The 57,465-nt window shown below is 50.6% G+C and carries 45 protein-coding genes, 2 rRNA genes and 3 pseudogenes (2 of these 50 running past the window's edge); 27 read left to right on the plus strand and 23 right to left on the minus strand.

Annotated features, from left to right (window positions below; genetic code table 11):
• The 5 genes from ACM1PF_RS13990 to ACM1PF_RS14010 form a co-directional block, all read right to left on the minus strand.
• Positions 1 to 126: the beginning of a hypothetical protein gene (locus tag ACM1PF_RS13990; protein ID WP_416675525.1), read on the minus strand. It extends 162 nt beyond the left edge of the window; 126 of the gene's 288 nt are visible here — the first part of the coding sequence; it begins with the start codon at positions 124 to 126; its stop codon lies off the left edge, out of view.
• Positions 127 to 663: 537 nt separating this feature from the next.
• Positions 664 to 1,446 carry a hypothetical protein gene (locus tag ACM1PF_RS13995; RefSeq protein WP_416675527.1) on the minus strand — a complete coding sequence of 261 codons (783 nt, stop codon included), beginning with the start codon at positions 1,444 to 1,446 and terminating at the stop codon, positions 664 to 666.
• Entirely contained in the window at positions 1,431 to 1,967 is a 537-nt protein-coding gene (locus ACM1PF_RS14000; protein WP_416675528.1) for a hypothetical protein, read from the minus strand. The genes ACM1PF_RS13995 and ACM1PF_RS14000 overlap by 16 nt, the downstream gene beginning before the upstream one ends.
• Before the next feature lie 81 nt (positions 1,968 to 2,048).
• Positions 2,049 to 2,543 carry a hypothetical protein gene (locus ACM1PF_RS14005; RefSeq protein ID WP_416675531.1) on the minus strand — a complete coding sequence of 165 codons (495 nt, stop codon included), beginning with the start codon at positions 2,541 to 2,543 and terminating at the stop codon, positions 2,049 to 2,051.
• 21 nt (positions 2,544 to 2,564) lie between these two features.
• On the minus strand, positions 2,565 to 4,073 hold the full coding sequence (locus ACM1PF_RS14010) for a hypothetical protein (protein WP_416675532.1): 1,509 nt from the start codon (positions 4,071 to 4,073) through the stop codon (positions 2,565 to 2,567).
• A 139-nt stretch (positions 4,074 to 4,212) separates the two neighbouring features.
• Here ACM1PF_RS14010 and ACM1PF_RS14015 point away from each other — a divergent pair, with 139 nt between their 5' ends.
• The 3 genes from ACM1PF_RS14015 (at position 4,213) to ACM1PF_RS14025 (ending at position 9,359) form a co-directional block, all read left to right on the plus strand.
• On the plus strand, positions 4,213 to 6,318 hold the full coding sequence (locus tag ACM1PF_RS14015; RefSeq protein WP_416675535.1) for a cellulose biosynthesis cyclic di-GMP-binding regulatory protein BcsB: 2,106 nt from the start codon (positions 4,213 to 4,215) through the stop codon (positions 6,316 to 6,318).
• 2 nt (positions 6,319 to 6,320) lie between these two features.
• Positions 6,321 to 8,621, plus strand: coding sequence for a glycosyltransferase (locus ACM1PF_RS14020; RefSeq protein ID WP_416675538.1), 2,301 nt, complete (start codon positions 6,321 to 6,323; stop codon positions 8,619 to 8,621).
• Between the two features lie 99 nt (positions 8,622 to 8,720).
• Positions 8,721 to 9,359, plus strand: coding sequence for a pentapeptide repeat-containing protein (locus ACM1PF_RS14025; protein ID WP_416675540.1), 639 nt, complete (start codon positions 8,721 to 8,723; stop codon positions 9,357 to 9,359).
• Here ACM1PF_RS14025 and ACM1PF_RS14030 read toward each other — a convergent pair.
• Complete coding sequence (locus tag ACM1PF_RS14030) at positions 9,344 to 9,580, minus strand: hypothetical protein (protein ID WP_416675542.1); 237 nt, start codon at positions 9,578 to 9,580, stop codon at positions 9,344 to 9,346. The genes ACM1PF_RS14025 and ACM1PF_RS14030 overlap by 16 nt on opposite strands.
• A gap of 1,205 nt (positions 9,581 to 10,785) precedes the next feature.
• Between ACM1PF_RS14030 and ACM1PF_RS14035 the strand changes: the two are divergent.
• The 4 genes and pseudogenes from ACM1PF_RS14035 to ACM1PF_RS14050 all read left to right on the plus strand — a co-directional run bounded on the left by ACM1PF_RS14035 (position 10,786) and on the right by ACM1PF_RS14050 (position 15,424).
• Positions 10,786 to 12,509, plus strand: a pseudogene (locus ACM1PF_RS14035) (ABC-F family ATP-binding cassette domain-containing protein).
• Between the two features lie 131 nt (positions 12,510 to 12,640).
• Entirely contained in the window at positions 12,641 to 14,239 is a 1,599-nt protein-coding gene (gpmI, locus tag ACM1PF_RS14040) for a 2,3-bisphosphoglycerate-independent phosphoglycerate mutase (RefSeq protein WP_416675544.1), read from the plus strand.
• Between the two features lie 53 nt (positions 14,240 to 14,292).
• Positions 14,293 to 14,565, plus strand: a complete 273-nt coding sequence (gene secG, locus ACM1PF_RS14045) for a preprotein translocase subunit SecG (protein ID WP_416675547.1) — start codon at positions 14,293 to 14,295, stop codon at positions 14,563 to 14,565.
• 55 nt (positions 14,566 to 14,620) lie between these two features.
• Positions 14,621 to 15,424, plus strand: a complete 804-nt coding sequence (locus ACM1PF_RS14050) for a peptidase (RefSeq protein WP_416675549.1) — start codon at positions 14,621 to 14,623, stop codon at positions 15,422 to 15,424.
• Positions 15,425 to 15,443: 19 nt separating this feature from the next.
• Here the strand turns inward: ACM1PF_RS14050 and ACM1PF_RS14055 are convergent, their stop codons facing one another.
• Positions 15,444 to 16,880 (minus strand): tetratricopeptide repeat protein, encoded by a 1,437-nt coding sequence (locus ACM1PF_RS14055; protein ID WP_416675551.1) that lies wholly within the window; start codon positions 16,878 to 16,880, stop codon positions 15,444 to 15,446.
• Between the two features lie 433 nt (positions 16,881 to 17,313).
• Between ACM1PF_RS14055 and purD the strand changes: the two are divergent.
• Positions 17,314 to 18,605 (plus strand): annotated as a pseudogene (purD, locus tag ACM1PF_RS14060) (phosphoribosylamine--glycine ligase).
• Positions 18,606 to 18,712: 107 nt separating this feature from the next.
• Positions 18,713 to 20,653 carry a two-component system sensor histidine kinase NblS gene (gene nblS / locus ACM1PF_RS14065; RefSeq protein ID WP_416676646.1) on the plus strand — a complete coding sequence of 647 codons (1,941 nt, stop codon included), beginning with the start codon at positions 18,713 to 18,715 and terminating at the stop codon, positions 20,651 to 20,653.
• A gap of 8 nt (positions 20,654 to 20,661) precedes the next feature.
• On the opposite strand, the gene ACM1PF_RS14070 is transcribed toward nblS, so the two are convergent.
• Positions 20,662 to 22,137 carry a RecQ family ATP-dependent DNA helicase gene (locus ACM1PF_RS14070; protein WP_416675553.1) on the minus strand — a complete coding sequence of 492 codons (1,476 nt, stop codon included), beginning with the start codon at positions 22,135 to 22,137 and terminating at the stop codon, positions 20,662 to 20,664.
• 162 nt (positions 22,138 to 22,299) lie between these two features.
• On the opposite strand from ACM1PF_RS14070, the gene ACM1PF_RS14075 reads away from it, so the two are divergent.
• Positions 22,300 to 22,569, plus strand: a complete 270-nt coding sequence (locus tag ACM1PF_RS14075) for a hypothetical protein (RefSeq protein WP_416675554.1) — start codon at positions 22,300 to 22,302, stop codon at positions 22,567 to 22,569.
• Positions 22,570 to 22,767: 198 nt separating this feature from the next.
• Here ACM1PF_RS14075 and ACM1PF_RS14080 read toward each other — a convergent pair whose 3' ends face one another.
• Positions 22,768 to 23,799, minus strand: coding sequence for a sulfurtransferase (locus ACM1PF_RS14080; protein WP_416675556.1), 1,032 nt, complete (start codon positions 23,797 to 23,799; stop codon positions 22,768 to 22,770).
• Positions 23,800 to 23,971: 172 nt separating this feature from the next.
• Between ACM1PF_RS14080 and ACM1PF_RS14085 the strand changes: the two genes are divergently transcribed.
• From ACM1PF_RS14085 to ACM1PF_RS14110, 6 genes are all read left to right on the plus strand, one after another.
• On the plus strand, positions 23,972 to 25,330 hold the full coding sequence (locus ACM1PF_RS14085) for an adenylosuccinate synthase (RefSeq protein ID WP_416675558.1): 1,359 nt from the start codon (positions 23,972 to 23,974) through the stop codon (positions 25,328 to 25,330).
• Positions 25,331 to 25,465: 135 nt separating this feature from the next.
• Positions 25,466 to 26,113 (plus strand): 50S ribosomal protein L25/general stress protein Ctc, encoded by a 648-nt coding sequence (locus ACM1PF_RS14090; RefSeq protein ID WP_416675561.1) that lies wholly within the window; start codon positions 25,466 to 25,468, stop codon positions 26,111 to 26,113.
• Between the two features lie 133 nt (positions 26,114 to 26,246).
• The gene (locus ACM1PF_RS14095; protein WP_416675563.1) at positions 26,247 to 27,860 is read left to right on the plus strand and encodes a bifunctional aminoglycoside phosphotransferase/ATP-binding protein; all 1,614 of its coding nucleotides are present in this window, start codon (positions 26,247 to 26,249) and stop codon (positions 27,858 to 27,860) included.
• Between the two features lie 154 nt (positions 27,861 to 28,014).
• Positions 28,015 to 28,329, plus strand: coding sequence for a hypothetical protein (locus ACM1PF_RS14100; protein WP_416675565.1), 315 nt, complete (start codon positions 28,015 to 28,017; stop codon positions 28,327 to 28,329).
• A gap of 48 nt (positions 28,330 to 28,377) precedes the next feature.
• The gene (locus ACM1PF_RS14105; protein ID WP_416675567.1) at positions 28,378 to 28,974 is read left to right on the plus strand and encodes a tRNA-(ms[2]io[6]A)-hydroxylase; all 597 of its coding nucleotides are present in this window, start codon (positions 28,378 to 28,380) and stop codon (positions 28,972 to 28,974) included.
• A 211-nt stretch (positions 28,975 to 29,185) separates the two neighbouring features.
• Positions 29,186 to 29,683 carry a GNAT family N-acetyltransferase gene (locus ACM1PF_RS14110; protein WP_416675570.1) on the plus strand — a complete coding sequence of 166 codons (498 nt, stop codon included), beginning with the start codon at positions 29,186 to 29,188 and terminating at the stop codon, positions 29,681 to 29,683.
• Between the two features lie 8 nt (positions 29,684 to 29,691).
• Here the strand turns inward: ACM1PF_RS14110 and ACM1PF_RS14115 are convergent, their stop codons facing one another.
• Positions 29,692 to 29,895, minus strand: coding sequence for a hypothetical protein (locus ACM1PF_RS14115; RefSeq protein ID WP_416675573.1), 204 nt, complete (start codon positions 29,893 to 29,895; stop codon positions 29,692 to 29,694).
• A 221-nt stretch (positions 29,896 to 30,116) separates the two neighbouring features.
• Here ACM1PF_RS14115 and ACM1PF_RS14120 point away from each other — a divergent pair, with 221 nt between their 5' ends.
• The 6 genes from ACM1PF_RS14120 to ACM1PF_RS14145 all read left to right on the plus strand — a co-directional run bounded on the left by ACM1PF_RS14120 (position 30,117) and on the right by ACM1PF_RS14145 (position 36,900).
• Positions 30,117 to 31,076, plus strand: coding sequence for an ion channel (locus tag ACM1PF_RS14120; RefSeq protein WP_416675575.1), 960 nt, complete (start codon positions 30,117 to 30,119; stop codon positions 31,074 to 31,076).
• A 264-nt stretch (positions 31,077 to 31,340) separates the two neighbouring features.
• On the plus strand, positions 31,341 to 31,562 hold the full coding sequence (locus ACM1PF_RS14125) for a hypothetical protein (protein ID WP_416675577.1): 222 nt from the start codon (positions 31,341 to 31,343) through the stop codon (positions 31,560 to 31,562).
• Between the two features lie 751 nt (positions 31,563 to 32,313).
• The gene (locus ACM1PF_RS14130; RefSeq protein WP_416675580.1) at positions 32,314 to 33,387 is read left to right on the plus strand and encodes an amino acid ABC transporter substrate-binding protein; all 1,074 of its coding nucleotides are present in this window, start codon (positions 32,314 to 32,316) and stop codon (positions 33,385 to 33,387) included.
• 149 nt (positions 33,388 to 33,536) lie between these two features.
• A complete protein-coding gene (locus ACM1PF_RS14135) occupies positions 33,537 to 34,718 on the plus strand; it encodes an amino acid ABC transporter permease (protein WP_416675581.1) in 1,182 nt (393 codons plus the stop codon).
• A 61-nt stretch (positions 34,719 to 34,779) separates the two neighbouring features.
• On the plus strand, positions 34,780 to 35,994 hold the full coding sequence (locus ACM1PF_RS14140) for an amino acid ABC transporter permease (RefSeq protein ID WP_416675584.1): 1,215 nt from the start codon (positions 34,780 to 34,782) through the stop codon (positions 35,992 to 35,994).
• Positions 35,995 to 36,114: 120 nt separating this feature from the next.
• On the plus strand, positions 36,115 to 36,900 hold the full coding sequence (locus ACM1PF_RS14145) for an amino acid ABC transporter ATP-binding protein (protein WP_416675587.1): 786 nt from the start codon (positions 36,115 to 36,117) through the stop codon (positions 36,898 to 36,900).
• Between the two features lie 47 nt (positions 36,901 to 36,947).
• On the opposite strand, the gene ACM1PF_RS14150 is transcribed toward ACM1PF_RS14145, so the two are convergent.
• The 4 genes from ACM1PF_RS14150 to hppD all read right to left on the minus strand — a co-directional run bounded on the left by ACM1PF_RS14150 (position 36,948) and on the right by hppD (position 40,128).
• The gene (locus ACM1PF_RS14150) at positions 36,948 to 37,379 is read right to left on the minus strand and encodes a hypothetical protein (protein WP_416675590.1); all 432 of its coding nucleotides are present in this window, start codon (positions 37,377 to 37,379) and stop codon (positions 36,948 to 36,950) included.
• Positions 37,380 to 37,713: 334 nt separating this feature from the next.
• Positions 37,714 to 38,217: a prephenate dehydrogenase dimerization domain-containing protein gene (locus tag ACM1PF_RS14155; RefSeq protein ID WP_416675592.1), complete on the minus strand. Its 504-nt coding sequence runs from the start codon at positions 38,215 to 38,217 to the stop codon at positions 37,714 to 37,716.
• Positions 38,205 to 38,840 (minus strand): prephenate dehydrogenase/arogenate dehydrogenase family protein, encoded by a 636-nt coding sequence (locus ACM1PF_RS14160; RefSeq protein WP_416675595.1) that lies wholly within the window; start codon positions 38,838 to 38,840, stop codon positions 38,205 to 38,207. The genes ACM1PF_RS14155 and ACM1PF_RS14160 overlap by 13 nt, the downstream gene beginning before the upstream one ends.
• A gap of 199 nt (positions 38,841 to 39,039) precedes the next feature.
• A complete protein-coding gene (hppD, locus tag ACM1PF_RS14165) occupies positions 39,040 to 40,128 on the minus strand; it encodes a 4-hydroxyphenylpyruvate dioxygenase (protein WP_416675597.1) in 1,089 nt (362 codons plus the stop codon).
• A 1,032-nt stretch (positions 40,129 to 41,160) separates the two neighbouring features.
• On the opposite strand from hppD, the pseudogene ACM1PF_RS14170 reads away from it, so the two are divergent.
• A pseudogene (locus ACM1PF_RS14170) lies at positions 41,161 to 44,100 on the plus strand (AMP-binding protein); the annotation flags it as partial.
• A gap of 235 nt (positions 44,101 to 44,335) precedes the next feature.
• On the opposite strand, the gene ACM1PF_RS14175 reads toward ACM1PF_RS14170, so the two are convergent.
• On the minus strand, positions 44,336 to 44,524 hold the full coding sequence (locus ACM1PF_RS14175; RefSeq protein WP_416675600.1) for a replication restart DNA helicase PriA: 189 nt from the start codon (positions 44,522 to 44,524) through the stop codon (positions 44,336 to 44,338).
• Positions 44,525 to 45,118: 594 nt separating this feature from the next.
• Between ACM1PF_RS14175 and ACM1PF_RS14180 the strand changes: the two genes are divergently transcribed.
• Together ACM1PF_RS14180 and ACM1PF_RS14185 are read left to right on the plus strand one after the other, a co-directional pair.
• Complete coding sequence (locus ACM1PF_RS14180) at positions 45,119 to 45,832, plus strand: potassium channel family protein (RefSeq protein WP_416675602.1); 714 nt, start codon at positions 45,119 to 45,121, stop codon at positions 45,830 to 45,832.
• Positions 45,833 to 46,035: 203 nt separating this feature from the next.
• Positions 46,036 to 46,743 (plus strand): potassium channel family protein, encoded by a 708-nt coding sequence (locus ACM1PF_RS14185; RefSeq protein ID WP_416675605.1) that lies wholly within the window; start codon positions 46,036 to 46,038, stop codon positions 46,741 to 46,743.
• On the opposite strand, the gene ACM1PF_RS14190 is transcribed toward ACM1PF_RS14185, so the two are convergent.
• Positions 46,709 to 48,307 (minus strand): cation:proton antiporter, encoded by a 1,599-nt coding sequence (locus tag ACM1PF_RS14190; protein WP_416675607.1) that lies wholly within the window; start codon positions 48,305 to 48,307, stop codon positions 46,709 to 46,711. The genes ACM1PF_RS14185 and ACM1PF_RS14190 overlap by 35 nt on opposite strands.
• 192 nt (positions 48,308 to 48,499) lie before the next feature.
• Positions 48,500 to 49,303 carry a glutathione S-transferase family protein gene (locus ACM1PF_RS14195; protein ID WP_416675609.1) on the minus strand — a complete coding sequence of 268 codons (804 nt, stop codon included), beginning with the start codon at positions 49,301 to 49,303 and terminating at the stop codon, positions 48,500 to 48,502.
• A gap of 250 nt (positions 49,304 to 49,553) precedes the next feature.
• On the opposite strand from ACM1PF_RS14195, the gene ACM1PF_RS14200 reads away from it, so the two are divergent.
• Both ACM1PF_RS14200 and ACM1PF_RS14205 read left to right on the plus strand, forming a co-directional pair.
• The gene (locus ACM1PF_RS14200; RefSeq protein ID WP_416675612.1) at positions 49,554 to 50,276 is read left to right on the plus strand and encodes a fasciclin domain-containing protein; all 723 of its coding nucleotides are present in this window, start codon (positions 49,554 to 49,556) and stop codon (positions 50,274 to 50,276) included.
• 194 nt (positions 50,277 to 50,470) lie between these two features.
• Complete coding sequence (locus ACM1PF_RS14205) at positions 50,471 to 51,019, plus strand: peroxiredoxin (RefSeq protein ID WP_416676647.1); 549 nt, start codon at positions 50,471 to 50,473, stop codon at positions 51,017 to 51,019.
• A 358-nt stretch (positions 51,020 to 51,377) separates the two neighbouring features.
• Here the strand turns inward: ACM1PF_RS14205 and ACM1PF_RS14210 are convergent, their stop codons facing one another.
• The 6 genes from ACM1PF_RS14210 to ACM1PF_RS14235 form a co-directional block, all read right to left on the minus strand.
• Positions 51,378 to 52,277: an IS982 family transposase gene (locus ACM1PF_RS14210; RefSeq protein WP_416670324.1), complete on the minus strand. Its 900-nt coding sequence runs from the start codon at positions 52,275 to 52,277 to the stop codon at positions 51,378 to 51,380.
• Between the two features lie 84 nt (positions 52,278 to 52,361).
• Positions 52,362 to 53,180 (minus strand): hypothetical protein, encoded by an 819-nt coding sequence (locus ACM1PF_RS14215; RefSeq protein WP_416675613.1) that lies wholly within the window; start codon positions 53,178 to 53,180, stop codon positions 52,362 to 52,364.
• 335 nt (positions 53,181 to 53,515) lie between these two features.
• Positions 53,516 to 54,349, minus strand: coding sequence for a prolipoprotein diacylglyceryl transferase (lgt, locus tag ACM1PF_RS14220; protein ID WP_416675616.1), 834 nt, complete (start codon positions 54,347 to 54,349; stop codon positions 53,516 to 53,518).
• An 86-nt stretch (positions 54,350 to 54,435) separates the two neighbouring features.
• Positions 54,436 to 54,633 carry a hypothetical protein gene (locus ACM1PF_RS14225; protein ID WP_416675618.1) on the minus strand — a complete coding sequence of 66 codons (198 nt, stop codon included), beginning with the start codon at positions 54,631 to 54,633 and terminating at the stop codon, positions 54,436 to 54,438.
• 99 nt (positions 54,634 to 54,732) lie between these two features.
• Positions 54,733 to 54,849: ribosomal RNA gene (gene rrf, locus ACM1PF_RS14230) — 5S ribosomal RNA — on the minus strand.
• Positions 54,850 to 54,923: 74 nt separating this feature from the next.
• Positions 54,924 to 57,465: ribosomal RNA gene (locus tag ACM1PF_RS14235) — 23S ribosomal RNA — on the minus strand; it runs 341 nt beyond the window's last position.

The following is a 57,465-nucleotide window of genomic DNA, read 5'->3' on the forward strand; positions in this document are numbered from 1 at the left end:
TTGCTCTAAATGGCGATGAGCACTGAAGGCGGCTACCCGGTTGGCTCCAAATTGGTGAAGTTGGATTGGATGACCTTGCTTGGAATATTCGTAGAAACTATATTGCAGCGCATGATCGTGGTGCATGATGACCTCCGTAGGGGTACCAGGGTCACAGAAGATTGTGGAAAAGCATGGAGCCTCTATCGCCTGGCGTAGGGAAACCAGCGATCGTTTAGAAGCATTGAGGTTGTTGCGAAACTCAATCTTCTGGACTTGCGTACAGAACTGAACTTGTAAAGAAGCAGTAGTGCAACCTGACGGACTGAGGCTGAACCAGGCAGTTTTAATCAGCCAATCTCAAGCAGACATCATAAAATGAGGCAATGCGGAGTGGCTCGACACCTGGAATCCCCAAGCACCAGAGGGTTTGAAGCTAACTTCCCTCTCTACTTTTAGTCTAATAGCGATCGCCACGACTCCAGTCGGTTCTGAGTAAATTTTTTTATCGCAATGCTCTAAGGGATCTGCAATCAAATGGCATCCCAATTTTTGCAAAATCGGCTGTCAGAGCGTACAGCAGTGCGCCCCTTGTATGTAGGCGCGGTTGTCAGCGATAGTGTTGGAAGCAGGGCAAGCGACAAGGTAAAATCTGGCGCACCCTTCAACCCGATCAAAATCTGCTCAAAACTGATACCAGATTCGTCCCTCTAAACCCCTGCCCTCAGATCCGGCCACATTCGTATAGCCACCAAAGACAAAGGTGAGGCGATCGGTGGCTCGGAACCAGATCTGTCCGGTTAGTTTCGTAAATTGGGTTTCGTCACGGAAACGCTCATCCCCCCCCACTGCAAAGGACTGCTCCAGTTGGGCGGCCAGTGCCACACGATCGATAATATCCTGGCTGACTTCTCCCAACAACCGGATCTCATTACTGACATCACTATCCAGATACTGCCGATAGGCTGCCTCAACCGACCAGAAGCCATTCCGCCCGGCTAATTGATACCCCTGACTCACCGGTACGCGAACTTCTAACCCAACGGCACCCCGACCCAGAGGTAATTCAGCGTTTGAGTCGTAGCCCAATGGAATGAAAACCGTCCCCTGCAACGAGGTGGCGATGGGTGAATCCAGATCATTAAACCGCCAGCGCACCCCCAATTCAAGATCAGTAAATCCAGCATTATCGACGGTTTCGCCATTGAATTCATCCTCGATCCAGGCATAGGGCAACTTGAGAATCAGGGTAATGTCGTCTTCTAAGCCATACTCGACGTAAGCTTCCAGTTCAATTTTCTCAAAATCATCGGCCGTAAAGGTGCGGACTGTGAACCCGGTAAAGGTGCTACCTTGAGGCTGGGTAAAGCCATTTGCGATCGCAGAGGGGGCATTCCCTAACCAGAGTAGAGAAGACAACCCGATCGGGGCTGTAACCTGCATCCAGCGACTTATCCAGTTGCCCATGTGCTTTGCCTCACGATTTTCCGAAACGTTTCTGCTGCGGTGAGGCACCCATAGGGATCTTCCTTGTATAGCCCATAATGCATCAGCGAAAACTTATTGAGTCCGAGTTGAGTGGCTTCCCGGAGCCAGTCTGGTCGCATCATCAATAAAAAGTCATGGGCAACGGTGTCCGCTCGTCCACCATTAGGATGAGCCTCCTTGAGACAGGGTTCGTAATGGGACACCATTAAGGAGCGATGATACTGGGAAAATACCCGACAGCACTGCAAAATTTGTGCCGGATTGCCCACGTCAGGCGTATTGGTGTTGGAATTGGCTTCGCCCGTCCGTCGAGGACGCATCGACTGAAACGCAACGCCGTCCATCTCTCGCATAAAAGCTTCGAAGGGAGGAATCATGCTGCGCCCACTGCCGGTCGCCGGATTATCAAAGGTGGCCACCCATCCCCCCCAACTGGGCGCAACCCAGGCATTAGGTAGATGGTCTTTGATAATGGTTCTGGCTCGTCGCAAATTTTGCATCAGGGTCTGATAGTAAGGAGCCGTTGCCTCATTGTAGGTATCCGCTGGGATGGGCCAGTAGGAGAACTCGGTGGCTAAGGTTCAGTAGGTGGGGCGTTGGTCTGGATTAACCTGCTGGATGTAGCGTGCCAGTTGAGTAATATCCCGCAGATATTGCTCCGAGATGTGATACTGTCCGGCAGGTCGGTTCTCGTCGTTTTCCCAGGTGATGACGTGCAGGGTGTAGCCCCGGTCAAACCAGGCTGCGAGTTGTCCAGAGTGGTACAAATTGTCCCAGTCGCTAAGATCGCCACGCTGGTTGTCAAAACTATTCAGCCAGGCTGAAAGAAATTGCGGTGCCCAGGCCTGGGCGATCGTATCGACGGTCGTGGTATCTTTGGACTCTCTTAAAAATCGATAGGGATCGGCTCCAATGCCAAGCAACCATTCCTGGGGGCTGTCCCGGAGTCTATCAGCGGCGATCGCGTTGGTCATAGCTTTCTGACATCCTGGAAAGCCCAGGCTAGAAAGGAGGGAGGTTGCAAGTAAACCACGGTAAACCTGCCGTCGAGAGTAGCGATTTCGCAAGAACTTCATAGTGCTGGTTGAGGATACGGGTTAGACCCGTTGCAAGAGTTGAAAATAGGGATTCTCTCGAACCAGTTGAAACCCAGGGATCTCACCTGGCGAGCGTTGAAACCAAAATGATGCAACCCTGTCTCGCGCCGCTACCGGCGATGACGGCCCCGCCAGAAGAATATAGTCTACGTAGAGTTCGGGGCGCTGTAAGGCGGGAACAAACTCGTACTGATGGGGCAAAACGAACGAATTAGGACGACGCAGACGGTACAGGATGGATGATCCAACCGTATCATCCGTTAAGATTCGCTGAGTGCTTGTGAGCGTACCGGAAACCAATTGGGCTATTTCTCGCTCCGCCTCGCACAGTTGAGCGGACTGTTCGATCGCCATTGAGGTTGGTAAGGGACGACCGCTGATCTGACTCCAGAGCAAAGTTTCTTCGGGAGCAAACTGATTTTGCTCCAGTAAGTGCCCAGTGTAGAACAAACTCACGACCAGGGCAATGGTTAGGAGAAGACGGCTCAGCAGCTTATGGGGAGAAGCATGCCACCAGATTACGGGTAAAAGTCCGAAGAATAACCCGAAGTAGCTGGCGGAGGGAAAAAACAACCCTTGCCAGAAAGAAACCATCAGCATGAATATTGGTAGCAACAAAATCAGAGCTAACCCTAACCGATGTTTGGAAGAACTGAGGACAACCCCAACAAAGGTGAGCAGATAAGCAGGAGCGATCGGCATCAGCCATCGTAGGGTCACTCCAATGCTGGGAATAAATTTCTCCTGTTGGACTAGAGATAAGTTTCGGGCTTGCTGAAGTGACCCATAGGAACTGTTGGTGAAGTAGAAAGGGTCGTCCGTGGTAATCCAGTTGAAGTACAAAAATGCGCCGATCGCCACCAAACTCATGAACAGCACCACCAGGACGGCGGAAACCTGAAATCCCATTGGTTCAGTGTTATAAAACGTTACAAAAATTGTAATGGCCAAAATTGGCAGCAAATACCAGGCTTCAAAACGCACAAGCATCAAAGGGGCCAGAGCTAATCCCAGGAGTACCAGGGCCAGCCCCGTCGAAAGCAGTCGTTTGTCCCGTTCCTGGGCTAAATCCAGCAGCAGCGTCATTACCCCCAGCAGCAGCAGCACCGCCGTCGTCCAGTCTGGGCGGTACAGCACCATTAAGAGAAAACTGGGATGGAGCAGAATCAAAATCGCCCAGATCACTTTCCAAATCTGGGGCACATCCATGCGTCCAATTTGCTGCACCACCAAGCCCGCCAACCCGCCGCCCACCAGTGCCTGGAATGCGATCGGCGAGGTTCCAGTCATCAACACCCCATACACAATGAACGGCGGAAAAACATATCCAAAGGATTCAAATCGCGGTTCCGGCCCTTCATAGGCAAGCAATGCTTTTGCACCTAAGTAGGGAAATTCCTGGGGAATACAGCCATATTGATAAAGCCAAAACAAAAGGGAGGCTATACTGACCGCGAAGAGGATCCCGATACAAATTGCCACGGTTCCTGTAGAATACTTAACCATCATTAGGGGTGCGCGAACTTGGTTAACTGAAATTTTAATTGAAGTTCCCAAGTACTTTGTAAATTAAGTTTTTCACAAGCAGTGCCAGAAAGCTTTATTTGCGCTGTACTGAGGGTTTTCGCAAAGAACATTTTAGATTTAAATGGTTCAGACTCCTCAACTCCACGCAATGCTGCGAGTGATTAAATCCTTCGCTTCTCCCCAGAGGCAACTCGTAGCATCCATTCTTAGTTCTTTGACCCTGCTGCTGGCAGCCAGTATTGCTAAAGCAGAGGTGATTCCGTTTGAAGCCCTGGGTTATGAACGGTCTGTGATTCTCAGAGGCGTTAACCCAGAACTCGCGGTGGGGGTTCCCCATCCCCCTGGGGGAATTAACCCTAATACGAGTTTTGTGCGGCTGCGATTAGAACCCTCCCCACAGCTGGATCCAGAAGCAACCGTCCGGCTGCTAATCAACGGTGAGATTGAACAGGTGATTCCAGTGGAAACCCTCCTGGAAAATCCGATCGTGACCTTGCCTTTGCCGTCACTCCCCCCTGAAACGCAATTCATCAATCTGGAAATTCAGCCCTATCTTTACATCAGTCGGAACTACTGTCAGGATTTGCCAACGGGTAATCTGTTTCTCACGGTTGGCAATGACAGCTTTTTCCAAATCAATCCGCTGCGGCAAGATCAGAGCATTCTGGGTTTTTTTCGCCCCTTTTACAGCCAGGTGGTGCTGAATGTCCCCGCCGATCTCACGCCTGAGGAAGCCTCAGCTGCCCTGTCTCTGTACAGTGTCCTAACCTATCAGTTCCGCGATCGCAGAACATCGGTGCTATGGCAGCAGGGCAACACTCCGGCGATCGCACCTCAACCGCCAGGGGCTCCGGCTCCCCAGCCCAGTCCGACGAACCAGACCACTGCAAATCAGCCGCTCAATCCAACCCAACCCCCAACGACGGGACAAGTCTTTTTGCGCAGAGGCACAGAGGGGGCAGATATTCAGCGTAGCGGCGCAAATCTCGAAGTCCGGGCAGATATGCAAGCTGTACAGGCATTGCTGGATCTGACGACTGACCCTGCGCTCGTCAGTGAAGGGCTAAATGTGGAAGAGGTGACACTGCCAGCAGAGGAGCGTTTGCCCCTGGCGCGATCCTTCCGGGTTCTGGGATTTCGAGATGGGCCGCGTCGCTTTTTTGGCACCCAAACCATTGATGTACCCTTTAATCTAGCCCAGTTGGGAGGTCGTCCCAGGAACCTGATTGCCAGCATTGAAGCCACTTGGACACCGATCGATCGGGCCCAGCAGGAGCGGCTGAATGCCCAGGTCTACCTCAATGACACCCTGGTGGAAACCTACAACCTGAACGAAACAACGCAACTCCGGGAAAATCTGGCTCTCCCGGTCAGCCAACTCAACGCCAACAACAATCTGTCCGTGGTGGTGGCCTACGTTCCCTCCGAAGGGAACTGTCTGGTTAGCCCCACGGAAATGACCTTCCAACTGCATGGAAACTCTTATCTCAGTTGGGATGCCTATCAGGATCCAACGGGGGATTTCAGTGACCTGCCCTACCTGTTCAGTCGTCGGGATGGACAGATAGTGGTGGATAGTTCTCAGCCTGAAACGCTGGCCGCTGCTGCCTACTTGTTGGGAACAGTGACCCGTCTGGCGCGTACCCCCATGGTTCCTGAAATCGTTGATGCTCGTCAGGTGGAAAACTGGTCAAACCTGCCCAGACAGGGAGATTTGCCAGCTTGGCGGCTGGTGGTGACTCCCCCTGAGCAAGCTGATTTTTCGACTCCGGTACGTCTGGACGATCGGTTTGAGGTCTACAATCCTGTCAATCAGGAGCGGTTGTTGGTGGTTGATCCCACTGAAAATCTAGGCATTCTGCAATATTTTTCCCATCAGGATCGACCGACGCTCTGGCTGTCCTGGTGGGGAAATCAGCCGCAAGTAGCAGCTCGTTTGGCAGCTTCCCTGGCAGAACCTCGAACCCTGCTGGCAGCGCAATTAAACGGCAACGTGGTGAGTTATACCAACTCGGGCGGGATTCAGAGTTGGGATTTAAGTCGGCGCACCTTACAGGTGGATTATCCCAGTGACTTTAATTGGCCAGTCTTTCTGCGGCGCTATCGGATTCCGTTGATCCTGCTCGGATTAGCCATCGGTGCAGCGATCGTCTGGTTGGTCTATCGGCGTTTAGGTCAAGCCCCCAGACCTCCTGCAACAGAGCCAGAAATTAGCGGTGAGGAATAGCCATGACCCCGGTTGAAACTCAGATTGAGGCGCGACTGCTCAATGAACAACGGCTGTCGCAGGAGCAGTTTCGCGCTGCCTATGATCTCAGTCAAGCGACCTCCTGTTCGCTGGCTGAGGCACTCTGGCGTTTGAACTTGATGGCTCCAGAGGCGTTTCTGGAAATCGTTGCTGAGGTGATTGAGCGACCGACTTTGAAGCAATGGCTGGCTGAACCGCATCAGGAATTGGATTTCCGGCTGGCGAGGGAGTTTCAACCTGCCGAGCTGAACCGGATGGGCTTCTTTCCCTGTGCCCAACTGGAGGATGGCACCGTGGTCATTGCCACAGAGGTATGGGAGAATCCTGCTGCGATCGCCACAGTTCAGCTGCAATTTCTGACCTTATCCACTCAGATTGTGCTGGCGACTCGGAATCAGATTCAATCCTTGATTGTGGAATCTAGCCTGGAAACGAGGCTGATGACTGCTCGAATGCTCACGGCAGCGGAGTGGGAAGCGGTGCGCGATACCAGTCAATACACGAACCTATCCATTGGGCAACTGCTGACGGGACAGGGCCATATTTCAGGGATGGACTATATCCAGATGGTTGCTGATTTGCTCGATCTGCCGCTGCTCTTTCGGGATGAGGCGATCGTCCTCCCTGAGGCGGACATGGATCTGATCCAGCAATTTGATCAGCAGGCATTGCTGACCCACCTGTTTTTACCCTATGGCTGGGTGGATGAGCAAACCTTGATGGTGATTGTGCAGCGTCCGCTCGATATGATGGTCGAGGCGTTGATCTATGCCAAACGTCCTGGAGTGCGTTTGTTTAAGGTGCTGGGGACAGAACGAGACATTACTGCACTGGTGGATCAGCTGTATCAACGACAATTCAGTTGGCGAGCCACTTACCAGTTGATGACTCATTTCCCAGAGATTTCGGCCTCTCGGGTTTTTACTCTGTCCCAAATGTTAGGGATGTACGCGCTGGTGATTGCGATTTTTTGGGGCTTGTTGTCGAACTGGTGGTTGACGCTAGCCGTTTTAATGGCCCTTTTGAATCTATTCTTCATTGCCGCGATCGGGTTTAAACTGGTTCTAAGTTTGGTTGGTGCCCTGGACGAACTGTATCGCATTAGTGATGAAGAAGTGGCGGCTCTGGACGATCGATCGCTACCGCTCTATACCATCCTGATTCCGGTCTACAATGAGCCAGAAGTTTTGCCGATTTTGGTGCAAGCCCTCGATCAACTAGACTATCCCAAAGATCGGTTAGATGTGTTGCTGCTATTGGAAGAAAACGATACGGTGACGATTGAGTCCGCGCGATCGATCCATCCGCCCCGCTACATCCGCTTTATTTATGTGCCAGAGAGTCAACCGAAGACGAAACCAAAGGCCTTAAATTATGCCCTGCCCTTTGCGAGAGGAGAGTATCTCACCATTTACGATGCCGAGGATATTCCCGAACCCGATCAACTGAAAAAGGCAATTATTGCCTTTAGAACCAGCACTCCAGATTTGATCTGCGTCCAGGCGGCGTTGAACTACTTTAATTACGACGAAAATATTTTGACGCGGATGTTTACCCTGGAGTATTCCTACTGGTTTGATTACATTGTGCCGGGGCTGCAAACCCTCCGCTGTCCCATTCCCTTAGGGGGCACCAGTAACCATTTTCAGCTTAATCGGTTACGGGAGCTAGGCGGCTGGGATCCATTTAACGTCACCGAGGATGCTGATCTGGGAATTCGAGCCAGTGAGCGCGGCTATCGAATTGGGGTAATTAATTCCACCACGTTTGAAGAAGCGAACTGTCAGTTGGGAAACTGGATCCGGCAACGATCGCGCTGGCTCAAGGGATACATGCAAACCTGGCTGGTGCATACTCGTTATCCGGTACGTTCCATCCGGCGGTTAGGGGTGCGTAAATGGGCAGCAGCTCAACTTTTTATGGGGGGGACAATTCTATCCTTCATTGCCACCCCTATCCTATGGATCATCTTCTTCTACTGGTTGGCCAGCCGAGCATCCTGGCTGGATTACCTGTATCCTGAATGGGTGCTATACATTTCTCTATTCAATCTCATCTTTGGTAACGCGCTCGGTATTTATCTGAACATGATTGCTGTATTTCGTCGTCGTTACTACAAGCTGATTTTCTATTCCTTACTCAATCCTTTTTACTGGTTACTGCACTCGGTTGCAGGGTACATTGCGATTTGGCAACTGTACGCCAACACTTTCTACTGGGAGAAAACAAAGCATGGGCTGAGTAAATTCTTCCAGCACAATGAATCAACCTCTGCTGAGTGAGGCTTTGCTGCCGTCCTGGATTTGCTGTCCAGGATTTATAGAATAGAAAAACATCCGCCCCCTGGTTCTTTGACTCAGCCTATTCTGAAGGACGCACCCATGGCTAAATTCATCCCTTCATCCCTATTATTCAGTCTGCCGTTACTCTTGCTGGTGTTGGCTGATTCGGGTCATACTGCTGAGCCAAGACTGGTACAGCGATTGTTGGATACGGGCAATTGTGAGCGCTGTGATTTGCGGGGAGCCAACCTGGAAAATGCGAGGTTGCAAGGGGCTAACTTGCGAGGGGCCGCGCTAGAAGGAGCTTATTTGCGGCGGGCAGATTTGAGTGGAGCCGATCTGGCGGGTGTGAGCCTGCGGGGAGCCAATTTAGAAAACGCGCGCCTGGAACGAGTCAATTTAGTCAATGCGGATCTGCGGGGAACCTATCTCCGGCAAGCAGTGTTGCTGGGTGCCAATCTCCAGAATGTCGATTTAGAGGGCGTGAACCTGGAAGCAGCGAATCTGGCGAATGTGAATCTGGCGGGAGCTAACTTGCGAGGGGCCTATCTCCGGCAAGCCAATCTGACAGGAGCTAATTTGCGGGGGGTCGATTTTGAAGGCGGCAATTTAGAGGAAGCCGAACTGGTTCGCGCCGACCTCAGTGGAGCCAATCTCAACGGCACCTACTTGAGACAAGTCTCTTTATGCAATACAGTGATGCCCAACCTTCGCATTGAAAATCAGGACTGTCGATAGTCTGCTGGGAAGAATCTGGTGGTTGAACTCCCCAGAAGCGAGGCGATCGGCTGTATCTTGCAGAAAAGAATCTGGTCGAAAAGAATCTGGTCGAAAAGAATCTGGTCGAAAAGAATCCGATCGGAGGTGGGCGAACTTCTCAGCCGTCGTTCTGGTGGGAAAACACGATCGCGCCGGAGTTCAATGTGATGGGGATCGCTCAACTTTGTGACATTAAGCACAGATAAACATGATATTGATCACTACAATGGTGTGATTAGGGAACGTGGTGAGTGTGATTTGCTGACGTAGCATACTGTACAGCGATCGCAGTTCATCCCATTCAATCGCTCTAATTGTGCATAGATATCCTTCATTAAAATTGAAATTTATGCGATGATATCGACGGACTTTACCGACCCACCACGGCAACTCAGTCAACTGGGAGCTCAGTTATGGTTTGGGGCGCATTGTCGTGCGCGTTCACAACTAATCTGCACGAAGTGCTTATCCGAGAACTCGCTAGAGTTTTTGGCATCCAAAATCTCTGACGGGGTTTTCAGATAGGCTCTCAGCAAGATTGAATTGTCGGATCGATAAGGTTCTTCCCCAATGTGGGAATGCTATTGAGTGTTGAGTGGAAGTTTTTAACCATGCTTTGGTTTTTATCGCTTGCTGTTTGGTCGATTAGTCTTTTGCCGCTGATGTACGTTTTTTCCAAATCTAAATCCTCCGGAGATCGGCTAGGAAATCGGTGGCACAACGATCAGCCGACTTATCAACTTGACCTCAAAACAAGAACCATGAAACGAAGGATTTAGTGATTCTGTTTCCGAATCAAATTCTTGATTTTGGTAATCTACCGACTGTCTTTATCACCAAAAGTTAGGTGGAAGCTTTGTTCAAACCTATCTTGTTCAGGTGACTGACGGGGTTCAGCTTTTAAAGCATCTCCCCTCGATCGCATCTAGCTTCAACCGTGTTTGATCACGTTCTATTACAGCTACTTCTCAAAATCGCATCAAAATCACATTACAGTCACATCTCAGAATCATGCTCCCGATCGCGCCCCACCTTCGATCGCAACAGAGCAGAATGTTTGAGTCATGTGATGCAATTGGCTGTTTCCATTGAGTCATCTCGGAGGTACTGGTTAAGACTCCCCTTGGCTCGGTGAACAGCCCTTTTCCCATCTTTTTCCCATCCAGAGCAACAGCATCATCCTCTCATCTGCCTACCCCTGCTGCTGCCGTTAGCCCAGAATTGACCAGGGGCGATCAGCTCCGCCATGCGTCAATGAACTGGCTGCAATGGGCTTATAGAGAGCTTATAGAGAGCTAAAAAAATCACAAAACCAGAACGATCGAGTAAAAGAACCAGCATTTGTTAAAGTTAACGAAGAAAAGTTACGCTGGTATCCGCTGCCATCCCTACCGAGAGGAATTCGATGCTACGCCTAGAACACATCAGCAAAATTTATCCGACCGGAGAAGTCCTGAAGGATGTGAATTGGGAAGTTAAACCGGGCGATCGGATCGGACTGGTGGGCGTAAATGGCGCAGGAAAATCGACGCAGCTAAAGATCATTACCGGGGCAGAGGAGCCGACTACGGGGGAGGTGATTAAGCCAGCCAGCCTGGAAATCGCCTATTTGACCCAGGAATTTGATGTAGAGCCAGGGCATACGGTACGGGAAGAACTCTGGCGAGCCTTTGCGGAGGCGAATCAGGTACATGAACGGCTGATACAGGTGCAGCACCAGATGCAGTCGGCCAGCCCGGAAGCTCTGGAGGATCTGATTCATCAACTCGATCGCCTGCAGCGACAGTTTGAAGCATTGAATGGGTATGAGCTGGATGCGCGAGTGGAGAAAATCTTACCAGAGGTAGGGTTTAAGCTGGACGATGGCGACCGTCTGGTCAGTGATTTTAGCGGCGGCTGGCAGATGCGGATGAGTTTAGGCAAAATTCTGCTGCAAGAACCCGATCTGCTGCTGCTGGACGAGCCGACCAACCATCTGGACTTAGAAACGATCGAGTGGCTGGAAACTTACCTGAAGGGACTGACGACACCAATGGTGATCGTTTCCCACGACCGGGAATTCCTCGATCGGCTCTGCACGCAGGTTGTGGAAACGGAACGGGGCATTTCGACGACTTATTTAGGTAACTACAGTGCCTATCTGGAGCAAAAATCGATCGCCCGTGAAGCTCAGATGAGTGCTTACGAGAGTCAGCAAAAGGAACTGGAAAAACAGCAAGCCTTCGTCGATCGATTTCGGGCTAGCGCCACCCGCAGTACCCAGGCCAAGAGCCGCGAGAAGCAGTTAGAAAAAATTGAACTGGTTGAAGCTCCGGTGGGAGATCTGCGATCGTTGCACTTTCGGTTTCCGCCTGCTCCGCGCAGTGGTCGGGAAGTGGTGAAGATTCAAGATCTGACCCATGTTTATGGTGAAGATATTTTATTTTTAGGTGCAGAATTGCTGATCGAACGGGGAGATCACATTGCTCTGGTGGGGCCCAATGGCTCCGGCAAATCGACCCTCCTCCGACTGATGATGGGTATGGAGCAGCCCACGGAGGGCCAGGTTAAGTTAGGGGATCATAACGTGATCCCCGGATACTTTGAGCAAAATCAGGCGGAGGCTCTGGATTTAACCAAGACAGTTGTTGATACGATTCACGATGAAGTTCCGGACTGGACGAATCAGGAAGTCCGAACACTTTTAGGGCGATTTCTCTTTAGTGAAGATACGGTGTTTAAGCAGGTGGCAGCCCTGAGCGGGGGGAGAAAGCCCGATTGGCATTAGCGAAAATGCTGCTCCGCCCCGTTAACTTATTAATGCTGGATGAGCCGACCAATCACCTGGATATTCCTGCGAAGGAGATGCTGGAGGAAGCTATCCAAAACTATGAGGGGACGGTAATTGTCGTCTCCCACGATCGCTACTTTATCTCGCAGGTAGCGAACAAAATTGTCGAACTGCGCGATGGAGAATTGCGGTTGTATCGAGGAGATTATCATTACTATCTAGACAAGATCAACGAAGAAAAAGAGAGAATAAAGTTAGCAGAAATTGCTGCGGAAAAAGCGGCTAAAGCAGATGCAAAACGACAAAAGCAACGAGAGAAAGACAAGCAGAAGCGGGAAGCCAAAAAGGCAAAAGCGTAATCTGAAGGTAAGGGTTTGTGAGTCAGTGAAGTTTTAATGAGATACTTTGACTTCCTGACGTTGGGGCAACAGTCTGAAAGACTGAATGGTATTATTTCTTAGAAATTGTGTAAAGTTGAAGGGCTATTCACATGGCGCAAAAGCCGATTTCTCCAGTTGTGCTGGTGATTCTAGATGGTTGGGGCTATCGAGAAGATTCCGATGGCAACGCGATCATGGCTGCCAATACTCCGGTCATGGATAGCCTTTGGGCTGCCTATCCGCACACATTGATCAGTACTTCGGGTAAAAGCGTGGGACTGCCCAACGGACAGATGGGCAATTCCGAAGTGGGGCATCTCAACATTGGAGCCGGACGAGTGGTTCCCCAGGAGCTGGTTCGCATTACGGATGCAGTGGAGGATGATTCGCTCCTGGAGAATCCTGCCCTAGTTAAGCTTTGCCAGGAGGTCAAGCAGCGCGACGGCAAGCTACATCTGGTGGGGCTTTGCTCGGAAGGGGGAGTCCACTCTCACCTGTTACACATCACTGGACTGCTGAAACTTGCCAAGGCGCAAAACATTTCCGAAGTCTGTATCCATGCCATCACCGATGGACGGGACACGAAACCTACCGATGGCTTTCGGGAGTTGCAAACCATCCAGGGGTATATCGATAAATTTGGCATCGGACGAATTGTCACTCTTAGCGGTCGCTACTACAGCATGGATCGGGATCGTCGCTGGGATCGCGTCCAAAAAGCTTACGAGGTGATGACCCAGGATGGGGATGGGGATGGGCGATCGGTGCTGGAAGTTCTGCAAGCCTCCTATGATGCTGAGATTACCGATGAATTTGTTCTGCCCACTCGCATTGCTCCAGGGGCAGTGGAATCGGGAGATGGGGTGATCTTCTTCAACTTCCGTCCCGATCGGGCCCGCCAGTTAACCCAGGCCTTTATTGATCCCAACTTTCAGGCGTTTGAGCGGACGCAGATTGAACCCCTCAGCTTTGCCACATTTACCCAGTACGATCCCAGTTTCCCGGTGCTGGTTGCCTTTGCGCCACAAAACCTGAATAACATTCTGGGAGAGGTGGTCTCGAATCATGGTCTCCGGCAGTTCCGCACGGCTGAAACGGAAAAGTACGCCCATGTGACGTATTTCTTCAACGGCGGCATCGAAGAACCATTCTCTGGGGAAGAACGGGGATTGGTGCCGAGCCCCATGGTGGCAACCTACGATCGCGCCCCCGCTATGTCTGCGGTTCAGGTAACGGATGGGGTGATTACGGCGATCGAAAAGGGAATTTATTCCCTGGTGGTAATCAACTATGCCAACCCGGATATGGTGGGACATACGGGAAATATTGAAGCCACGATTAAAGCCCTGGAAACCGTCGATCACTGTCTGGGACGATTGCTGGAGGGGGTCAGTCAGGCGGGCGGCACGACCATTATCATTGCGGATCACGGTAACGCGGAACTGATGCGGGATGAGGATGGCAACCCCTGGACTGCTCACACCACCAATCCAGTGCCGTTCATTCTGGTGGAAGGGGAAGGGCGAAAGATCCCAGGACACGGAACCGATGTAGCCCTGCGATCGGATGGCACTCTGGCGGATATTGCCCCCACGATTCTGCAACTGCTGAACATTCCTCAACCCGAGGAAATGACGGGGCGATCGATGATTTTGTCTGCTGATGTGGATTTCCGGTCGAATCGAACCCCGGTTCGGGTTTCCCTGTAGAATAGGATGTCCTGTAGAATGGGATGTAGTGTCTGCTACGCAAATCAACTTTTATGACATTAACGGGTATTGTTGAAATCCTTTGGGCGGTTTCTGGGCTGGGTTTAGTGATCCTGGTGCTGCTCCACAGTCCAAAAGGCGACGGTTTAGGCGGTTTAGGGGGACAGGCCCAACTGTTCACCAGTACCAAGAGTGCTGAGGTGACGCTGAACCGTTTGACCTGGGCCTTGACGGCTGTTTTTATGGGACTAACGGTGGTGTTGAGTGCGGGCTGGTTGACGGCTGCCCCGCCAACGGTTCCACCCGTTCCGCCCGTCTCGCCTTAATCAACAAGCGATGCTGCATCGAATGAAGCATAGGTTATGGCTCCGGTGCCGACCTATGCTGATTTTTGTTGGAATCATCGTTTGCATGATTGGGTTGGGACAGTTCTCACCCACCTTGTCCCGGAACGCACCCCAGGCTCCCACTTCCCCCACACCTGAACAACTCGATCGCCTCCTGCCCACCCCAGAGGTTCACTCCCTGCCGCCCACTTTAGAGCAATGGCAGATGGCAGAACCACTGGATGATTATTTTTCAGAGATTGAACCGACGTTACTGGGTTATCTAATCTGGACCAGGTTTCCAGTTCGAGTTTTCGTAGAATCAGTCGCTGGATCAAGATCATCAGGATCAAACCCATCAGCAATCGAACGATCGCAGCAATGGGTCACGTCAGTCAGGGCTGCGATCGAGGAATGGAATCCCTACATTCCTTTACAGGCGATCGACTCTCCAGAAACCGCAGATATTACCATTTGGCGCAGTGCCCCTCCTCTGCAAGGCTGGTCAGCTTCAGAACAATCCGGAGATTCCCCCACTCCTCCCGCTTTACCACGAGCCAGAGCGGCTGAAACGCGCTACCAATTCTTTGTCGATCGGGCCTCTGCTGCACCAGCTCGCATTTCCCACCGCTTCACGATTTACCTCACCCCCAATCAAACCGCTGACTATACCCAGGCTACGGCCCGCCATGAAATTGGGCATGCTCTCGGCATTTGGGGCCATAGTCCCGTCGAAACCGATGCCCTCTACTTTTCCCAGGTTCGCCACTCACCCCCCATTTCCGATCGAGATATTAATACCCTGAAGCGCATTTATCAGCAACCGACTCGCTTGGGGTGGGAAATCTCAGAAGAGTAGATATAGACCAGAAGAATTGTTACTGTGCTTGTAGCTCCTCGATTTGAGTATTAAAGTAAGCAACTTTGTAGTTAAGCCGTTGAGCAATTTCTAAGGCGCGACGAAATGAAGACACCGCCTGCCCGTTGTTGCCCATTGCTCGGTGAATCTGCCCAACCTGATCGTGGGTATTCATGATACCAAAATCGTCGTAGGATTGTTGCCGTACGTCCAGCAAGAGTTGATAGACGACTAGCGCATCCTCCAGTCGATCGAGGGTGACATAGAGATTGGCTAGCCGTTGAAGTGCATCTCCAGCGTAGGCATATTGTTGAGTCGATCGCGCAATGGCAAAGGCTTCCTGGTAATTAGTGGCAGCCAGATCAGGACGGTTAATCGCCAGATACTCATCGCCAATCAGCTGTTTCAGGGCTGAGATTTTATCGAACTCTTGACGGCTCTGATAGATGTCTACCAGGCGTTGCTGAACGACGATCGCCTCTTCAGGTTGGCGGTTGTCTTGATAAATCCGTGAGAGCTGTTGAAGGGTAAAAATTTCAAGCTCAATATCGTTTTGGGCTTGCGCTAAAACTAAGAGTTGCTGATAGGCATCGGAGGCGTTGGGATAGTCAAACCATGCCAGGTGCATTTCCCCGAGTGCCTGGAGGATTTGGCGTTCGCGGTTCAGATTTTGTTCCTGTCGAGCCTGAACCAACAGGGTTTCATATAACGCTGCTGCCTGATCGCGGGCCCGCATGGATTGGTAAGCCTGGGCAATGCGTAGCAACAGATCGTAGTCAACGGGCGATCGAGCCTCCACTTCCTGCTGAATATCTTCTAGCCGTTGAGTAATCACCCTGACCTCAGTGACCTGATTTTCTCGCCAGGCGATTTCCCCAACCCGGCTGAGGGATCCCACTTCTGCTTCAACCCCCAGATACCGCCTCAGGCGCAATTCCCGGTTCCAAAGCTCAAATGCTCCTGCCAGATCTCCAGCCTGAAATGCTGCTTGAGCTTGCTGATTTAACTCATTTAAGGATGCATCTAGAATACTGCGTTCTTGAGGACTCAGGGGACGCTCAATCACCAGCGTCGGCAAGAGAGGATCGGGTTCGGTTAACTCCAATGGGTTTCGGGGCGCACCGTCTACCGTTTCTGCGGGTTCAGGAAAGGTGGCCGGAACATCGGGCAGATCGGGAGACAGTTCAGGCAGCACCTCTGGGGGAGGTTCGGAAGTGGGTTGGGCGATCGATGGACGTATGAGGAGCAGGGGGAGTCCGATCGAAGAGGATAGAAGAAATAGAGTCAGGAGTTGTTGGAGATGGGGGGAAAGCCCAGTCAGACGGATTTGCAGCATATTGTGAGGGGTGTTCTGTTGCTGGGGTGCTCGGTGTCGCTGGCTAAGTTGAACCGGGAAATCATTAACAAGGCCAGGATTCGCAGATAAATTTGCCCAGAAATGTTTTAAGCCGTACATATGCTCGACCTTTCTCTCATCCTTGTAAATGCAACTTTTCAAATCTGACTTGATCTGAACCAATCCGCGCCAGTCCGCCAGGTGAGTTGTTAGAGTTAGACCGGCCCAGGCAACCTGCAGAGATACACCTCTAACAGTCTAATCATTCAGCTTAGACTAATCCAAGTTTTCCTACGGTCTTCTACACAGAATGAATCATATTGATACAGTAAACTGACTCAATCAACTGACTCGATCAAACGGATTATGGTTTCCCATGATTTTTGCCTGGGGTCAATTGATACCCATTGATACTCAATATCAGCTACTCAGTAATATCAGTTACTCAGTTTATCCCGTTATCCAGTCGGCTCCTCTGGTGGTATGACATAATGAGTTGAACTTTGATGAATGATAAGCAAGTTGGACGATTACCAACGAGGGTGAGCAGAGCGTGAAAGTCTTAGTTGTCGGTAATGGAGGGCGCGAACATGCCCTTGCATGGAAGTTGCTACAGTCTGCACGAATTCAAGAAGTTTTTTGCATCCCTGGGAATGGTGGGACAGCAGGGTTAGAGCGCTGTCGCAATTTGGCGTTATCGGTTAATGATTTTGAGGGGATCAGTCGCTTCGCCCTGGTGAATAATATTGGGTTGATCGTGGTTGGGCCAGAGGCTCCTCTAGCAGCAGGTATTACAGATTATTTGCAGCAGCAGGGACTCATGGTATTTGGGCCGAGTCAGGCAGGTTCCCAAATTGAAGCGAGTAAGTCGTGGGCGAAAGCTTTGATGGAGGAAGCGAAGATTCCTACGGCCAAAGCCAAGGTGTTTACAGAGCTAGACAGGGCGATCGCCTATGTTAAAGCGCAGGATGTCCCAATTGTCGTCAAAGCGGATGGATTGGCGGCTGGGAAAGGTGTGACGGTAGCCATGACCCTTGAGGAAGCAATAACGGCGATCGAGGCAGCCTTGGGGGGACAGTTTGGCAAAGCGGGTCAGCAAATTGTAATTGAGGAATATCTGACCGGACAGGAGGCTTCTGTTCTGGCTGTTACGGATGGAATCACGATCCGTCCCCTGATTCCGCCCAGGATCATAAGCGCATTGGGGAAGGTGATACAGGGAGCAATACGGGGGGGATGGGAGCCTACGCCCCAACTCCAGTGGTGACTCCAGAGCTGATGGAACGAATTCAGCAGGAGGTTTTGGAACCGACGATCGCCGTCTTACGCCAGCGAGACATTGACTACCGTGGAGTTCTCTATGCAGGGCTGATGATTACGCCAGAGGGTGATCCCAAGGTGATCGAATTCAATTGTCGATTCGGGGATCCAGAAATTCAAGCCGTCCTGCCACTGCTGGAAACACCTCTGGATACCGTTCTGATGGCTTGTGTCCAGCAACGACTAGAACAACTGCCGCCGATCGAATGGAAGCCAGGAGCGTCTGCCTGTGTGGTGGTGGCATCAGATGGCTATCCCGAAACCTATAAAAAGGGTCTATCCCTGCAGGGCATTGAGCGGGCTGAGGCGAAGGGAGCCATTGTTTTCCATGCGGGAACGAAACTCAAGCAAAATCAGCTGGTGACAGACGGTGGGCGTGTGTTGGGTGTAACCGCAGTGGGTGAAAGCTTTCAGGCGGCGATCGACCAGGCCTATGCAGCGGTGGATTGTATCGAATTTGAAGGAATGTATTACCGACGGGATATTGGATATCGGGTGATTGCCCATCAGAGCATAATAGAATAGTAGGACTATTTGCTCAGTGGTGTTGATTTGTTTTGTTAAACTTGCTCAACCAGATTAGGGAAATCATCGCTCGGTGGTGGTCAGAGTTCACGCTTCAGACTCGGCTGATGGCGGTTGCCACGCTGGTCGTTTCGTTGCTCATGAGTGGTTTAACCTTTTGGGCCGTCAACTCGATTCAGCAGGATGCTCGCCTGAATGACACCCGATTTGGTCGGGATCTGGGGCTGTTGTTGGCTGCGAACGTGGCTCCTTTGATTGGTGAAGACAACCGTACGGAACTGGCTCGGTTTTCCCACAGCTTCTACAGCAGCACTTCCAGCGTCCGCTATATGCTCTATGCGGATGAGGACGGCAATATTTTCTTTGGAATTCCGTTTTCTGAATCGGAAGTGCAAAATTCCCTGACCATCCGGCGGCGGATGCAGCTTCCCGATAACTATGCCGAAAACCTGGAAGAACCAATGGTACGGCAGCACATCACCCCCGATGGTGAGGTGACGGACGTTTTTATTCCATTGAACTATAACGGCTCCTATTTAGGGGTATTGGCTTTGGGGATCAACCCAAACCCCACCGTAGTAACCTCATCTCACCTGACGCGGGATGTGACGATCGCCGTCTACATTTCCATCTGGGTCATGGTGATTTTGGGGGCGGTATTCAACGCGCTGATTATTACCCGACCAATTAAAGAACTTTTATCTGGGGTGAAGAATATTGCGGCCGGGAATTTTAAGCAGCGGATTGATCTGCCTGTCCGGGGGGAATTGGGTGAGCTAATTCTGAACTTCAATGAAATGGCGGAGCGGCTAAAGAGTTACGAAGAACAAAATATTGAGGAACTCACTGCCGAGAAAGCCAAATTGGAAACGCTGATGTCTACGATCGCGGATGGAGCGGTTTTGTTAGACAGCAGCCTGCGAGTCATTTTGGCCAACCCAACGGCCCAGCGAATTTTTGCCTGGGATGGCAATGGGACGATCGTGGGTGAGAATGTGTTGCATCATTTACCAAGTGCCGTCAATATTGAGCTAACCCGACCCCTGTATCAGCTTGCTTCTGGTGATCCACCCTCTGAACTACGGGAAGGAGCGGAGTTTCGGATCGCCCTACCTGAACCCACCAATCGCACGGTAAGACTCTTGCTCAATACCGTTCTGGATCAACATCGGGAGAATGTGCGGGGCATTGCCATGACAGTGCAGGACATTACTCGTGAAGTGGAGCTAAACGAAGCCAAGAGTCAGTTCATTAGCAATGTCTCCCATGAGTTGCGAACGCCCTTATTCAACATCAAGTCTTTCATTGAAACCTTGCATGAGTATGGCGATAGTTTGAATGAAGTTGAACGGCGGGAGTTTTTGGAGACTGCAAACCGGGAAACCGATCGCCTGACGCGATTAGTTAATGATGTATTAGATTTATCACGGTTAGAATCCAACAAGCGGTATCACTTTGAAGCAGTTGAAATCACGCAGCCGATCGAGCAAACGATCCGTACCCATCAGCTCAACGCTAGAGATAAGGGAATTGAGCTGGTTCAGGACATTGAACCGGGTTTACCACCTGTGCTGGGCAATTACGATTTGCTGCTACAAGTATTTTCTAACTTGATGGGGAATGGTCTGAAATTTACGACTTCTGGTGGACGGGTCGCAATTCGGGCCTATTTACTAGAGCCAGAGCATCCCCATTTTGTGGCAACCCATGTTCGAGTGGAAGTTTCGGATACGGGGATTGGCATTGATCCAGAGGATCAGGCTGCGATTTTCGATCGGTTTTTCCGCGTCGAGAATCGAGTTCATACCCTCGAAGGGACAGGGCTGGGACTGTCGATCGTGCGAAATATTATTGAGAAACATCACAGCGAGGTGCATCTGGTCAGTGAAGTGGGCGTGGGAACAACTTTCTGGTTTGATCTGGCAATCTTTCAGGAGAACGCGCCTGTGATTGAAAATTTGCCTACGGTTGAGCAAAATGATCTTGAGCCAGGTCAGGAAACGTTGGCGGCGGATGAGCTGGTTTTACCGGGTTCTCCAGAATCGTAATTTTCAGATCATCTACGAATCCGATCGCACCGATCGCAGTGGCCGCAGCCTTGACCTAATTGTTTTGCAGCGTCTGGACAGCCGAAGGCCTGCAATAACCTTTGCCAGCGACACTGGCGGGTGGAGAGATACTGAGCCATCGGTTTTGCTAAATCCTGGGAGTCAGATAGGCGGGCTTTGGTGGTGCCGCAAATCTCGTAGTGAAAGGGATCGTGCCATTGTAATTGCCCTTTGCTGTGGAGGAGGGCCAGGGCGATCGCACCATTGGGGATCTGACGACTGATGGTATTCACATCTCCCTGTTTGGGAATCTGATGGAGCAGGGCCTGGGCCGTTTGAAACTGTTTGCGTCGCTGCTGTTGGAAATACTGCTGACGTTGGCGATCGTCTGAATCGAGCCATCCGGTGGGTTCACTGACTAAACTGAGAGCCTGGGCAGGTTCCCCATCACGGCCAGCCCGACCCACTTCCTGAACGTATTCACTCAGGAGAATCGGAACGTGAAAATGAATCACCCAGCGCACATGGGGATGATTAATTCCCATGCCAAAGGCGGAAGTGCAAACGACAAATAATATTCTGCCGCTTAACCAGGCAGATTCGATCGCCCGTCGTTCTTCAGGACTGAGTCCAGCATGATATGCCGCAGTCGAATAGCCCTGTTGCGTCAACCATTGGGCTAAGGCTTCCCCATCCCGACGGGTGCGGACATAGACCAGTCCAGCCTGGTGGGGGCGGGATTGCATGAATCGGAGCAATTGCTGTCGTCGTCCTCTGGGAGTCCAGGCAATGTTAACGCTCAAGTGTAAGTTGGAGCGGTAGGGACTTTGGAGGATGGTTTGAGGTTGATGGAGTCGAAGAATCTGCTGAATCGTTTGCTGTGCCTGGGGATCTGCCGTAGCAGTAAAGGCGGCGATCGTGATTCGAGTTCCGGCGGGTTTGGTTCGGAGTAAGGCCGGACGAACGGCTCCCAAGCGTTGATAAGCAGGGCGAAAGGTGTCTCCCCACTGAACTAAACAATGGGCTTCATCCAGAATCATGCCGTTGATGACGACCTGGGGCAGGCATAAGCGTTCCCAGACGGCTGGACTGAAGAGGGTTTCTGGGGAAAGGTAGAGGAGCCTGAGCTGATTGGCTTCCAGGGCGCGGAGGGTTTGCTTACGCGCATAGCTGGATAGTTCACTGTGGAGCAGTGCTGCCGGTAAATGACGTTGCCGCAGTTCTTCCACCTGATTTTCCATCAACGCCACCAGGGGCGAAATCACCAGCGTTACGCCATGACTGAGCAGAGCAGGCAACTGAAAGCAGATGGACTTCCCGCCTCCGGTGGGCATTACAACCAGGGCATCCTGTTGATTGAGCAAACACTGGATGATTTCTCCCTGGGGCGATCGAAAACTGGAATATCCCCAAATCGTTTGAAATTTAGATAACACAGCATTCCAGTCTGGGCTGGAGGGATTCGATCGATTGTGCAAAACCATTCTGAGTACCGCACCGCAACACCCTTCAGGGTTCCCGCCCCAACAAAGGTGTCAACATCGACATAATTCAGATAATCCAGATCCTCTGATCTCTAATCCTCGGAACTGTGGCAAACTAGGTTCGGTCAATTCTGAAATGCTTTCGTGTGAGGATTATCAAAAATGGTGGTGTATCCCCTAATCCAGCAGCTTCCTTGCCTTGCAGACCTCAGTGTTGGGTCTGATCTCAGTCAGCAGGGTTTACTCTGGCAGTCGATCGCCCATAGCACGTGGACTGCGATCGACTGGAGCCTGATCGCACAGTTTGAAACTGATGTATTTCGTCCGGTACGAGAATTTTTTGAAAATTTTATTGAGTCAGGGCAGATCTGGGCATTTTTAATTGGGCTGGTATTGGGCTATTTGTTTCGGAGTTTGACTTCCTACGGTTAATCAAACTGGATAAACAGGCCGAAAAGGAGCACCCTCCCTCTGCTTCCCAGGAGCTTTGTCCGCTCCCTGCTTTTCTGGCAGGCAAGAGTTCATCTGGCAGGCAAGATGCTTGCGCTACGGAGGATCCTTCTCACTTCCTACTTTTTCACCTGGCAGGCAAGACTTCGGCTTGAGTGCTCAGTCGAAACGCTGCCTGCGCTACGGAGCATTCTCCTCACTCCTCACTCTCCACTCCTCACTCCCCACCAACGGAAACTCCGCTGCCGGAGCCGCTGCCCACTCCCAAATTGACCCGGCATAGTTTTTGGCATCAAATCCTAAATCCGACAAAATGGCGGTCAACCAGGCCGATCGAATCCCACCTGTGCAATAGGAAACAACTTGCTCTGAATCAGAAATCCCTGAAGCTCTCAGAATTTGCCTGATTTCGCTACGGGGGAGAATTTTTCCCTGGTCATCTAGAAAATCTTCATAGTGCAGATGAACCGCTCCCGGCAAATGGCCTCCCCGCGCTTCTCCATACAGCGTTGCCCCTTCATACTCGTTCTGCTCGCGGGCATCAATGATGACGAGGTTGGACTGGTTCAAACTCGCTTGCAGTTCATCCCGCTGAATTTCCCAGGCAGAAATGCGATTGACAACAAAATCACCCGGATGGGAGACGGGACTGGCAACCAATTGAGTCGGAACGCCAGCTTTATGGAGTGCCTGATATCCGCCATCGACCATCACCGCTTGCGGATGACCCAGCGTCCGCAGCATCCAAACAATCCGTCCTTCTTCCCCCCAGCCGTTTGTCGGATCTGCCACAACCACGACGGGTCTATCCTGAAACACTCCCACTTCCTGAAGTTTCTCAGTCAGAGCGCGATCGTCCTCCAGTAATTTGCCGCGATGGGGGGGATTTTCCTGGGAAAACTGCTGCCAGGATACCGGAACGGCTCCGTGCAGATAATTCCCTGGCATAATCATGCCTCGCGCATCCAGTAGCGTTGCCCCTTGATCCAGCAGTTGCTTGGCGGTTACGGCATCCACTACCCAATGGGAATTCAACATTTGCCGCGTAGATTGAGGAGATTGTTCAGCCACAAATCGACTACCGGTTTCGCTGGTTGCTTCGGAAAGCTGCATCTGAGCCGTTTGCTGAAGTGAAATCACTGCCCCCAGCCCTAAAATGCAGACGATCGCCGTAAATGCAGCAGCGAAGCTTACCTTGGGTTGCCCTCTCATGTCTATAAAGTCTAAATTCTACTCAACGCTCCTTATCTCTATTGTGCTCGATTTCTCCATCCATCTAAACTGAAAATCTAAAATCCAAAATCAAATCTAAAATCTAGTTGACACTCTACCCTTCTTTTGCTGATAATTAAAGTTTGTGTGAACTTTACACTTAAAACGAATCTTGGCTAACGTTGTTGTAATTGGTGCCCAGTGGGGCGATGAAGGTAAAGGAAAGATTACTGATCTGCTGAGTCGATCGGCAGATGTTGTGGTTCGCTATCAAGGTGGAGTCAACGCTGGGCACACCGTTGTTGTCCAAGATCAAACCTTTAAGCTACACCTGATACCGTCTGGAATCCTTTACCCCAGTACGGAATGCATCATTGGTTCAGGGACGGTCATTGACCCCAAGGTACTGATCGAAGAACTGGATCAGCTCGATCAGCTCGGCATTTCTACCAAAAATCTGCTGATTTCGGAAACTGCCCACGTGACGATGCCGTACCATCGGTTGATTGATCAGGCTTCTGAAGAGCGGCGTGGTAATCACAAGATTGGTACGACCAAGCGGGGGATTGGCCCGACCTATGCCGACAAGTCCGAACGAATCGGCATCCGCATGGTGGATTTGATGCATACCGAAGGCCTCCGCAAGCAGTTGCGCTGGACGGTTGAATATAAAAACGCCATTTTAGAAAAGCTCTATGACTTGCCTCCCCTCGAACCGGAGGCGGTGATTGAAGAGTATATAGAGTATGCAGAGCGGCTACGTCCCCATGTGGTGGATAGCTCCGTACGAATTTATGAAGCTGTGCAGCAGCGTCGCAATATCCTGTTTGAAGGGGCCCAGGGAACGCTGTTAGATCTAGATCATGGCACCTATCCCTACGTCACCTCCTCTAATCCGGTGGCGGGTGGAGCTTGTGTGGGTGCAGGGGTGGGGCCCACCATGATCGATCGCGTGATTGGCGTGGCTAAAGCCTATACAACTCGCGTGGGGGAAGGGCCGTTCCCGACGGAGTTGGAAGGCGAGATTGGTCAGCAGTTGTGCGATCGCGGGGCAGAATTCGGTACAACTACCGGACGAAAGCGTCGCTGTGGCTGGTTTGATGCAGTGATTGGTCGCTACGCTGTGCGGATCAATGGTCTGGACTGCCTGGCCATTACGAAGCTGGATGTGCTGGATATGTTGGACGAAATCAAAGTCTGTGTGGCCTACGAGCTAGATGGCGATCGCTGCCTGGACTTTCCCAGTAACGCTCGCCAGTTTGCCCAATGCCGGCCAATCTACGAAACCCTACCGGGCTGGAAACAGTCTACGGCGGATTGCCGATCGCTGAATGACTTGCCCACTCAGGCATTGGACTACCTGAAATTCCTGGCGGAACTGATGGATGTTCCGATTGCGATCGTTTCCCTCGGTGCCAGTCGGGATCAGACTATCATCGTAGAGGATCCAATTCACGGCCCCAAACGTGCCCTGCTTTACGATGAAAACCACTCTCCCGGAGTGAACATTCACGAAATCGGGGTCAAGTAAAGGCGGGGATGGGTGGACAAAACTCTCTGGAGTAAATGGGTGGATGGAGCAGGTCATCCTGAACTCGACCCCTGACCCCTGACCTTAAATCTCTCTCTTCCAAACCTACTGAAGCAACATTGCGAGACAATCACTATGGAACTGACACTCGACTGTAAGAAACGCCCAGATGGAAGTAAGCCTAATGCGCTGCGCCGTGATGGACTGATGCCTGCGGTGCTGTATGGACATGATGGAACTGAATCCATTTCGCTGGTGATCGATGCCAAAACGGCTGAGGTATTGGTTAGAAAGGCATCGGTGAACAATACACTGATTCAGCTCAACATCAGCGATATCCCCTGGAAAGGGAAAGCTCTGATTCGGGAAGTGCAAACCCATCCCTGGCGAGGTGATTTGTACCACCTCAGCTTTTTCTCCGTTGCAGCCCAGGATTCGCTGCAAGTTACAGTTCCCTTCCACTTTGTCGGAACGGCCGTTGGGGTCAAACCAGAGGGTGGGGCATTAGATACAGTGCTGACAGAACTGGAAGTATCCTGCGCGCCTGATAATATTCCTGAGTCGATCGAAATTGATGTCACGAACCTGCACATTGGAGATGCTCTGCACGTCCGTGAGCTGAAGCTGCCGAAGGGGGTAGAAGCGGTGGGTGAACCCGATCGCGTGATTGTTTCCATCCTGGGTCGTGGGGGTCAGGTTTCAGCTCCGGTGGAAGGAGAGGAAGAAGCGGCAGGTGAAGCGGCTGAAGCGCCTGACGAAGTTCCAGCTACTGAGCAAGAGTAAACTCACTCCGGCTCATGAGCAATGGTGCTATTTGATCGTTTGTCATGAAGCTGGGGGTTTCCCTGGCTTTTTTGTTGTATTCATCTTTGTTGTATTCATCTTTCAGTTCCACTCGTTGAATTCTTCCCATTCCATGACTGACACGACCCTTTCCCCCATGATTCAGCAGATGATGCACCCGGATTTTTACCCCCATCCGGTTCCGTCTGCCCTCGCCCAGTCCCCTGATGCAACGGCCCCAGAATATTCCGAAGATCTTAACCCACCGCCAGAAACCTCCATTCAACTGATTCAAACCCATGTTTCCTATGTGTTGCTGACGGGGGATTATGCCTATAAGGTGAAAAAACCGGTCAATTTTGGGTTTCTGGATTACTCGACGCTTGAAAAGCGGAAGTTCTACTGCGAGGAAGAGTTGCGGCTGAATCAACGGGCTGCCTCAGAGCTGTATCTGGATGTGTTGCCGATCACCCAATCGGGAACGGAAGCTTCTCCACGCTATGAGTTGAACGGATCCGGGGAAGTGGTCGATTATGTGGTTAGAATGCGGCAATTTCCTCAGGATGCCCTGCTGACAACGCGGTTTGAACGGGGCGAATTGACGGCAGAATTGCTACAGGAACTGGCACAAGTAATTGCAGCGTTCCATGCCCAGACTCAAACCAGCGACTATATCCGCAGTTTTGGCACCGTGGAGCAGGTGCGTCAGGCCTTCGATGAAAATTTTGCGCAAACGGAGCAATACATTGGCGGGCCGCAGACTCAGCAGCAGTTTGATGAAACCCGTGATTACTGCGATCGGTTTTTTGCGACTCAGCAAGCTCTATTTGAAGAGCGGATGCGCCAGGATTGGATTCGGGAATGTCATGGCGATCTGCACCTGCGGAATATTTGCTACTGGAACGATCGGCTCTGGTTGTTTGACTGTATTGAGTTCAATGAACCATTTCGCTTTGTCGATGTAATGTATGACATTGCCTACATTGTGATGGATCTGGAGGCGCGGGAACGCCCTGACCTGAGCAGCGTATTTTTAAATGCCTACATTGAGCAAACCGGAGATTGGGAAGGGTTACAGGTATTACCGATTTACGTCAGTCGGCAAACCTACGTCCGGGCGAAGGTAACTTCCTTCCTGTTAAATGATCCAGGTGTACCAGAGAGCGAAAAACAAAAAGCATCGGGAACGGCGGCTTTATACTACCGTCTGGCGTGGGAGTATGCCCAACCTCCAGAGGGCCGGCTTTTGATGATGAGCGGTCTGTCTGGTTCCGGAAAAACTACGGTGGCCCGTCAACTTGCCCAGCAGTTGAATGCGATTCACATTCGATCGGATGCGGTGCGGAAACATTTGGGAGGGATTCCCCTGATGCAGCGGGGTGGGAACGATCTTTATACGCCGGAAATGACTCAGAAAACCTACGATCGCCTGCTGGAGCTGGGGATCAAGCTAGCCAGCCAGGGGTATACGGTGATCCTGGATGCGAAGTACGATCGGCAAGCGTTGCGGAAGTCGGTGATTTCTAAAGCTGAATCAAACCACATTGCCCTTCAGATTGTTCATTGTGATGCGCCGATGGATGTGTTGCGCGATCGATTACAGCACCGGACGGGGGATATTGCCGATGCAACTGCGGATCTGTTAACCCAGCAGCATCTAGAACCCTTTACAGAAGCGGAACAACCCTACGTGAAGACCATTGATACGACAAGGGCGATCGAGTCCCAGCTTGGGGAAATGAGCTGAACTGATGCAGGTAGACTGCCTGACCACGAATTGCTCAACGGGTGAAGTCGCTACGGCTCCAAGGTGTATGTATGGTCTATGGATATGGCATGTGGCACTTGCAGGTAGATTCCTTTAGTATGGATGGCCAGGGAAAGGCAAGGAGGATGGCGCGATGTACAAATTGAATTCCGAGGATGCCGTTGCGGCTGGGTTGACGGCCTGGTTGATTTTTGTAGTGGTGCTTTTTCTCCTGGGAACGCCTGCGGTACTGAGCATTTTGCTGGGTCTGTTTGCCGGTTTTGCGACCGGTCGGATCATTGCCTACACCCGGGCTGAAAAGCTAGATGATGCACCCAAGGCGGAAGATAAACCCAACGTCATTCAGCCTGTGCAGCGATTTGTTGGTCGAATTCCAGTGTTTACGAAATTGCGACCCGATCGAGCATCGGTGTTTCGAGGTAAGCCACCTAAGCGGATTGGACGATGAATGGAGGAATAAGGGTTCCGTTGATTCCGCCCTGATTGAAAAACTGCGATGCAAACTATCCAACAACCCATTAAATTTCTGCAACAGCCCACATCGTCTGCGTGGGTGGAGCAGACTATTGCTCACTTGGACACCATTTTGCTGGATCATTCCCACTGCGAACGCAAAGCGGCTGGGGTGGCCCTGAACCTGATTTGTCGCTATCCCTCCAGTGCCAAGTTGGTCAGAACCTTAACTGCGATCGCCCAGGAAGAACTGGAGCATTTTGAACAGGTGAACCAATGGCTCGATCGTCGAGGAATTGCCCTGGCTCCCCTGGCTCCACCCCCCTATGGTGCTGGCCTCAAGGCTCAAGTTCGGCGCAACGAACCCGATCGCCTCCTGGATTCATTGTTGGTTTCCGGCTTAATTGAAGCCCGCAGCCACGAACGGTTGGGGTTACTGGCAGCCCACTGTCCTGAACCGGAATTGGCTCGGTTCTATCGTGGTTTGATGGCATCGGAAGCGAGACACTATGGCGTGTATTGGACGCTGGCCACCACCTACTTCGATCGAACGGTTGTAAACCATCGTTTAGAAGAATTAGCAAATGTAGAAAGTGAATTGCTTTCAACCCTCCATCCTGAACCGAGAATTCATAGTTAACTGGTAGACCCCGGCAACAATACACCGACCTTTCGTACAAAACTAAATATGGGTGGAAGAACGCGAATTTGAGTGAGATTTTCAGCTATCTCAAGTAACTTCAAAAATTCTCGTTTTTTGCCCTATTCTTTGAGTTAGATGTAAACTTTTACATTTAGCTGGTGAACTTTCCATTTTTTCTGCATCATAATCTCCTTTCCGCTTGACCCTGATGAAAACGTACTACCGCGATTTTTTAATTCGCAACTGGCAACCTGCCGATCGCCAAGCTGCTGCTGATTTAATTGCTTCTGTTTTAGCTGAATACAACCTGTGTTGTGAGCCAGAAGGAGCGGATCAAGATGTGTTTTATGTAGAAGATTCGTACTGGGCGGTAGGGGGTGAGTTTTGGGTGATTGAGCAAGAAGCTCGGATGGTAGGGACTGCGGGATACTATCCTGTCCTGCGTGGTCGGAATGCGGTGGAGATTCGTAAAATGTACTTGCTTCCTGAAGTCCGGGGGCAGGGGTTGGGACGCTTTCTGTTACAAACTCTGGAGGAACGAATTGCCAGTAAGGGGTTTGAGCAGATCTGGGTGGAAACGGCAAGTGTGCTTCAGGAAGCGGTGCAACTGTATGAGCGGAATGGTTATCAACTCAGTACGGGCGTAGAAACAACCCGGTGCGATCGGATTTATTTAAAGGTTTTGAGCGGGAGCAAGGATGAATGACAGGAATCTCATTTGACCCAAACGTGCCACGTCAGGATGCTCATGACCTCTCCAGGTTTTCCGGTGGGCATAAGACGACTCCAGTTTCCGGCTTCAGCAAAACCCAGGTTATGCAACTGGTGGATTAAGGCTCTTACCCCCTGGGGAGATCCGATCGCCAATATTCGCACGGCTTCCCGTCCGGCTTCAGGTTGAGGAACACGATCTGGCATGGACAAATCGATCGCAACACGAATGGCGGGTGCGTTTAAGGAAATGAATCCTGAAGCGGCTGCGGCGTTTATTCAGACCTATTTGGGAGATTTGCTGCGCGAGTGAGGACTAGGATGAGGGCTTTCAGGGATTTGACTCTGCGATCGCTGGGGGAATCAATAACGGATAAGCTGAGGAATGCAGAACCACCCTCTATCTCGCTGACCCCGATACTCTCTCTATGCCGATTCCCCCTCACTCCTCAACCCGCCGATCGCCTGCTCGCTCTAACCGCAATCCATCTGCTCGTTTGGTGAACCTGAAGGGTGGATTTAACGTTGTGCAACTTGGCTCGATCCACTCCCGCTGGAACGATCTTTATCATTTGTTGCTAACGCTGCCCTGGCTACAATTTCTAGGGTTACTCATTCTGACTTATATCGGATTAAATGGACTGTTTGCCCTGGCATTTTTAGCAGGTGGCCCGAACAGCATCGCCAACGCGCAAGCCGGTTCCTTCAAGGATGCCTTTTTCTTTAGCGTGCAAACAATGGCTTCGATCGGCTACGGAGCAATGTATCCCCAGACCACCTATGCCAACATCATCGTTACCCTGGAAGCAATCGTCGGGGTATTGTGGTTAGCGATGGCAACTGGGTTAATGTTTGCCCGGTTTTCTCGCCCTACTGCCAGAGTTCTATTTAGTCAAGTTGCCGTCATTGCACCCCGTAATGGGATTCCGACCTTGATGTTGCGGGCCGCAAACCAGCGAGGCAACCAAATTTTGGAAGCACAGCTTCGGCTGAGCCTGGTTCGTAACATAATGACGGAAGAAGGTGAATTTATGCGGCGATTTTTCGATCTGGAGTTAGAACGATCGCAAACCCCCATTTTTGCCCTGACCTGGCTAGCCATGCACACCATCAACGATCGCAGCCCACTTTACGGCATCACCCTGGAAGCGTTTGCTGAAATGGAAGCGGAAATTATCGTCACGCTGATTGGTATTGATGAAACCTTCTCTCAATCGATTCATGCCCGACATTCCTACGTGCCATCAGAAATTCTTTGGAATGCTCGTTTTGCAGATATCCTAACGAGAACCCCCGACGGACGACGGGCGGTAGATTACCAGCATTTCCATAAAGCCATTCCTATCTCGCCATCCCACCAGCCACCCAATCCCTCTATTAACGTCTAAAACTAACGTTTGAACCCTCGATCGAACGAACCATTCTCCGCTTACTCCATAGAACTTTCGTGGAGAACTTACGCCATGCTGCGATCGCCCATATCGCCCATTTTTGCCTGCGAAACCTGAGAACGCTGAAGCGACTATCAAGTTATCCATCACTTTATTACGAAATTTGTAACTCTTATGTCATCTTATGTGGAGCCATTTCTGCTAAATGATCTAATCAGGTAAACTAGAAAAGTCTTAAAAAAAGATTAAGCGGAGGATGCCATGAGTCCGATAATGCTAAGGCAGTTTTGGTCGCTGGTTGAGTCAGCACACTCACATATTCCCCTAACTCTGGATGATCAAGGGCTGGAGCAATGGTTACTGCGGCAGGTTCGGTCCGAGCGTAGCCTGAACCGCGATGAGACAAACGTTCTATCTGCCTATATCCAAACGCGGCTGCCCCTGATTCGTGACCTCGCAGAGGAGCATCAGCCTTCTTGTTAAACCTCCGATCGATTGCTGGACGCGGTAAAAAGCTTCAACAGTTTTTCCTGGGCTTGTCTGGCATTGTGAGGACTAAGTATTTGCTCTGATTTCGTTTCTGATTGACTCAACCGATCTGAAGCAGGCAAGATGCATCCTTTTGGTTAGATGCATTGTTCAGCACATTGTCTGCTCCATCGCCTTCCCTCATCTTCATAATGGTGTTATCGCCAACCCGTCAACGAGTCGCTTCATTCGTTGACTTCATTTAATTTAGGGCATTTAATTTAGGGCATTGGCTGGGTGGGATGGGGATGGGTGGGATTGGAATGGGTGATAATATCCCCCGATGCCAATCTTGGTCTAGGGTTCTCACTGCCTCGTTGTCATCCACCAAACGAGGGATTCATTAAAGAAGTTGTAAATTTTGATACAAAAAGAAAGCAGGAAGCGCGAGAAGGTTAAGGGAGCAGAAAGAAGGGCGTTGATAGGGGTACGGGCAACTATCTGAAGATATCTTTCATCTTTATGGAAATATCTAGTTCTAGTTTTTCTAGTTCAGTGACTTCTAATGGCGTGCCCTCCCTACTGGATAACTGTGCCCAATCGTTTACCTGTATTACTGTGAGTCGATCGATTTTGTGGCAGGCGGTGCGACTCCGATGTGTACGCCTGCTTCGTTCGGAGTCTTATGCCCTGGATTGGGTAATGACATTAGATGACATTAGATGACATTAATTTCTTTTAATCGTAAGGAGTGAGTGCAATTACTATGCGAAAGTGGCGTTTTCTGCTGGCAGCATCGCTTTCTGTAGCAGCTTTGACCGCTTGTTCTCCCGCTCCAAGCGGATCTGCTGATGGCTCAGGCGGAACTACTGGCGGCAGTGGAGCGAGCCGCCTGGATACCATAATTTCTCGCGGAACCTTAATTTGCGGGGTTGAAGGAAGTATCCCCGGTTTCAGTTTTGTAGACTCCACGGGAGAATATTCTGGTTTGGATGTCGATGTGTGTCGGGCTGTAGCAGCAGCCGTGCTCGGTGATCCAGATCAGGTGGAATATCGTAACCTGGACTCAACTGAGCGATTTACGGCCGTCGTTGGCGGCGAGGTGGATATGCTCTCGCGGAATACCACCTGGACGGCCAGCCGGGATGCTGCGGGTGGTAATGGCCTGGAGTTTGCGCCAACCACTTTCTTTGATGGTCAGGGTATGATGGTGCGGGCCGATAGCGGCATCACCGACCTGAGCGGATTTGAAGGTCAATCCATCTGCGTGGAAACGGGAACGACAACTGAACTGAACCTGGCAGACCGGATGCGGGAACTGGGGGTGCAGTATGACGAAGTCAAGTTCCAGGACTCCGATGCCACCTATGCTGCCTACGCTGAAGGTCGGTGCGAAGGGGTGACTTCCGATCGCTCCCAATTGGCGGCTCGTCGAACCACGTTGCCGGATCCTGATGCCCACATTTTGCTGGATGTTGTGATGTCGAAGGAACCTCTGGGGCCTGTGACTATCAACAACGACTCTCAGTGGTACGACGTGGTGAAGTGGGTGACCTTTGGCTTGATTCAGGCTGAAGAGTTTGAAATTACGCAGGCAAATGTTCAGCAGCAATTGAACAGCGACAACCCAGAAATTCAGCGGTTCCTGGGAGCTGAAGGGGATCTGGGAACTCAGTTGGGTCTGTCGAATGATTTCATGGTCAGCGTAATCGAAGCCGTCGGTAACTATGGCGAAATCTTCGATCGTAATGTCGGTGAAGGGTCTGAGCTGGGACTGGAACGCGGGCAGAATGAACTCTGGACTCAGGGTGGTTTGATGTATTCCCCACCGTTCCGTTAGTTCACTGGCTGGATTAACTTCTAGATCAACTCACCGGATGATCTGAATCAAACCTTGCTGTAGGGGCAACTGGTTCAACGCTCCTACAGCATTCCAAGTGAAATTAAAATGGCTGGAATGGCTGGAATTCCCCAAGAAGTTATAAATTTATGACTCAGTCTAGCGGTCACGAGAAAATTCCCTTTTGGCGCGACGATCGATTTTGGCGCGTGGCCATCCAAGCTCTGGCGGTTGTTATCGTGATCACCGTGATTACCGCTATGATCGGCAACCTGAATCAGAGCCTACGACAGCAAGGCCGACAGTTTAACTTCTCCTTTTTGTTCAACGTCGCAGGGTTCAACATCGGCGAAAGCATCATTCCCTACACGCCAAGCGATCGCTATTATTGGGCGTTCGTCGTTGGGTTGGTGAATACGCTGCGGCTGATTCTGGTCGGGTTTGTCTTTACGACCGTGCTGGGCGTGATTGCTGGAATTGCGAGCTTCTCAGAGAACTGGCTGGTTAGAAAGCTGAGTCAGACTTACGTGGAACTGGTGCGAAATGTGCCGCTGCTGCTGCAACTTTTTATCTGGTACTTCGGGGTATACTTTACCCTTTCGGCTCCTCAGCAGGGGGGCAACCTGCCGAATTCCTTGCTGGGGCTAGCCTATATCAGTCGTAGGGGCATTGTGATTCCCTGGCCATCCAACACACCGATCGCTTTGATCTCCCTGGTACTACTGATTGCAGCGATCGGGGTAGCCCTTGTGGTGTGGAGATGGCGAATCAAGGTGATGGAGGAACAGGGGGCTTCTGGACAACCGCAACTGATCGCGCTGGGAATTTTGGGAGTGGCGGGATTACTGCTGCTGACGATCGGTTTGGGTTGGCAAGTGCCTCAGTTGAATGAAGCGGGACGGGTGGAGGGCGGTATTAGTCTCTCGCTGGAATACATTGCTGTATTATCGGCTCTGGTGTTCTATACCGGTGCCTTCATTGCTGAAATTGTCCGGGCTGGAATTCAGGCGGTTTCTAAAGGGCAATGGGAAGCGGCAAAAGCATTGGGATTAAAGTCGGGTCTGGTGATGCAGCTTGTCGTATTTCCCCAGGCCCTGCGCGTGATTATTCCTGCCCTCAACAGCCAATACATGAACCTGGCGAAGAACTCCAGTTTGGCTCTGGCGATCGGCTATCCCGATATTTTTTCTTCTGCAACGACGGCTCTCAATCAGTCGGGGCGAGCCGTTGAGGTGATGACCCTGGTGGCAGTCACGTATCTGGTGATTAACCTGATCATTTCTGTTGTGATGAATACCCTCAACCGTACTGTTCAAATTAAAGAACGCTAGTTTCCCATTCTGCCTGTTCTACCGATCTGTTTTATTGCATGAATTTGCGCCTAATGTTTGTATGACAACGACCTTACCGCCTTCCCAATCCAGCGCACCGCCCATTAGTCAGGTCGGGCCGATCGCATGGCTCCGCAAGAATCTGTTTAGTAGCTGGTTCAATGGACTACTCACGATCGCCATTCTGGCGATTCTGCTCAACCTGCTGTTCAGCTTTGCGCAGTGGGCAACTACGGTGGCACAATGGCAGGTGGTTTCAGCCAACTGGCCGCTGTACTTTGCGGGCCGCTATCCCGCTAACCAATACTGGCGGCTGTTCACGGTATTGGGCATTGTTGCAACCCTATCAGGTTTAACCTGGGGGATTTTGGCGAGAAACATCGCTCAGTTATTTAGCCGTCCTGTGTTGATTGGCATGGCGATCGGGGCGGCCATCACCGTACTGCTACCCACACCGCTGCCCTATCGATTGTTGCTGTTAGGTTTGGCGGCCCTGATTCCGGCTGGTGCATGGATTGGGCAAAAGGTTGGGAGAAAGCTGCCCGTTCTGGGAACGTGGATACCGCTGGCCTGGTTTCTCTCCTTCTTTGTCGTGCTGTGGTTGATTGCAGGCGGATTTGGGCTCAGACCGATCTCCACCAGCCTGTGGGGAGGGTTGCTGCTAACAGTACTGATGGCAGTCGTCAGCATTGTGCTGTGTTTTCCCCTGGGGGTGTTCCTGGCTTTGGGACGGCAAAGTCCGCTGCCAGTGGTGCGCTGGTTATCGATTCTCTATATTGAGCTGATTCGCGGTATCCCTCTGATTGCCATTCTGTTTATTGGCCAAAATATGATTCCCTTGTTCTTACCGCAGGGGGTTCGTCCAGACAACATTCTGCGGGGAATCATTGGGTTGACTCTGTTCAGCTCGGCTTATCTGGCAGAGAATGTACGGGGGGGACTCCAGGCAATTCCAAAGGGGCAAACTGAGGCAGCGAACGCGCTAGGGCTCAATCCTTTATTTGTCACGTCGTTAATTGTTTTGCCTCAAGCCCTGAAGATTTCGATTCCAGCGATCGTCGGTCAGTTTATCAGCCTGTTTCAGGACACGACGCTACTGTCGATCGTGGGCATTATTGATCTGCTGGGCATCACCCGATCGATTTTGGCAAACCCACAGTTTATTGGGCGATACTGGGAAGCCTATACGTTTATTGGTGTGATCTACTGGCTATTTTGCTATGCCATGTCTTGGGGAAGCCGTCGATTGGAACGTCAGTTAAATACTGAGCATTAGAGCAGGAAAGAGATCGATCCGAAAGAACTAGATCAGCGTTCTGAGAAGATTGTTATTCAGAAGCAGGCTACCCAAAGTACAACAGGATATGATTGAGTCAATCTGGGAGAACCATAAACAATGACACAGTTTCAAGCAGAACCGTCGAGCGTTGCGCTGTCTGATGTTAGCTCAGAGCCAATGATCATCGCTGAAAATGTTGAGAAGTGGTACGACAATAATTTTCACGTTTTGCGGGGTGTTAGCTTGACGGTCAATCGGGGCGAAGTCGTGGTCGTGATGGGCCCCTCTGGTTCTGGTAAATCAACGTTTATTCGCACCTTTAATGCCCTGGAAAGCTATCAAAAGGGCAATATTGTGATTGATGGGATTCGGCTTTCCCATGATTTAAAAAATATTGAAACGATCCGCCGGGAAGTGGGTATGGTGTTTCAGCAGTTTAATCTGTTTCCCCACTTGACCGTCCTGAAAAATATTACGCTGTCTCCGATCTGGGTGCGCCGCTGGACAAAGGCGAAGGCGGAAGAGGTGGCGATGCAGCTTTTGGAGCGGGTGGGCATTTTGGAGCAAGCCCATAAGTATCCTGGACAGCTTTCGGGGGGGCAGCAGCAGCGGGTGGCGATCGCCCGGGCTCTGGCCATGCAGCCGAAAATCATGCTGTTTGATGAACCGACTTCTGCCCTGGATCCGGAGATGGTGCGGGAGGTGCTGGATGTGATGCGTTCTCTGGCAAAAACCGGAATGACGATGGTGTGTGTCACCCACGAAGTCGGGTTTGCCCGTGAGGTAGCCGATCGGGTGGTGTTAATGGCGGATGGATTGCTGGTGGAGGAGGGTACACCTGAAGAATTCTTTAACAATCCCCAGGAAGACCGCACCAAGAAGTTTCTCTCACAGATTTTGTAGGACGGAGCGATCGCAGTTCAGGCAGACGCGGTTCAAGCAGACGCAGTTTAAGCTGGACGAAACGTATGTAAAATCTCCCTGAGCAGACAGGCACTAAAGGTGGAGGAGAGGTACTGCTGCTCCAGAGCTGCCCTTGCGGACAGGTTAACGAGTAGCCCTCCAACTGGCACACTGCTAAAATCCTGCCCTGGGACAAAACCTTGCTGAATTAACAGGCGGGCTGCTGCCAGAGCGGTTCTGCGCCTAACTTCTACGTAGAAATTTGGCTCATAGTTGTGCAGGGCCCACTGAAAGGTTTCTGAGTCGGCATCGGCCAGGTAGTGTAAGGCGGAAACGAGAACGTTCGTCAAGTTTTCACGGGTCAGGTAAAGTCTGGCTTCTTGCCTGAAATCCCGAATTACATAGGGGTTTTGCGTTTGTAAGACGCTGACCGTCCAACTGACGTAAAGTTCAAAATCTTCGATGTTGTAATCATTCATGGGCAATTGACACAATTTTGTCCCCATGCGACTGAGGGATACCACCTTCCAAGATAAAAGGAAAAAATGTAGAAAGTGTGAGCTTTCGCAGAAGGGACTGATTGAATGTGCGTCAAATCTACCCAACAGTTGAATTCAGGGATTCAATCACTGGTTCACTATTTTGCTGCTTTGACTGGGCGGGCAGGATACCCACCCCACAAGAGAAGAACTTCAGGTAATTGATTGGGCAGGCAGGATGCCCACCCCACAAGAAAAGAACTTCAGGTGATTGACTGGGCGGGCAGGATACCCACCCCACAGGAATTTCAGGTTGGTAAGTTTCCCTTCTTGATCATGCTGCAATCTGCTGGGGGGCGGCTGGATGGGAGCAACTCGATTCAACCGTTTTGGCGGCTAAAAATGAGCTGAGGTTATTCAACATATAGTTGCTTTCACTCAACGATCGCGCTGCCCCCGCCTGGAAGGATTCACGAGTCTTCTCAAACTCTGCAATCAAGGCTGCCCGATCGCCTTTTTTGAGTAAGTCTGCCAGATGGGCGTAGGTTTCCACCAACCGTTCGATCGCCTCACATCGTTCTGGAGAAGCCAGCAAAATATCGACGTACAGGGAGGCTTCTTGAGCAACTAAACGGCTGATGGTGTTGATTTCTGAGCGGTAAAGCGGGCTGGAAAACTCAAAACTGCGCTCAATGTCTACGCCTTCTCTGGCATAGAAAGTTCCCAAACTAAAGTTAGAAAAGAAGCGAATGGCCTGAACCGCGACCATCATCGTATCGTGTTCTTCCGGTGAACAGGTGATCAGCGTTCCGCCATCCTGCTCAATCAGATCCAGCACCCATTGACATTGCCAGAGATTGCGTCCAGGGCAAACCACCACCTTCTGACCCAACAACGAGGTTCCACCCGGCCAAACATGGGATGTAGCCCTACGACTGGCCCCGCATGGCACTCCATCATCGTTTGCATGATCTCAGTTTTAGTACTGGCAATGTCCGCCAGAATCGTTCCAGAAGAGAGATAGGGAGCGATGCGCCGAATCACAGCAACGGTCGCCTTCAGTGGAACCGCTATCAGTACCAGATCAGCCTGCCCCAGTAACGTATCTGCTTGTTCCCAGCCGTCGTACTCCAGGATACTGACCGCATGTCCTGCTGCCGTGAGCCGATCGACAAAGAACCGTCCCATTGCACCCCGACCTCCCACCACCGTAATCCGACGGCGATCGGTTGCCGTTTGGGAGGACACTGAAGGGGATTTCGCCAGAGTGGCCATGCAGTTGACTAACAGCGTTTTCCAGGCCAATTCAGAAACATTGGCATTTGCTAATAACGGGCGAACCTCATTGAGTTGCTGATCGAGGGAGGGCGGCGCCTCAGTTGCCTGCAAAAGGGCATTTCGTTCACGTAACAGTTGAATTAAGTCTCGATCGAGTTGCTGAAGCGTTTTGGGTACAGTCATAGTCTACGCAAAGGTGTCAGAGAAGGGTGAATACGGTGCCGAGTTGTGGAGTAAATGACCGCAGGGACAGATGAATGGGAAATAACGACTGTACAGGATGGGTTTGAAGGGGGCTTACAACGAACTTATAGCGAACTTAACAACGAACTTAACAACGAATTTAACAACGAACTCAAAAACCAATCAGCGCAGTTATGCGTTAGAGATTACCGCGTAGGGCTTGTTCTCGTTCTAAGGCCATGAATAGGGACTTAAAGTTTCCAGCTCCAAATCCGCGGGAACCGTGCCGTTCGATAATCTCGAAGAATAGCGTAGGGCGATCGCCAACGGGCTTAGTGAACAATTGCAGTAAGTATCCATCCTGATCACGGTCAACGAGAATGCCTAAATCTGCCAACTTTTCAACGGGTACGTCAATTTCGTTCACCCAGCTTTCTAAGTTCTCGTAATAGGTTTTAGGAATCGGGAGGAACTCCACGCCAGATTGCTTTAAGTGCAGTACGGTTTGCACAATATTACTGGTAGATAAACCAATATGTTGAATACCTGGGCCGTAGTGGGCTTCTAAATATTCATCGATTTGAGACTTGCGTAAGCCATCTGCTGGTTCATTAATGTTGACAATGGTTTTACCGCCATTCTGTAATACTTTTGACATCAGAGCGGAATACTCCGTGGAAATTGTCTGATCGTCAAAATGCATTCGCAAGTCGAACCCCATTGTTTGCATAAAGAACTGAGTCCACAGATCCATCGCACCGCGCTCAACGTTCCCCACGACGTGATCAATTTCAGTCAGCCCTGCACCCGATCGCCCAGAGGCAGGACATGCAACAAAGCCGGGGGCAAAGGCTCCAGAGTAGTGCTGTCGCTCAACAAACTTAATCAAGACATCACCGAAAGCTCGAATTGCAGCATATCGGAATGTGCCAAATTCATCACTTTGAGTGGTCGGAGGAATCACTGCCACAGCCCCTCGATTCACTACACATTGGTAAGCGATCGCAACATCGGGTACAGCCATTGCAACAACGGCGATCGTATCTCCGTGCTGGGCAACGCTTTGGGCGATCGGGTGCGCAGCACTCATGGCTGAACTCAACACGAAGCGGATGTTTGCCTGTTCCAGGACGTAGGATGCGGTTTTGCGATCGCCCGTTTCCAGACCTCGGTAGGCTGTATTCTCAAATCCAAAACACCTGGAATAGTAAAAAGCAGACTGCTTCGCATTTCCGACAAAGAACTCCAGGTGATCGATGCCTAGGATTGGGAAAACTTGATTTGACATAGCTTATCCAGTGATTGCCGTTGTAGGGTGATGACGGAATAAAGATTACTAATACTGAGAGACTTCAGTAAATATGCCGAGCGAATCTAGCTATCAATCTAGACTAAATTTCAGGGGGCATACAGGGGTCAAACCAAGTCTTTACACAAACCAAGAATTGAGGGGAATTGATTAAAGATTCAAACAACTCCTGAGCCATAAACCCGTTGAACTAGAGAAATAATTCAGGACGAATACAGGGCTAAAGCATACTATTTCAGGTGTTACAGGAATTTACGGCTCTGTTCTGTGTAGCTGTGATGAAGCAGTGAAGCTGATTATGAAAACATAATGATTCAGTGAAAATTTAGCAAACTTGCCCTGAATTCCTACCCATCAGCGCTGAAGATTACTTAGATGGAATGAGTATTTGTGTAACTTTGCGGATTCTGAAGCAGTGTTCGCAATCTCACATTCAGGCTGATCAACTATTTGAAACTCTCAGTTGAGATCATATATGAGTCTTGAATTGTCTCTAGAAGTAGCTGGGTCTATGCATCTCACCAACGATTCCCTCGTGCTTACCCATGTTGATTCACCGATGCAAACAACTACTCTCACAGACGATCGATCGAAACTGTCGTTACCCTACGATTTTCGCAAGCTCGCCTTCACTCCCTATCAGGCTGCCCACGTTGACTGTGCCTTCTCTGATTCACTGTCGCTGTTTTTCAACCAACCGTCATCCCTCGATCGGATTACTCCTGCTTCTTTATTTCTCTCTACATTTACTGCTTTACTGCATCGATACACTCAGCAGGAGTTGATTGATCTGGACTGTGCCTTTTGGATCAATCAGGTGAGCAATTTCCCAACGGTCAGAATTGCGCCCACTGTTTCGGGTGAGCTGCCGATGCGATCGCTGATGCAGCAGATTTCTAAACGGCTGGCTAATCTCCAGGCTTTACCTGCTGTGGGTTCCCAGGTTTCCTGCGCATCGGTTGCGTTTACCTACAATCAGCAAATTGCCTTTTCAAATAGTCTGGCGTTGGATTGGACAACATCCGCTGCCGATTTTCCTCAGACGGGTCAATACGATCTGCACCTACAGGTGATCCATGATGGTCTGGACATTAAAGCTCGTCTGGTTTACAACACTCATTTGTTTCAGCGGCAAACGATCGAACGGTTGGCGGATCATCTGGCGCAAATGGTGCAGGGCTGTGTGATTGACCTCGATCGCTCCGTGGCTGAATTGCCGCTGCTGACCCCTGCGGAGGTGCAACAAATGCAGGCGGAGTGGAGCAGCTTGTCCGTTCGTTATCCCCAGTGCCCGATTTTTGAAATCATTGAACGCCATGCGGTAGAGCGTCCTACTAAGGTTGCCATTACCTATGACGATCAGCAGATAACCTATGCAGAACTCAACCAGAAAGCGAATCAGCTCGCTCACTACTTAAATCAATTAGGGGTTGTACCTGGCGTAAAAGTGGCTTCGTGTATGGAGCCGTCACTGGATGTGCTGATTGGACTATTGGCGATCTTCAAAGCAGGTGGGATCTATGTTCCCCTGGATCCGAGCCATCCAGTGGATCGACTCACTGCCATGCTGGAAGATACGCAGCCCCAGGTGTTACTTACCCAGTCCCATCTCCAGGCGATCGTGCCGCCCATGGCCAAGGTTGTCCTTTGCCTAGATCAAATGGGGCAAACCCTTCAGCAGCAGCCGGATCATAATCCCAATCACTACATTGCGCTGGAGCAAACGGCTTATATTATCTACACCTCTGGAACCACGGGTAAGCCGAAAGGGGTGATGGCCAGCCATGCTAATTTGATTAACTACATCTGGGTGGCGCAAGAAAAATATGGGTTTGACAGCCAGGATGTGATGCCGTCGATCGCCCGCTTCACCTTCAGCATCACCATGTTTGAACTATGGACACCTCTGGTGGCTGGGGGAACCCTGGTGCTGTTGACCGCGATCATATCCTGGACTTTAAACGCATGGTGCAAACCCTACAGGAAGTCACCGTGGTGCATATGTCACCGAGCCTGTGGCGGAAGCTGCTGGCATTTATCCAAGAATTAGGGATTGATAGTGAAACCTTTAAAAATTTGAAGCACGTCTCCTCTGGTGGCGATATGGTTCCGGCGGATCTGCTGGAAACCATGAAGGCTGTGTTTCCCAATGCTGAGGTCTATGTGATCTATGGCTGTAGTGAAATTAGCTGCATGGGCTGTACCTATCCCGTACTCCGCGATCGAATGATCACTAGAACCAAAGTCGGAAAACCCTTTAACAATGTCTCAGTCCGCCTGCTAGATCCTTATCAGAATTTAGTTCCGATTGGCGTGATTGGGGAAATTCACTTTGGTGGAGAGGGGATTACGCAGGGCTACCTGAACCGAGAAGACCTGACCCAGGAGAAGTTCATCACGATCGAGGGTCAACGGTTTTACCGAACGGGGGATCTGGGCCGGTTTGATGAGGAGGGCGACCTGGAAATTCTGGGGCGTTCGGATTATCAAATCAAGCTGCGGGGGATTCGGATGGAGCCGGGGGATATTGAGTCAGTGCTGCGGCAGGCTCCGGGGGTGCGGGAAGCCGTGGTTGTGGCCAGGGAGTTGGGCATCAGCGGTGAAAAAAGCCTGGTGGCCTATGTTGTTCCCCAACCAGCTCAAACGCCTGATCGGGCGGAAATGCGTCGCTATCTGCAAACAAAGTTACCCGACTACATGGTTCCCAGTACCTTTGTGATGCTGGATGCGCTTCCGGTGAACGTCAACCAGAAGGTCGATCGCAAGGCATTACCCGCTCCAACCCAGGAAGATCTGGCGGGATTTCGTTCCTTTGTAGCACCACGGGATGACTACGAACGGCAACTGACCGAAATTTGGGAAACGTTGCTGGGCATCAGTCCGATCGGCGTGAATGATGATTTCTTCGAGATTGGTGGGGATTCGCTTCAGTCGATCGCCCTGATGGTGAAAATCGAGGAGGGATTTGGTAAGGCGTTGCCCCTCAGTACCCTGCTGACTGAACCAACCATCGCCCAACTCGCAAACGTTCTGAAGGAATCGAAACCCTCCGATATTCATAACTCGATCGTTTTACTGAGAAAAGGTGGCTCCAAACCTCCGATTTTCTTTATCCACGACGGAGAGGGTGAAACGCTGCTGTATCGCCAGTTAGCCTTCTGCTTGAAGCCCGATCATCCCGTCTATGGGATTCAACCTCGCAGCCAGGATGGCTTCCCAATTCTCCATACTCGCCTGACCGAAATGGTGGATTACTACACGGAGCAAATTCGATCGGTGCAACCAGAGGGCCCCTACCTGTTGAGTGGGCTTTGCATTGGCGGATTCCTGGCGTTTGAGGTGGCTCGGAAACTGCGAAAAGCAGGACAGACAGTGAAGATGATCGCCCTGATTGATGCCGCCGATGTTAAAGCTACAATTCGACCTGGGTTCATTACAGGTCAACGGATGGATGGATTCTCGAAGTCGCTTAAGCAAAGTCAGGAGCTTGGCTTCTTCCACAAGTGGGTCTTCCTGCTGAACATCATCTGGACTAAGATCATTAATCTGCTCGTCTACGAAGTCACTTCCAGAAGTGCTGTGATGCGATCGCAGTTGCAGATGAAGCTGTTCCGGTACTATCTCGATCGAGGATGGCCTTTACCTGCTTTTCTGAGAAATATCCCAGTGCGGACGGCGCTCAAGTTTGCCGAGAAGGAGTATGTGCCGGAAGCTCCCTACGCCGGAGAAGTGCTGCTGTTTCGGGCGACCCAAAAGAGCAGTGTATTTGATGGCACGATGATTGACGATACTCCCTATGGCGAAATCTACAGCGATCCACTGTTGGGATGGCAGGAGCGGGCTGAAAAGGTCAGCGTCTACGATATGCCAGGGGGGCACTCCAGTATGCTGCAAGAGCCAAACGTGCAGGTGATGGCGGAAGAAATGCAGGCTTATATGGATGCAGTTTTGTAATCTGCGAATCCAAAAAATAGGATCCTCCTAATGAACGCTTCATCGGGAGGATCCCATTTTGGTGCAAATCGATCGATATCCGTAGCGCAAGCTACCTGGGATGTATCCCAATTTTACATTTACACTACGAACATCTCACCGGCAGGCAAGATGTCTGCGCTACGGATATTTCACTGGCAGGCAAGATGCCTGCGCTACGGATATCGTCCATGTTGATTTACCGTAAGGCAATTTAGCGGACTGGAATTCCAGGGGCGTAGGCTTCAATTACTTTGTTGGTACGGGAACACAAAACCATCAAGTAATCGCAGGCGGGACACTGAGTTTGTACCACTTGACTACTAACAATATATTCCCGCTCCGCCATACTGCCGCAGTTCGGACAACGGACAGACTGTGTGGTTTCGGTGGTTTCTAACATAGAATTGTTTAAAGATGGGTTAACTCAACAGCGTTAAATCAGCAGAAATTAAATCAGCAAAAAACGAACAAATCGTATCTTGTTGTATCTTGAAAACGTTTCTGAGAAAGGGCAGGTTTTAGTTAAGACTTCGTAATAGATTATGTCAGCCTCTCCTGAAGAATGCAACCTGAGTTCTTTTAAAGAAAGTGTGGGGATCACTGACAAATGGGCGATCCCCAGCGAATTCTTTATGAAAATTTTAATTAGAGAGGCGATCGCATCTCACGCCGAAAAGGGCGAATTTCAAGCTTAAAACTTAGTTAAATTCATTTCCTGCCGTTAAAACTCTGAGATGTTTGAGGCTGCTTTTTGATGGTTGGAATCGTGAATTAAATAACCTGTTCACAGTTCTGCTTCGTTGACTGGGCAGGCAAGATGCCTACCCCACAAGAATTTCAGGTGATTAAATTTGCATTCTCCTGATGCGATCGGGGATTTTGTTGAAGCTGCCAAATGACCATTCGTTCGATGTTCAAGCCCCGTGCGGATTCAACGAGCATTGAGCTAAAGTGACTTTGTGAAGCAGCAGACCTACGTGAAAGGAGGGCAAGCATGTATATAGTGATTGGTGGAGCTGGATTAGTGGGTCTCAGTTTGGCTCAAGACTTACTGGAACTTGGACATACAGTTGCCATTATTGATATTGACCCTGCTGCTTGTCGTCAAGCCCGCGATCAGTTTGGTGTGATGGCGTTTGAGGGCAGTGCGGTTAGCACGGAAGTGCTTTTAACCGCAGGCATTCGGAAGGCAGATTCGGTGGCAGCCGTTTTGCGTCATGATGCTTTGAACCTGGCAATGGTGGCCTTGTCCAAACATTTTGGTGTGCCGCACATCCTATCCCGGATGCGCCATAAGGACTTTGCTGAACCGTTGCGGATTGCTGGGGCTCATCACATTATCAGTACGGTGGATCTGGGTGTTTCGACAATGGTGAGGGCGATCGAATATCCCGAAGTCGATTCGATGATGCATTTTGAGCAAGGGCAAATTGAAATTCTTAAGCTCTCCATTCCCGAAAAGTGTGATGTTGTGGGGTTAAAGATTTCAGAAATTGCTCAACATCCTCAATTTCCAGAAAATTCCCTAATTATCGGCTATCAGTCTCATCCTCATATGAATCTGATGGTTCCCAATGGAGATACCGTACTTGAAGCGGGTTCAACGGTCTTGGTGGCGACTCAGCCGCAATCGCTGCATCAGGTGATCGATTTCTTGCAGCATTGTCCTGGCGATCGATTACCAAAAGTAGAAATGCTTTATCGATAGTTGATGGGAAGAATTCTGTAAAAGTGGTTGTGAATCGACGAGAATAGAAAGTAAGAAAATAATCGGTCTGATGCATTTCATCAGAAGGTTAAAGGGTTCAGAGCGGATAGGGATCACTCACAATAGAGTTTTTTCCTGACGGTCATGAACCCTGTTTTTATGGATCTGCTGATAGATTGTCAACAAGCGAGGCAAAGTAAGCCATGTATGTGTTGATTGGTGGAGCCGGAATGATGGGGTTGCGGTTAGCCCAAGCCCTTCTGGAAATGGGACACACGGTTGCAGTGGTGGATACGGATCCGATCGCCTGTCAGTATGCCCGCGAAAAGGTGGGAGTGATGGCGTTTGAAGGCAGTGCCGTCAGTACAACGGTGTTAGATGAAGCGGGAATTCGCAAGGCCGATGCAGTGGCTGCCACCCTCAGCAGCGATGCGATGAACCTGGCTCTAGTAACTCTTTCTAAGCGATACGGCGTGCCGATGATTGTGGTTCGGATGAGTGAGCGAGACTTTTTGGAACCCTATCGGATTGCTGGAGCCAGTCATGTGATCAGCACATTGGATATTGCAATCACTACGATGGTGAATGCCCTGGAATATCCCGAAGTGGAATCGATGATGCACTTTGAGCAAGGGCAGGTCGAAGTATTGAAGCTGCCTGTGCCCAGTGATTGCTACATTGCCGGACGCACCATCGCTGAGATTGCCCAGGATCCCAAATTCCCCACTGGCTCCCTGATCATCGGCTATCAGTGTCATGTCTGCGCCGATCTGGTTATTCCGAATGGCAACACGCGATTGGATGCTGGCTCAACGATTCTGGTGGTGACGAAACCGGGATTGGTGCGTCAAATGATCGACTACATGGGAATTTGTTCTAGTCATCGTCCAACGCTAGAAGTTTCTCATTGAGGTCTTTGATATAGGTTTGTACCAAATCTTCGGAAATCATGCGTTTGCGAAGCGCATCGTTGACGGCTCCCTTTTCCGCCAGCAGTAACCGTCGTCGAATGGCATCAAGTTTAGTGCGATCGTCTCCATTCTCTAAGGTCTGTGCTCGTTGGTTATACAGATCGCGCAATAGTCGTTCAGAGGAAGCAATTCTGGCTTGATAGGCCGCTCGAAGTTCTTCGTAAACGGCTTTGGGTAACACCCCCGATTTGAGTAAATTATCCAGTTCATCCTGGGCTGCTTTGGCCGCAATCAGCTGAATTTGGGATGCTTCCACCTGCTGTCTGATGCCAGAGATGCCGGATAATTTCAACCGTTTAACCAGCCACGGCAGACTCAATCCCTGTCCGACCAATGACATCAGCACAGTGCCAAATATCAGGGGAATCACCTGTTCTCGTCCGGGTAGCCCCAGAGGAATACTGAGGGCCAGGGCCATCGACAGGGAACCCTTGACATTACCCAGAAATAAAACGTGTTGCCACTTAATCGGAATCGGGCGATCGAACAGTCGCAGCAACGCCAGTAATGGATAAATCGTTAAGGCCCGTCCCGCTTGGTAAACCAAAATGGCCACTAAAACTAGCGGTAACGTTTGCCAGAGCGTAATCAGGTCAACTTCCAGCCCAATTAATAGAAAAATAAACGTATTGACTCCAAATCCGGCATAATCCCAAAAACTGAGAATGGTGATTTTGGCCGTTGCAGAAACATTCCGAGCGATACCCAGATTACCGTAGACTAACCCAGCGACAACCACTGCAACCGCACCCGACACGCCTAAAAACTGTCCCGTCTGAAACGCTCCCAAAGCAACGGCAACGGTTAACAAAATATCGCTCAGGGCATCATCAGACTGGCGGGATAAGCCAACACTTAAATAGCCAAAGATTAATCCCACTAATGTCCCGCCGACCATGACAACCGTTAACTGCTGTAGCCCTTCCAGGAAGGAGATCGATCCCAGAGTGTAAACATTGGCAATCAAGCCGAATAACACCAGGGCAACACCATCATTGAATAAACTTTCTCCCTCTACGATCGTGGACAGCCGCGAAGGGACAGGCACTTCTTTAAAGACTGCAATGACTGAAACGGTATCGGTAATGGCTAGAATCACTCCCGCAAACATGGCCGGTATCCAGTCAAAGCCAAGGCTATATTTCAGCAAAACAGCGGTAATAGCGGAAGCCAGAAAAATACCAGGGCCAGCCAGGAGGGCGATCGGCTTAAAGGTACTGCGGAGGCGGCTAATATCCGTATTAATTGCAGCCTCAAAAATCAGAATCGGCAAGAACAGGTTTAATACCAGAGCTGGATCTAGCCCCACCTGTCCAGGTAGCAGTTCAGTGACAGCCAGCCCAGCCAGCACCAATCCCGTGACATAGGGAGTTCGCAACCGTCTTGTGATCAGGGCAACCCCCGTCGCCACCAGGAGCAAAATAATTAAAGTAGTTACTAAGCCAGTCACCTCACCGCTTCCAGGAGTAGTGACTACACCATTTTGGGCAAAAAGATTTTCCATAGAAAAATTTTACGTCAGACCATTTGGCTCTAGCGTGTTCTAGATTGCGAAGGCTGATCTGGCGATCGGGTCTAATGATTGAATATCCCCATCGGAGCGGCAATCCATGTGGGGAAGGTAGTTGCAGTCACAAGTTTTGGGGAAAGGCAGGCTGGAAGCCTGCGCTACGGATACGGCAGTTTTGGGAGGGTGCTATTCAATATTGATAGAGGTGGGGCCAGAGGCAGTCGTGCCAGGAGTCGTTCCCACGGGAATTGATGTTTGGCGATACTCTCGATACAGCCGATCGCGCCATTCCCAGAAAGGTTGGTATTTAGGATTATCTGCCAGTCCAGGTACACCTTTCCCCTTAAGCGTTTCGGGAATTTGCAGGTAAAGACCCGCTGGAAATTTCGCATACATCGTTAGTCCAGCCACCGCAAAATCTGCCAGGGTAGGATACTCAGCAATTAAATAAGGGCGATCGGTTAGTAGAGTCGTCAGGGAATCCAGGGTTTGCTCCATTGCCCGTCGGGCCGATCGCACTGAATCTGAGCCAAATCCAGCTCCTGAACCCAGCAAGTCCAGTGCCTCACGGGGTACAGCTTCCACTAAAGACTTGAGAAAGCTGGGGGTGTTGGTCGGAAGGGCCGCCGCGCGAAAGTCCGGATTTTGGCTAAACGCCCATAACATCATCTTGCGGGCATTCAAACCAATCGACTCATCGGCCCATTCTTCCATCAGCAGACAAAGGGCCCGTTGTTGGGGGTCGGCGGGCAAAATTGGGCGATCGGGATACTTTTGATCCAGATACAGGGCGATCGCAGTGGAATCGGCAATCACCTCTGCCCCATCCTTCAAGACGGGTACCTGTCGCTGACCGGATAGGCGATAAACATCCAGTTGACCAATGCCGGGTGTCACTTCAACCTTGCGGTAGGGCAATCCCTTGTAATCCAAAATCAGGCGAATTTTTTCGCAGTAGTGAGATAGTTCAAATTGATGTAGCTCTAGCATTCTGCATCTCCTGAATTGGCATCCGTTTCCGGACAAAGCATATCAGACTAGCCTGGTTAAGGAGTGTATTGTCTCTGCCCCAAGGATGAGAATTGCAATGTTCCCGAATTTAGGTTTGAATTATCAATCAAGTTTCTATAGCTTATAGAAACTTCCTATTAAAATAAAGTGATCAAATCTTTACAAAAGCGTCATAATACGTAGGACTAAGTTTGTTAATCCTTTATTAAGGGGAAGAGGAACACACGAAATGAAGAACATGAACTCTGTGAATCTGGTGAAACAAACTCTGGGTCTGGTTGGTGCTGTTGTTGCCGGTGCTGTTATAGCCTTGCCCGCTGCCGCTCAAGTTCCTATGGAACCTGCTGTGGATGCAATGGAAGAAGAAATGGTAACGCCTGAAGCAGAAGCGGATATGGTGGTTCCGACTGAAGCGGTCGAAATGCCTGAAGCGGAAACCCCTGTTGAAGCAGAAGCTCCGGCTGAGGCAGAAACCCCTGTTGAAGCAGAAGCTCCTATCGAGTCTGAAGCAACTGATGAAATTGCTGCTGTAGACGGCACGATCGTAGACATCGCTGCTGCAAGTGGTGCTTTCGATACGCTAGTTGCAGCTCTGACGGAAGCCGAATTAGCTGAAGTGTTGGCTGGTGAAGGGCCTTTCACGGTATTTGCTCCTACTGATGAAGCATTTGCCGCTCTGCCTGAAGGCACCCTGGAGCAACTGCTGCTGCCTGAAAACCGCGAAATTTTGATTCAAATTCTGACCTACCATGTGGTTCCCGGTACGGTGACTTCTGATCAGCTAGAGTCCGGTGAAGTCGAAACGGTTGAAGGGAGCACCGTTAACGTTATGGTTGGCGGAGAAGCGGTCATGATCAACGAAGCCAACGTCGTTGAAGCAGACATCCTGGCAAGCAACGGTGTGATTCACGTGATCGATCGCGTCATCCTACCTCCTGCATTGCTTCAGTAAGCGTCGGCAATCACAACTCTGTTTTTTGATCTTCCCCAAACTCCTAGTCTCTACCGTTGGAACGCAGGCTCATTCAGCAGTCTGCGTTCTCTTTTGTTTATAGAAATCCTTCCCTTTGCCATCAACCCCTAATGTTTGTAAACTTATATGAAGTATGAATTGACCTGTTAAGCTATTTTTTTCCTGCCCCTATGATGTCCCGTCGTGCCTGCGTCCGGTTGCTAATCGCTGCTTGCCTGACTTTTGTCATTTCCTTTGCTGTTGTCCCGGCTGCCCATGCGTTAGGTGGGCCCCAACCGCCTCTGGATCAGCCTGCGCCAGAATTTACGCTACCCACGAATACCGGAGAGGGCGAAATTTCCCTATCTGATTACCGGGGGCAATGGGTGGTGGTTTACTTCTACCCCAAAGATTTCACCTCTGGCTGTACGCTGGAAGCGCGGCGATTTCAGCAAGATTTACCGAAGTATCGAGCCAGAAATACTCAAATTTTAGGAATCAGTGTAGATGATGTGGAGTCTCACGCTGAATTTTGTGATTCTGAAGGGCTGAGATTCCCGCTGCTTGCAGATGTGGATGGTTCTGTCAGTAAAGCGTACGGTTCCTGGTTAGGAGTTATGTCCCTGCGGCATACTTACATCATTGATCCAGATGGAGTCATGCGATTCCGGTTTTTGGGAGTCAATCCAGCCATTCACAGTCCTGAGGTGTTGGCAACTTTAGATGAGCTGCAAGCGGTTTAGGGTGATAGATCTCAAGACTAGAAAAGTGATTACTCCGGCAATATTTGAGTAGGCATTCCTATGAGGTAGATGATGCCTACCAAAACGCTGTAGTTTTGTCGGTTGAACCATTATGGGCAATACTCACCCGACGAAATTCTGAAACTTCTTGTGGAGTGGCATCTTGTCCGCCCAGTCCGTCAAGTAGAGCATTGTGCTGGTTATTTAATTCATGATCCTGAGCAAAAAATCGATCGCCCCCCTTTTTGAACCAGACATAGAGGAGCGATCGATTTTTGCTGCTTGTGAGGGAGATACTACATTAAGCAATATTCCCTATCTTCACAATTAACGCCTAATGTGAATTAGACAGAGCAGTTTAAGACTGTTGGAAGGTTAACACATGGATGCCAAACTGCTGTTTGAGCAATAACCGCAGGGTATGGCTTGCCAGTTTAGCTGCAATGTGGACACAAAAGCCCTCTACGGTCTTGTTGAGCAAGCGTTCGGGGTTACGTCCAGTGTTTTGAATTTCATGAAACACCCCTTCAATGCGCTGACGCACTTTGGAGATGAAGCGATTGAGGGATGGGGGATGCTGCTGTTTCTGATTTTTGCGCAAGACAGTCCAAATCTGATTGCCGGTGCGCTGCTGCACTTGGAGTTGCCAGTCCTGGTCGATAAACCCCTTGTCACCGTAGATGGTGCACCCTCGGGCGACCGCTAAGAGCGACTCAATGGCAACCCGCTCATCGGTGTTGGCTGGGACTAAATCATAGGCAATCGGAATCCCGTTCCAGGTACTGAGTAAGGCGAGTTTGTAGCCGAAGTAATACATCTGGCGCGACGCACAATAGCCAGGGGTTGCATTGCCAGAAAAATCACTGCGTGTCTTGTCCCGCTTGAGTCCCAGTACGGGAATCGGTTTGGTGTCCACCAGCAGATGCGTTTGCTGGGTCGCTCCTAATGCCACGACCCAACTGCGTCGCAGTGATTCCAGCATCCCATCTAATTGGCGTAAGCGCCGATTGAATTGACTCTGATCCAACAACTGTGGAAACCAGCAGAGATAGTTGGCACGCATAAAGCCGAGAAACTGGGTTTCACCCGGAAAGGGCAGATAGTCCATCAGCAGTGCTAAGGTCAGCATTTCGCTATCACTCAATTGCGCTTGTACTCCTGGTCGGGGGCAGTCTAACGGTGCAATCTGCTGGCGATACCAATCGTCTACCAGAACAAAAATGGTGGTCATCAGGCTGGGAAAGTCTATGCTAGTCATGGGAGAGGTGAGCTTCAAAGGTGGTACTTCGATTCTCAACCTCTCCCACCTTTTTGTCCAATTCACATTAGACGTAATTAAGGATTACTGTTCTTCAATGGGGAAGACTTCCTGCGCTACGATTACCGGATTATCACCATAATTTTCGGTAATTTCTTGTTGAAGTTCGGCATCCCAGTTGTACTGCTGTTGGAATTCAGCAATATCAAACTGACGAGCTTCTCCAGTAATGACCAGATCGTCACCCTGATCGATTAACTGTTGCAGCGGCTGATCGCTGATTACGAGAATATCGCCACCCGTTAGACCACCACCCAAACGGTAAGCATTCGGGCCAATTTCTTCTAGATCGCCTTCAACAGCAACGGTCTGATTAAAGAAGAGTTCTGGGTTATCAGACAGTTCACCCGTGTCTGGAGATAGGGCTGCGGTGTCCGCCAGAATCATTGGACGATCTTCATCCTGACCGATCTCATCCTCAGGAATGTTGTATTGTTGAGCTTCTGCTGCGGTGAAACGCTGTACCTGCCCAGTGACTTGAATTCGATCGACTGCAATATCGTCAGCATCACCTTCTTCGGTAGGCAAGACAAAGTTGTCAGGCAGAACTACGATAATATCTTCGCCGCCAAACAGGTTGCCAGCACCCATCCGTACAACGTTGTCAGCCAGCCGTTCATCAATATCACCACGGATCGTAACAGTTTGACCAATTAATTCTTCATAATCTTCAGCAACGTCTTCTCGGGTTACTGCACCAGGATCAGCGGGCTGTTCCGTCGTGGGTTGTTCAGCTTGCGGATCGGTTTCAGTTTGTGGGGGAGCACAGGCTGCAACGAAGGCAGTCAGCAATGCCATACTTAGAGTTCCAACACCCAACTTTTTCAACTTGTTACTTGCCATATTTGATTTCCTCCTATGCATAAGCTTTGTGGCACGGGGTTCAATGAATGCATTCACAACTCACCTGAACCCATATGCCAGAATTGGCAATTATTAAACGGCACTTGACCGCGCAGAAATTCCTTGGCACTCTGTCGCCCAGTCCTTAGCCAATCTTTGCCGATCGCTTGTTCCAGGCAATGTCCCTTGGTTTACTGCATTAAGACTAAGTTAAGACTTGCAGAGTTCAATTGCTTCTCTCCAAAGAGTGAGTCGATTGAACTTCTGACTAAAGATGCAGAGATCCAGTTCAAAGACTCATGCTTTAGGAGTGCTAAATCTTGATTTATCTAAATTTATCTAACGAGTTCAGTGCGACGATGGCGTAAGTAAAGGACAGCCGCGCAAAGCACCACGGAAATGGCGCAAAGAATATGAACAATATTGAACGGCGTACCTGGAAAGAACCAGGAATCCGTTCTGAGAAATTCAATAAAAAATCGACCAAACGGATACCAGAGGAGATACAGTAACGTCATATCTCCATCCTTGAGTTGCGTATTAAATCGACGCGAAATCCAAAACAAAATGACAAACCCGATCGCGTTCCACAAAAATTCATAAAGGAACAGGGGATGAAAGTGGGTGCTATCAGGATAAGTATTTAAATCACGGTACGGGCCAATTCGATGTTGGGGATCAATGCGTAAGCCCCAGGGTAAAGTCGTGGGTGAACCGTAGAGTTCCTGGTTAATGAAATTTCCCCATCGGCCGATCGCCTGAGCCAGGGGCAGGGACAGGGCGATGGAGTCTAAAAATACCAGTACGGGCAAACGACGAATCCGGCAGTAAAGCCAGAGGGCAATTCCACCAAAAATAAAAGCTCCAAAAATGTGAATTCCGCCTGTCCAAATCTGAAAAATTTCGATTGGGTTTTCCAGATAGCGACCAATACCATTACCATCTCGCGGAGACTGAATAAACACGTAGTACAACCGCGCTCCGATGAAGGCTGGGATCAATACCCAGAACAACATATCCCAGAAATCTTCAGGATTTTGCCCACGTCGTGCCACTTCCCGACTGGCGATCGTGGAACCAACTAGAACGGCGGTTGCCATGAGCAAACCATACCAGCGTAGGGCGATCGGACCAAATTCAAAGATAATTGGGTCAACGGGTGGGTACATAGGTCAGGGGAGAAAGAATGAATAGAAGAGGAATCGAGACAAAGAATCTGCCATCATTACGGTACACCATACTACTGTTTGGAATCTCAGGGTTGGGATTTTGGATTAGCGCGATCGCACCCCCGTTGGATCTGATTCCGTCCCGCCGCTTTCGCCCGATACAGTGCCCGATCGACCTCTTGCAGCAGCATTTCACCTGTAAAGTAGCGACGAAATAGGTGGGTGAGTCCATTCCGGATGGCTTGTTCTTGCAGTTGAATCCGGCATCGTTCTAAACGACTCATTATGGATACATAGCAAGCTCTCTGATTGCTCTATCCCTGGATAGAAAACTATAAAAAACAAAAGCCCTCTCGTTAATAGAGAAGGCTTTTTGATTAACACCCTGGCATCGAGCTATTTTTGCGGGAGGCGACCCTCCGACTATCTTCGCCGCGGGAGCGTTTCACAACTCAGTTCGAGATGGATGAGCGTGGTTCCACCCCGCCATAGACACCAGGAATACGGTTTGGGTTAGTAAAACCCAGAAGGCTGCATAGCTTGTCAGATAGATAAAACAGAAATGATTCACCTTGAGGTCAAGCCCTCGGTCTGTTAGTACGCCTCAGCTTCACATGTTGCCACGCTTCCACTTAACGCCTATCAACGGGTCGTCTTCCCGTGACCTTACTGGCTTAACGCCATGAGAGCACTCATCTTGAGGTGGGCTTCCCACTTAGATGCTTTCAGCGGTTATCCGCTCCGCACTTGGCTACCCTGCGTTTACCGTTGGCACGATAACAGGTACACCAGCGGTGCGTTCCTCCCGGTCCTCTCGTACTAAGGAGGACTCCTCTCAATGCTCTTACGCCTGCACCGGATATGGACCGAACTGTCTCACGACGTTCTGAACCCAGCTCACGTACCGCTTTAATGGGCGAACAGCCCAACCCTTGGGACGTACTACCGCCCCAGGTTGCGATGAGCCGACATCGAGGTGCCAAACCTCCGCGTCGATGTGAACTCTTGGCGGAGATCAGCCTGTTATCCCTAGAGTAACTTTTATCCGTTGAGCGACGGCACTTCCACTCATAGCCGTCGGATCACTAAGACCGTGTTTCCACCCTGCTCGAGTTGTCACTCTCACAGTCAAGCTCCCTTATGCCTTTACACTCTCAGGCTGATTTCCAACCAGCCGGAGGGAACCTTTGTGCGCCTCCGTTACCTTTTGGGAGGCGACCGCCCCAGTCAAACTGCCCACCTGATACTGTCCCTCGACCGGATAACGGTACGAAGTTAGAATTCTAGCCTTGCTAGAGTGGTATCTCACCGTTGACTCCACACCTCCCACAAGAGATGCTTCAACGTCTCCCACCTATCCTGCGCAAGCAAAGCCCGAACCCAATACCAGGCTACAGTAAAGCTTCATAGGGTCTTTCTGTCCAGGTGCAGGTAGTCCGTATCTTCACAGACAATCCTATTTCGCCGAGCCTCTCTCCGAGACAGCATCCAGATCGTTACGCCTTTCGTGCGGGTCGGAACTTACCCGACAAGGAATTTCGCTACCTTAGGACCGTTATAGTTACGGCCGCCGTTCACCGGGGCTTCAGTCGCCAGCTTCGCCGAAGCTAACCGACTTCCTTAACCTTCCGGCACTGGGCAGGCGTCAGCCCCCATACTTCGTCTTGCGACTTCGCGGAGACCTGTGTTTTTGGTAAACAGTCGCCTGGATCTCTTCACTGCGACCCCCCTTGCGAGGGGCACCCCTTCTTGCGAACTTACGGGGCCATTTTGCCGAGTTCCTTAGAGAGAGTTATCTCGCGCCCTTTAGTATTCTCAACCATCCCACCTGTGTCGGTTTCGGGTACGGGCAATTTAACGTTATCGTGGTTAGAGCTTTTCTTGGAAGCTTGACCTCACACACTTCGGGGACGTATCCCCTCGTACTCACGCCTCAGCTCAGGACGTTTTCGCCGTCCCTCTTCACCTCGTACGCTTGAACCGCTAACCATCTTGCGGCTGTGCTAGCCTTCTCCGTCCCTCTTCACAACGCTAAATCGGTACGGGAATGTTGACCCGTTGTCCATCGACTACGTCTTTCGACCTCGCCTTAGGTCCCGACTAACCCTCCGCGGACGAGCCTTCCGGAGGAACCCTTGGGATTTCAGGGCATTGGATTCTCACCAATGTTTGCGCTACTCAAGCCGACATTCTCACTTCTGTACAATCCACGCCTGCTCTCGCTAACGCTTCTACTCGTACAGAACGCTCCCCTACCGATATATCGATAGACATATCCCACAGCTTCGGTACACAACTTAGCCCCGTTCATTTTCGGCGCAGGAGCGCTTGACCAGTGAGCTATTACGCACTCGTTCGAGGATGGCTGCTTCTAGGCAAACCTCCTGGTTGTCTCTGCACTCCCACCTCCTTTATCACTTAGTTGTGATTTGGGGACCTTAGCTGGTGGTCTGGGCTGTTTCCCTCTTGACGATGAAGCTTATCCCCCACCGTCTCACTGGTCGTGTGTCCATCTGGTATTCAGAGTTTGACTCGATTTGGTACCGCTCTCGCAGCCCGCACCGAATCAGTGCTTTACCCCCAGACTATAATCACGACCGCTGCGCCTCAACACATTTCGGGGAGAACCAGCTAGCTCCGGGTTCGATTGGCATTTCACCCCTAACCACACCTCATCCGCTGATTTTTCAACATCAGTCGGTTCGGACCTCCACTTGGCTTTACCCAAGCTTCATCCTGGACATGGTTAGATCACCCGGGTTCGGGTCTACAAAATGTGACATCACGCCCTCTTCAGACTCGCTTTCGCTTTGACTTCGCCATTCTCGGCTTAATCTGCCACACCCTGTAAGTCGCCGGCTCATTCTTCAACAGGCACACCGTCACCCGTTTAATCGGGCTTCGATTGCTTGTAGGCTAACGGTTTCATGTTCTATTTCACTCCCCTCCCGGGGTTCTTTTCACCTTTCCCTCGCGGTACTGGTTCACTATCGGTCACACAGGAGTATTTAGCCTTTCGAGGTGGTCCTCGAGGATTCACTTGGGATTCCACGTGCCCCAAGCTACTCGGGATTCAGCTAGATGCGTTAAGCTTTCGACTACAGGACTTTCACCTC

The sequence above is a fragment of the Egbenema bharatensis FJBBOT/2019 genome, from assembly GCF_048077055.1.
Taxonomy (GTDB): Bacteria; Cyanobacteriota; Cyanobacteriia; order Elainellales; family Elainellaceae; genus Egbenema; species Egbenema bharatensis.

Excerpts from the sequence above, each read along its gene's own strand:
- ACM1PF_RS13995 (WP_416675527.1), bottom strand. The coding sequence starts at position 1,446 with ATGGGCAACTGGATAAGTCGCTGGATGCAGGTTACAGCCCCGATCGGG.
- ACM1PF_RS14000 (WP_416675528.1), bottom strand. The coding sequence starts at position 1,967 with ATGCAAAATTTGCGACGAGCCAGAACCATTATCAAAGACCATCTACCT.
- ACM1PF_RS14005 (WP_416675531.1), bottom strand. The coding sequence starts at position 2,543 with ATGAAGTTCTTGCGAAATCGCTACTCTCGACGGCAGGTTTACCGTGGT.
- ACM1PF_RS14010 (WP_416675532.1), bottom strand. The coding sequence starts at position 4,073 with ATGATGGTTAAGTATTCTACAGGAACCGTGGCAATTTGTATCGGGATC.
- ACM1PF_RS14015 (WP_416675535.1), top strand. The coding sequence starts at position 4,213 with ATGGTTCAGACTCCTCAACTCCACGCAATGCTGCGAGTGATTAAATCC.
- ACM1PF_RS14020 (WP_416675538.1), top strand. The coding sequence starts at position 6,321 with ATGACCCCGGTTGAAACTCAGATTGAGGCGCGACTGCTCAATGAACAA.
- ACM1PF_RS14025 (WP_416675540.1), top strand. The coding sequence starts at position 8,721 with ATGGCTAAATTCATCCCTTCATCCCTATTATTCAGTCTGCCGTTACTC.
- gpmI (WP_416675544.1), top strand. The coding sequence starts at position 12,641 with ATGGCGCAAAAGCCGATTTCTCCAGTTGTGCTGGTGATTCTAGATGGT.
- secG (WP_416675547.1), top strand. The coding sequence starts at position 14,293 with ATGACATTAACGGGTATTGTTGAAATCCTTTGGGCGGTTTCTGGGCTG.
- ACM1PF_RS14050 (WP_416675549.1), top strand. The coding sequence starts at position 14,621 with ATGCTGATTTTTGTTGGAATCATCGTTTGCATGATTGGGTTGGGACAG.
- ACM1PF_RS14055 (WP_416675551.1), bottom strand. The coding sequence starts at position 16,880 with ATGTACGGCTTAAAACATTTCTGGGCAAATTTATCTGCGAATCCTGGC.
- nblS (WP_416676646.1), top strand. The coding sequence starts at position 18,713 with ATGGCGGTTGCCACGCTGGTCGTTTCGTTGCTCATGAGTGGTTTAACC.
- ACM1PF_RS14070 (WP_416675553.1), bottom strand. The coding sequence starts at position 22,137 with ATGGTTTTGCACAATCGATCGAATCCCTCCAGCCCAGACTGGAATGCT.
- ACM1PF_RS14075 (WP_416675554.1), top strand. The coding sequence starts at position 22,300 with ATGGTGGTGTATCCCCTAATCCAGCAGCTTCCTTGCCTTGCAGACCTC.
- ACM1PF_RS14080 (WP_416675556.1), bottom strand. The coding sequence starts at position 23,799 with ATGAGAGGGCAACCCAAGGTAAGCTTCGCTGCTGCATTTACGGCGATC.
- ACM1PF_RS14090 (WP_416675561.1), top strand. The coding sequence starts at position 25,466 with ATGGAACTGACACTCGACTGTAAGAAACGCCCAGATGGAAGTAAGCCT.
- ACM1PF_RS14095 (WP_416675563.1), top strand. The coding sequence starts at position 26,247 with ATGACTGACACGACCCTTTCCCCCATGATTCAGCAGATGATGCACCCG.
- ACM1PF_RS14100 (WP_416675565.1), top strand. The coding sequence starts at position 28,015 with ATGTACAAATTGAATTCCGAGGATGCCGTTGCGGCTGGGTTGACGGCC.
- ACM1PF_RS14105 (WP_416675567.1), top strand. The coding sequence starts at position 28,378 with ATGCAAACTATCCAACAACCCATTAAATTTCTGCAACAGCCCACATCG.
- ACM1PF_RS14110 (WP_416675570.1), top strand. The coding sequence starts at position 29,186 with ATGAAAACGTACTACCGCGATTTTTTAATTCGCAACTGGCAACCTGCC.
- ACM1PF_RS14115 (WP_416675573.1), bottom strand. The coding sequence starts at position 29,895 with ATGCCAGATCGTGTTCCTCAACCTGAAGCCGGACGGGAAGCCGTGCGA.
- ACM1PF_RS14120 (WP_416675575.1), top strand. The coding sequence starts at position 30,117 with ATGCCGATTCCCCCTCACTCCTCAACCCGCCGATCGCCTGCTCGCTCT.
- ACM1PF_RS14125 (WP_416675577.1), top strand. The coding sequence starts at position 31,341 with ATGAGTCCGATAATGCTAAGGCAGTTTTGGTCGCTGGTTGAGTCAGCA.
- ACM1PF_RS14130 (WP_416675580.1), top strand. The coding sequence starts at position 32,314 with ATGCGAAAGTGGCGTTTTCTGCTGGCAGCATCGCTTTCTGTAGCAGCT.
- ACM1PF_RS14135 (WP_416675581.1), top strand. The coding sequence starts at position 33,537 with ATGACTCAGTCTAGCGGTCACGAGAAAATTCCCTTTTGGCGCGACGAT.
- ACM1PF_RS14140 (WP_416675584.1), top strand. The coding sequence starts at position 34,780 with ATGACAACGACCTTACCGCCTTCCCAATCCAGCGCACCGCCCATTAGT.
- ACM1PF_RS14145 (WP_416675587.1), top strand. The coding sequence starts at position 36,115 with ATGACACAGTTTCAAGCAGAACCGTCGAGCGTTGCGCTGTCTGATGTT.
- ACM1PF_RS14150 (WP_416675590.1), bottom strand. The coding sequence starts at position 37,379 with ATGAATGATTACAACATCGAAGATTTTGAACTTTACGTCAGTTGGACG.
- ACM1PF_RS14160 (WP_416675595.1), bottom strand. The coding sequence starts at position 38,840 with ATGACTGTACCCAAAACGCTTCAGCAACTCGATCGAGACTTAATTCAA.
- hppD (WP_416675597.1), bottom strand. The coding sequence starts at position 40,128 with ATGTCAAATCAAGTTTTCCCAATCCTAGGCATCGATCACCTGGAGTTC.
- ACM1PF_RS14175 (WP_416675600.1), bottom strand. The coding sequence starts at position 44,524 with ATGTTAGAAACCACCGAAACCACACAGTCTGTCCGTTGTCCGAACTGC.
- ACM1PF_RS14180 (WP_416675602.1), top strand. The coding sequence starts at position 45,119 with ATGTATATAGTGATTGGTGGAGCTGGATTAGTGGGTCTCAGTTTGGCT.
- ACM1PF_RS14185 (WP_416675605.1), top strand. The coding sequence starts at position 46,036 with ATGTATGTGTTGATTGGTGGAGCCGGAATGATGGGGTTGCGGTTAGCC.
- ACM1PF_RS14190 (WP_416675607.1), bottom strand. The coding sequence starts at position 48,307 with ATGGAAAATCTTTTTGCCCAAAATGGTGTAGTCACTACTCCTGGAAGC.
- ACM1PF_RS14195 (WP_416675609.1), bottom strand. The coding sequence starts at position 49,303 with ATGCTAGAGCTACATCAATTTGAACTATCTCACTACTGCGAAAAAATT.
- ACM1PF_RS14200 (WP_416675612.1), top strand. The coding sequence starts at position 49,554 with ATGAAGAACATGAACTCTGTGAATCTGGTGAAACAAACTCTGGGTCTG.
- ACM1PF_RS14205 (WP_416676647.1), top strand. The coding sequence starts at position 50,471 with ATGTCCCGTCGTGCCTGCGTCCGGTTGCTAATCGCTGCTTGCCTGACT.
- ACM1PF_RS14210 (WP_416670324.1), bottom strand. The coding sequence starts at position 52,277 with ATGACTAGCATAGACTTTCCCAGCCTGATGACCACCATTTTTGTTCTG.
- ACM1PF_RS14215 (WP_416675613.1), bottom strand. The coding sequence starts at position 53,180 with ATGGCAAGTAACAAGTTGAAAAAGTTGGGTGTTGGAACTCTAAGTATG.
- lgt (WP_416675616.1), bottom strand. The coding sequence starts at position 54,349 with ATGTACCCACCCGTTGACCCAATTATCTTTGAATTTGGTCCGATCGCC.
- ACM1PF_RS14225 (WP_416675618.1), bottom strand. The coding sequence starts at position 54,633 with ATGAGTCGTTTAGAACGATGCCGGATTCAACTGCAAGAACAAGCCATC.